Genomic DNA, 54,205 nt, shown 5'->3' on the forward strand with positions numbered 1-54,205 from the left:
TCGGACCAGCGCCGGTTGTAGTAGTCCACCTCCCCGTCGGGGCTGGCGGTCCAGACGATCTGCGGGATGGACTCGGTCATGAAACGGTAGCGCCGTTCGCCCTCGCGCAGGGCGGCCAGCAGCCGGTCGCGCTCGGCCTCCACCTCCATGCGGCGCAGCCCGGCGCCCAGCATGTTGGCCAGCCCCTCCAGCAGGTAGAGGTCGGCCATGTCGTAGCCCCGCGGCTCCGGGCTGCCCAGGGCCACAATCCCCACCACGGTCAGGCCGGCGCGCAGCGGCGTCACGGCGATGCCGCGCAGGCCCAGGGCGGCGAAGGGCTCGGGATCGTCGGGCCCGGCCTCGGCGGCGCAGTCGGGGATGACGACGGCCCGGCCGGCGGTGCAGGCCCGGCCGACGGGCGTGGCGGCGCCGTCGGGCAGCACCAGGGTGCCCGCCGCTCCGGGCGGCAGCCCCTCCCCGGCGACGACCAGGAACCCGCCCGTCCCCTGCCGCACCTCCGCCACCAGGGCCGCCGCCATGCCGGTCGCCTGGACGGCGCTGCGCGCAACCTGCGCGAACAGGGCCGCACGGTCGCCACAGGTCAGCGCGAAGGCCCCGAAATCCGCCAGGATGGCCTGACGGGTCAGCTCGCGCGTCGGGGTGGTGTCGGATCGGCGATGCGGCAAAGGCTCGGCTCGCTGGAACGGGCGGCCGCAGCATAGTCCAGAGGGCCGGCCGTTGGACATAACGCCGATGGATGATACCGCCCCCCGACGATGGATGTAACAGCATCCGGGTCCTATGACCTGCCCGCGGCATCAGACCGGGCCGCTCTGAACGGGCCGGTCAGCCCCCCGGCCGGTCAGGCCGGGCCGGTCAGCCCCCGGCCGGTCAGGCCGGGCCGGTCAGAATGCGTCGGTCAGGCTGTCGGGGTCGTCCGTGTCCACCACCCGGCGTGCGGTGTCCAGGTCGAAGCCGGCCCGCGCCAGGGCGGCCAGATCCCTGTCGCGCCGTTCCGCCCGCGCCGCCGGATCGCGGTAGGGTCCCAGCCGGCGGCGGCGGGCATAGGCCAGGGCGGCGGCAAGGTCGGCATCCCCGCTCTCCGCCCCCTCCAGCCCGCCGAGTGCGCGCACGATCAGCCCGTCCTCCAGCCCCTTGGCCGCCAGCTTCTGGCGGATCAGGCGGGTGGAGCCGCCGCGGCGCTGCAGGCTGGCGGCCCGCGCCTCGGCATAGGCGGCATCGTCCAGCAGCCCGCTGCGCCGGTAGCGGGCGATCAGGTCCTCCACCCAGCGGCGGCCCTCCTCGGGGTCGGTGCCGTGGGCGCGGGCGGACATGTCCACCTTGCGCAGCAGCACGCGGCGCAGGTTCGCGGCGGAACTGGCGAAGCGTTCCAGATAGTGCAGCGCCGCCCGCTCCAGATAGTCCGGGCTGACCCGGCGCGGCCCGCGGCGGGCGGGACGGGCAGGGGGGGCGGAACGGTCGCGGTCGTCCGTCATGCGGCCCCCGGGGTGGATGCGGTCGGTCGGGCGGCCGCGGCGCCGGCCGTTCGCGCAATGCTTCGCGCGATGGCCGCGGTTGCCCGCGACGGGGCGGGGGCGCTACTGTGCCGCAGCCTCAAGCGGAACCCTGTGCAATGCCGGATCATAGCTTTCCCATGCCGCGGAGCGTGGGCGCCGTCAACTGGATCGGCCTCTGGACCCTGACGCGCCGGGAGATCCGGCGCTTCCTGAAGGTCTGGGTGCAGACCGTCGCCGCCCCCGTGGTGACCACGCTGCTGTTCTATTCCGTCTTCGCCCTGGCCCTGGGCGGGGTGGTGCGGATGGTGGGCGACGTGCCCTTCCTGGTCTTCCTGGGTCCGGGCCTCGTGATGATGTCCATCGCCCAGAACGCCTTCGCCAACACCTCCTCCTCGGTGCTCGTCTCGAAGGTACAGGGCAACATCGTGGACGTGCTGATGCCGCCGCTCTCCGCCGGGGAGCTGGCGGCGGCCTATGTCATGGGCGGGGTGGCGCGCGGCCTGCTGGTCGGGCTGGCGACGGCGGCCGCCATCTGGATCTTCGTGCCGCTCGGGCTGTACGCGCCCCAGTTCATCCTGTTCCATGCCGTGGCGGCGGCCATGCTGCTGTCGCTGCTGGGCCTGATCGGCGGCATCTGGGCGGAGAAGTTCGACCACATGGCGGCGGTGACGAACTTCATCGTCACCCCGCTCTCCTTCCTCTCGGGCACCTTCTACACCATCGACAGCGTGCCCCCGGCCTTCCGCTTCATCGCGCACCTGAACCCGTTCTTCTATTTCATCGACGGCTTCCGCTACGGATTCATCGGCCAGACGGACGGCACCCTGACCACGGGCATCCTGGTGATGACGGGGGCCAATCTGGTGCTCCTGGCCGTGGTCCTGCGGATGCTGTCCAGCGGCTACAAGCTGAAGGCCTGACCGCCCATGTCCCCGCGCGATGTCCCCCCGCCGCCCGCCGGCGCCTTCGATCCGGCCTTCGACCGGCACATCGGCGCCTTCCACTGGCGGGGCTTCGTCACGCTGATGCGGCGCGAGCTGCTGCGGGTGCGCAAGATGGCGGCGATGACGGTGATCGCGCCGGCCATCATGGCGGTGATCTACTTCGTCTGCTTCGCCTTCGGGCTGGGGCCGAACCGCGGCACCCCGGCCGGGGACGCGGTGCTGGACTTCCTGGTGCCGGGGCTGATCATGATGTCGCTGCTGCTCCAGGCGGCGCAGAACCCGGCCTTCTCCCTGGTCTACAGCAAGATCGAGGGGATGGTGATCGACCAGTTGATGGCGCCGGTCGGCGCGCGGGAGACGGTGCTGGCCTATGTCATCGCCGGGGTCGCGGCGGGGCTGCTGGCCGGGGCGGGCATCTGGGCCGCCATGCTGCTGCTGCGGGCGCCGGCGGTGGCGCATCCGCTGGCAGTCCTGGGCTTCGGCGTGCTGGGGGCGGCGATGATGGCCGCGGCGGGCTTCCTGTCGGGCATCGTCAGCCAGAAGTGGGACCACATGGCGGCCTTCCTGACCTTCATCTTCCTGCCGCTGGTCTTCCTCTCCGGCCTGTTCGCCCCGGTGGACGGAATGCCGGAGCCGTTCCGCACCATCGTGCAGGCCAACCCTGTCTTCTACGCCATCGACGGCTTCCGCTACGGCTTCATCGGGGAGAGCCACCAGCCGCCGGCGGTGTCGCTCATGGTGCTGCTGGTCGTCACGGCGCTGCTCTACGGGGCGGCGCTGGCGCTCTATGCCCGCGGCTGGCGGCTGAAGAGCTGAGCCCGGCGCGGCCGGCCGTCGCCGGGCAGTCCTCACCGGGCGGTCCTCACCGGCCAGTCATCGCTGGCCCGCCGTTGCCGGTCAGTCGCCGGGGGTGACCCGGCGCAGGGTCAGGTTCAGCCTTCCGCCCTCCGGCAGCAGGGCGCTGCTGCCGGGCAGGATGCGGTCCACCCCGTGAAAGGCGGCGCGGGCCTCGCCGGCGAAGACCATGACCGTGCCGCTGGGCACCAGGAAGCTGCGGGTCGGATCGCCGCGCTGCCGTCCGCCCAGCCGGAACACGGCCGTGTCGCCCAGCGAGACGTTCAGGATCGGGGCGTCGGCCGCCTCCTCGTCCTCGTCGCGGTGCAGCCCCAGCCGGGCGCCGCCGCCGCGGTAGAGGTTGACGAGACAGCACTGCGGCGGCTGCGGCCAGCCCGCCAGCTCGGCCCAGAGATCCAGCAGCGCCGCCGGGATCGGTGGCCAGGGCCGGCCGGTGGCCGGATGCACGGGGCTGTAGCGGTAGCCGCGCCGGTCCGACACCCAGCCCAGCGGGCCGGCGTTGGTCATGTCGATGCTGAAGGGCCGACCCCGTCCGGGCGTCACGTAGCGCTGGAACGGCGCTGCCGCCGCGACCTGCTGCACGGCGTCCAGCAGCGCCTGCTGGGCGGCGGCGTCCAGCCGGTCGGGCAGGTAGCGGAACCCGTCGGGGCTCGGGGGACTGGGCATGGCGGACCGGGTCCTTCCACGGGGCCGGGAGACGGGGCTGGAGACGGGGCCGACGATAGCGCGCCGCGGCCGCGGGCGCACCCCGCCCTGCACGCAAACGGGACCGGCGCCCCATGGTCATGGACTCGCCCCGGTCTCCTGCCTAGATTCCAGGGCATGTGGGAAGATTCCTTGGACAGCGAGATGGCGGCCGACTGGAACCCTGTGGCGTTGCGCGACGGGGTGGTGCGGCTGCGCGTGCCCGCCGACTGGCGGCGCGTGTCGCGGGACGATGGCGGGCTGGCCTACCAGTCGCCGGGCGCGCATCCCGTCGATCTGCTGATCTCGCTCACCACCTACCGCAACCCCTACGGCGTCCGCGCCGAGGAGGCGATCCAGTATCTGGACCGGGAGAACGTGCTGCCGCACGGCATCGCGCCGTCGGAGGACGACGGCGACGACCGGCGCTGGATCGCCTATGCCGTGGCGCAGCCGCCCGACCGCCAGGTCTTCGTCTGGAAGGTGGCCGACTTCCGCCCGCCCGATCATGTGCGGGTGGTGACGGTGCAGCTTCTGGTGCCCGACAGCAGCACGGAGATGGACGGGCTGGCCGAGCTGATCGACCGGCTGGGCGAGGAGGCTGCCCGCATCGAGTTCACCGAACTGCCGGTCCGCGAGCCGGTGGAGCGGGTGACCATGCGCAATGTCGGCCATGGCGATCTGGTCCGTTTCCGCGTGCCCTGGGACTGGAGCGCGGAGAAGGACGGCGAGCTGGCCGTCTTCCACGGCGACGAGGAGGGCACCGGCACCCTGCGGGTGGCGGTCCACGCCTTCAGCTACGCCGACGGCGGGGCCGAGGATGACGGCGACGCCCGCCGCGTGCTGCGCCAGACGGCCGAACAGTTCGCCGACGGCCCCGACGGCCGCGTCGGCGAGGGCAGCGTGGAATGGCTGGACGAGGGCGAGGTGCTGGCCCGTTTCGCCACGGCCGGGGAGGAGGACGGGGAGCCGCTGCGCTTCCACCTCTGGCTGCGCGGGTCCGCCTGCGACGGTCAGACGACGCTGGCCCTGTTCTCCTTCGCCGTGACCGAGAAGGCCCATGGCGGCGTGACGGCGCAGGCCACGCTCGCCATGCTGGAGCGGGAAATCCGCACCGCCATCGTAGGCAGCGGCGCCGCCGAGGAGTGACCGGCGCCGGCCGGACCGGACCCCGGGGCAGAATGTTTCCTGACCGGAATGTTCCCGTACCGGAACGATCCGCGGGCCGGAAGGTCCCGGTGGAACTGCCGCCGCGACAGGCAGGTCGGCGCAAGGACATAACGACATAAAGAACTCTTTATGTGTCGTTGACCGTGACTGGGGGAGCGTCTAGTCTCGTTCCGCCATGGTCTCCAGGCGGCTCTGCGGCCGCGCTGGGGCTAAGAGGGAAGCCGGTGCGAGTCCGGCGCTGCCCCCGCAACTGTCAGCGGCGAGCCGACCGCCCCCATGTGTCACTGGGACCGACCGGTCCTGGGAAGACCGGCGGAAGGCGATGACCCGCGAGCCAGGAGACCTGCCATGGCAGATAACGTCCACGGGCGGGGTGTCCCGGTGTGTCGCCTTGGCAGGCCGCGCCGGACCGTCCCCTGGTGCTGCGGGCCTGTCCTTCGCGTCCGCTATGGCCTTTGCCCCCATCCACAATGGGGTCCATGCCAATGTCGCAACCAATCCTTCCCGGCGCTGCCGTGCCCGTCGCCACGATGGGCGTGCCGCGCATCGGGCCGCGCCGCGAGCTGAAGTCGGCCCTGGAATCCTACTGGGCCGGCCGGACCGGCCCCGCCGACCTGCTCGCCACGGCCCGGACCCTGCGGGCCGCAAGCTGGCGCCGGCAGCAGGCGCTGGGGATCACCCACATTCCCAGCAACGACTTCTCCCTCTACGACCACGTCCTCGACACCTCCGTCATGGTCGGTGCGGTTCCCGCCCTTTATGGCTGGACCTGCGGACCGGTGCCCCTGGAGACCTGCTTCGCCATGGCGCGCGGGTCGCAGGGGCGCAGCGGCTGCGGTTGCGCCCCTGCCGCCGGGGATGGCCTGCCGGCGCAGGAGATGACGAAGTGGTTCGACACCAACTACCATTTCATGGTGCCCGAGTTCGAACCGGGTCAGCGCTTCCGGCTCGCCTCCACCAAGCCGGTGGATGAGTTCCTGGAGGCGAAGGCGCTGGGCATCCTGACCCGCCCCGTCCTGGTCGGCCCGGTGACCTACCTGCTGCTGGGCAAGTCCAAGGATGCGGACCTGGAGCCGCTGTCGCTGCTGGATGGCCTGCTGCCGGTCTATGCCGAGGTGCTGCGGCGCCTGGAGGCGGCGGGGGCCGACTGGGTGCAGATGGACGAACCCTGCCTCGCGCTCGACCTCGACGACGGGGCGCGGCAGGCGCTGCGCCGCGCCTATGCCGCGCTGTCCGCGGCGGCGCCCGGTCTGAAGCTGCTGGTCGCCGGCTATTTCGGGCCGCTGGGCGATAATCTGGAGACCGCCCTGGCGCTGCCCGTCGCCGGCCTGCACCTCGACCTCGTGCGCGGCGGGGCCGACCTGGAGCGTGCGCTGGAACGCTTGCCGGACGGGCTGGCCCTGTCGCTGGGCGTCATCGACGGCCGCAATGTCTGGCGGGCCGATCTGCCGGCCATCCTGGACCGGATCGGGCCGGTGGCGGAACGGCTGGGGCCGGGCCGGGTGCTGCTGGCGCCGAGCTGCTCGCTGCTGCATGTCCCGGTGGACAGCGAGGGCGAGACGGGCCTCGATGACGAACTGCGCGGCTGGCTGGCCTTCGCCGTGCAGAAGATGGCGGAGCTGGCCACGCTCGGCCGGGCCCTGACGGAGGGGCGGGGGGCCGTGGCGGACGTGCTGGACGCGGCGGCACGGACCGTCGCCTCGCGCCGTGCCTCGCCGCGCATCCACGACGCGGCCGTGGCCGCGCGGCTGGCGGCGGTGACGCCGGAGATGGCCCGGCGCCTGCCCTATGCCGAGCGCCGGCCGCTCCAGGCCGCCCGGCTGGGGCTGCCGCGCTTCCCGACGACCACCATCGGTTCCTTCCCGCAGACCGATGCCGTGCGCAAGGCCCGCGCCGCCCACATCAAGGGCACCCTGTCCGATCCGGACTACCTGTCCTTCCTGCGGCACGAGACGGAGGCCGCCATCCGCTGGCAGGAGGAGGTGGACATCGACGTGCTGGTCCATGGCGAGTTCGAACGCAACGACATGGTCCAGTATTTTGGCGAACAGCTCGCCGGCTACGCCTTCACCCGCAACGGCTGGGTACAGTCCTACGGCTCGCGCTGCGTGCGGCCTCCGATCATCTTCGGTGACGTGTCGCGCCCGGCGCCGATGACGGTGGACTGGGCCGGCTACGCCCAGTCGCTGACGGACCGGGCCGGTGAAGGGGATGCTGACGGGGCCGGTGACCAATGCTGCAATGGGTCCTTTCGTGCGCGACGACCTGCCCCGCGCCGCCGTCTGCCGTCAGATCGCCCTGGCCCTGCGCGACGAGGTGGTCGATCTGGAACGGGCCGGCATCCGGGCCGTGCAGATCGACGAGCCGGCCATCCGCGAGGGCCTGCCCCTGCGCCGCGCCGACTGGGCCGCCTATCTCGACTGGGCGGTGGAGTGCTTCCGGCTGTCGGCCTCGGGCGTGCGGCCGGAGACGCAGATCCACACCCACATGTGCTATTCGGAGTTCAACGACATCATCGAGGCGATCGGCGCGATGGATGCGGACGTGATCTCCATCGAGACGTCGCGCTCGAAGATGGAGCTGCTCGACGCCTTCACCGGCTACCGCTATCCGAACGAGATCGGACCCGGCGTCTATGACATCCACTCCCCGCGCGTGCCGGGCGTGGATGAGATGGTCGCGCTGCTTGTCAAGGCGCGGGAACGGCTGAAGCCGGACCAGATCTGGGTCAATCCGGACTGCGGGCTGAAGACCCGCCGGTGGGAGGAGGTGAAGCCGGCCCTGGTGGCCATGGTGGCGGCGGCGAAGGCCCTGCGCGCCATGCCCTGACGGCAGGACGGTCCGGGGCGGTGGTGCGGGGGCTCCCGGACCGCTGCCCCGCGCCACCGCTGCCCCGCGCCACTCCCCCGCCGCCCCTGCCCCCGGCAGGTCCCCTCAGCAGTGGCCCATCGGGCGCTTGTGCAGCAGGTCGCCCGCCAGCTCCACAGGTTCGGCGGCGCGGGCGGCATCCTCCGCCGCCAGGGCGGCGATGCCGATCAGATAGGCCACCTCGTGCAGTTTCCCGCTCTGTGCATCCGCGGCCAGGCTTTCCAGGCAGCGTTTGATGGCCAGGGCCATGTCGCGTCGAGACTCTGTCATCGTTGCTCCACCCCGAAGCTTTTGCTTCCCCCTGAAGCGCACCGGCCGGACGCGCGGCCTGACCCGATGACGATATTCGAAAGCGGATCGATTTGGGAGATATAATGTATCCGGTTTACTTCTAAAGGTCATTCCCCTGAAGAAATTGGGGCTGAACATCCCCAATTGGCCCGGGACGGGGAGGCCGCATTTCTTCTGCGGCCATGGATGGCACCGTGCCATTAATATACCATTAACAAGAGTATTCTGCCGGTCTGTGATGTTCCAGGATCGGCTGCTTGCCCCAGGACGGTATCACCGGCGGCGGGAGCGCGGCCGGGAGCGCGGCCGGGAGCCCGGCCGGGAGGCAGGCTGCGGTGGGGTCGCCGGGGGTGGGCCCCGCGGCTCTTTCTTGCCCCCCATGGCGGCGGTTGCAGCCTTTGCCGCACCTGCCTATATCTGCTGCGTTCGCGGGGGCATTCCCTTCTCCCGCCCGAAGACCAATGTCAGTGAGAACCTGCATGGGGGATCGGTGTGGTGCCGGACAGGCACGGGCCGCAGCCGATCTGCCGGAAACGAGAGGTCGCACATCATGAGCAAAGTCATCGGCATCGATCTTGGCACCACGAATTCCTGCGTGGCCATCATGGAAGGCACGCAGGCCAAGGTGATCGAGAACGCCGAAGGGGCGCGCACCACCCCGTCGATGGTCGCCTTCACCCAGGGCGGCGAGCGGCTGGTCGGCCAGCCGGCCAAGCGCCAGGCGGTGACCAACCCGGAGAACACGTTCTTCGCCATCAAGCGCCTGATCGGACGGCGCTACGACGATCCCCTGACCCAGAAGGACAAGGGGCTGGTCCCCTACCGGATCGTCGGCGGCAAGAACGGCGATGCCTGGGTCGAAAGCCACGGCAAGCAGTACAGCCCCAGCGAGATCAGCGCCTTCATCCTCCAGAAGATGAAGGAGACGGCGGAGAACTATCTCGGTGAGAAGGTGACCCAGGCGGTCATCACCGTCCCGGCCTACTTCAACGACAGCCAGCGCCAGGCCACCAAGGACGCCGGCAAGATCGCCGGCCTGGAAGTGCTGCGCATCATCAACGAGCCGACGGCCGCGGCGCTCGCCTACGGCATGGAGAAGAAGGGCACCGGCACCATCGCGGTCTACGACCTGGGTGGCGGCACCTTCGACATCTCCGTGCTGGAGATCGGCGACGGCGTGTTCGAGGTGAAGTCCACCAACGGCGACACCTTCCTGGGCGGCGAGGACTTCGACGCCAAGATCATCGACTACCTCGCCGAGGAGTTCCAGAAGGAGCAGGGCATCGACCTGCGCAAGGACCGGCTCGCGCTGCAGCGCCTCAAGGAGGCTGCGGAGAAGGCGAAGATCGAGCTGTCCGCGTCCATGCAGACCGAGGTCAACCTGCCCTTCATCACGGCCGACGCCTCCGGGCCGAAGCACCTGAACATCAAGCTGACCCGGTCCAAGCTGGAAGCCCTGGTGGACGATCTGGTCCGCCGCACGATCGAGCCCTGCAAGGCGGCGCTCAAGGACGCCGGCCTGAAGGCCAGCGAGATCGACGAGGTGATCCTGGTCGGCGGCATGACCCGCATGCCCAAGATCATCGAGACGGTGAAGCAGTTCTTCGGGCGCGAGCCGCACCGCGGCGTGAACCCGGACGAGGTGGTCGCCGTCGGCGCCGCCATCCAGGGCGGCGTGCTGAAGGGCGAGGTGAAGGATGTCCTGCTGCTGGACGTCACTCCGCTGTCGCTGGGCATCGAGACGCTGGGCGGCGTCTTCACCCGCCTGATCGACCGCAACACCACGATCCCGACCAAGAAGTCCCAGGTCTTCTCCACCGCCGAGGACAACCAGACGGCGGTGACCATCCGCGTCTTCCAGGGCGAGCGCGAGATGGCGGCCGACAACAAGATGCTCGGCCAGTTCGACCTGATGGGCATTCCGTCCGCCCCGCGCGGCGTGCCGCAGATCGAGGTCACCTTCGACATCGACGCCAACGGCATCGTCAACGTCTCGGCCAAGGACAAGGCCACCGGCAAGGAGCAGACGATCCGCATCCAGGCCTCGGGCGGCCTGTCGGACGCCGACATCGACCGCATGGTCAAGGATGCCGAGGCGCACGCCGCCGAGGACAAGAAGCGGCGTGAGCTGGTCGAGGCGCGGAACCAGGCCGACGGCCTGATCCACACCACCGAGCGCACCCTGTCCGAGAACGGCGACAAGCTGCCGGGGGCGGAGAAGTCCGCCGCCGAGGCCGCCATCGCCGAGCTGCGCACGGCCATGGCCGCCGACGATGTCGCCGACATCAAGGCGAAGACCGACGCCCTGGCCCAGGCCTCCATGAAGCTGGGGGAGGCCCTCTACAAGGCCGGCCAGGAGACGGGCGGTCCGGGCGCCCCCGGCGGCGACTCCGGTGCGTCCGAGGCCGGCGGCGAGAAGGTGGTCGATGCCGACTTCGAGGAGGTCGACGACGACCGCAAGAAGTCCGCGTGATCCGGCCACGGCATCCGATCGCCATGGCGATCGTCCCGCCCGTCCACGGACGGCGGGGCGGTCTGCCATGCGGTGGCATGAGGACGGGATAGGGCGACGGTAAGGGCCACCATGTCGAAGCGGGACTATTACGAGGTGCTGGGCGTCCAGAAGGGCGCCAGCGCCGACGACCTGAAGAAGGCCTATCGCAAGCTGGCCATGCAGTACCACCCTGACCGCAATCAGGGTGACAAGGCCGCCGAGCAGAAGTTCAAGGAGATCAGCGAGGCCTACGACGTCCTGAAGGACGACCAGAAGCGGGCCGCCTACGACCGCTTCGGCCACGCCGCCTTCGAGAACGGCCGCGGCGGTCCCGGCGCCGGGGCCGCGGGCTTCGACTTCAACTTCGGCAGCGGCTTCGCCGACATCTTCGACGAGATGTTCGGGGAGTTCATGGGCCGCGGCCGCGCCGGCCAGACCAGCAACCGCGGCGCCGACCTGCGCTACAATCTGGAAATCACCCTGGAGGACGCCTTCAAGGGCGCCACCACCACGGTGCGCGTGCCCACCTCTGTCGCCTGCGAGAGCTGCAACGGCACCGGGGCCGAGGGCGGCAGCACCCCGATCGCCTGCCCGACCTGCAACGGTCACGGCAAGGTGCGGGCGCAGCAGGGCTTCTTCACCATCGAGCGGACCTGCCCGGCCTGCCACGGCGTCGGCCGGGTGATCAAGGACCCCTGCCGGACCTGCGGCGGCCAGGGCCGCGTGCGCAAGGAAAAGACCCTCTCCGTCAACATCCCGGCGGGGGTGGAGGACGGCACCCGCATCCGCCTTGCCGGGGAGGGCGAGGCCGGCCTGCGCGGCGGGCCGCCGGGCGATCTCTACATCTTCCTGGCGATCGCGCCGCACCGCTTCTTCCAGCGCGACGGCGCCAACCTGCAGTGCCGGGTGCCGATCCCGATGACGACGGCGGCGCTCGGCGGCAGCGTCGAGGTGCCGACCATCGACGGCAGCCGGGCCAAGATCGCCATTCCGGCCGGCACCCAGACCGGGCACCAGTTCCGGCTGAAGGGCAAGGGCATGAGCGTGCTGCGCAGCCCGGCCCGCGGCGATCTCTACATCCAGGTGGTGGTGGAGACGCCGGTCAACCTGACGAAGAAGCAGCAGGAGCTGCTGCGGGAATTCGAGAAGGCGGGCCAGGACGGCCTGCATCCGGAATCCGAAGGCTTCTTCGCCAAGGTCAAGGAACTCTGGGCCGACCTGAAGGACTGATCCCCGGGGCGTGCGCGTCCGGCGGTGAAACGGCGTCCGGCGGGAGCCTCAGTGCTCTCCGGCGGGCGCCGTTCCGTATCTGTCTGCACCGTCGCCGTCGGGGCCGTGCAGTTCCGCCAGCAGTTCCTGGTGCGTGGCCGCGGTCGCCAGCTCGAACCAGGCCAGCCGGGCGACCCGGCGGCCGGGGCTGGTGTCGGCTGCGCGCCGCTCCTCCTGGAGCTGCGGGCTGCCGGCCGGCATGTCGCGGCCGACCGGATCTGTCTGATAGGCCGGGGCCGGCGGGGGCGTCGGCGGCGACTGGTGTGCCGGGGATGTCTGCTGCATGGTCAGGCTCCCACCCTTGTCCGTCCCGGGGAGCTGCCGTTCCGCAAGGGACGGTAAGCTGGACGGTGTTCCCGCGTCTGGCTGCTTTTCCGCGTGTTCCTTGGCCGCGTGACACTGGACGGCATGACACCGGGTTCTGTCGCGCCGTCCGTCCGGGTCCCGGGGCTCTGCCCGCCCGGACCCGCGCGGGACCCGATGCATAAAACTTTATCCGTTTCCGCCCGTGGAGGGGAAGCCCCTCGAAGGATAGGGCGACGTCCGGTGACCATGGCTGCCGCTCAGTCCGCGGCCTTCAGCATCGCCTGATAGACGGCCCAGGCCGTCTCGACCCCGATCCCGCCCGCCCGCGCGCCGGCCAGCAGCATCTCCGCCGTCGGCTTCACGGGAACGGCGGTCAGGCCGTACATGCCCATCTGCTCCACCGTGTCCAGGGCATTCCGCAGGGTTTCGCTCATCTCGGGACGGATGTTCTCCAGTGTGGAGGAATTGCCCATGATCTGATCCTTCTACGTGCTGATCCGGGCGGCCCGGCATGGGCCGCAACGCCTGGCCGCAGGGAAAAGCAAGCCGGATGCCACCGGGATCGTGCGGGCAACTTCTTGATTTTCGGTGCATATGCCCGGTGCAGCCGGCAATCTGGAACAATTCAAAATCGGAATGCCGGGGCGGGGGTCGCAATTTGCGAGCGCCCCGCTGGTCAGGCCCGGGGTGTTCCGCTAGAACAGCGCCATGACGGAACCGATCTTCCACATGTGCCGGGCCGGGGAATGGACCGATGCCCTGGCGCGCGGCGCTTATGCCGGATCCTCGCAGGACATGGCGGACGGCTTCATCCATTTCTCCACCGCCGCCCAGCTTCCGGAGAGTGCCGCCCGGCACCGCCGCGGCCAGCCGGGGCTGGTGCTGCTGACGGTCGATCCGGTTCCGCTGGGGGCCGCCCTGAAGTGGGAGCCCTCGCGCGCGGGGCAGCTCTTCCCGCACCTCTACGGTGCGCTGCCGGTATCGGCCGTGCTGCGGGCCGATCCGATGCCGCTGGGACCCGACGGGGTTCCGCGGGTGCCGCCGCATGCCGCTCCGGGGCCGGCCCCCGGGCCTGCCCCGGAGACCGTGCCGTGAGCCTGTCCGACCTCTATCCGCTCGCCCGCCCCTTCCTCCAGGCGATGGACCCCGAACGGGCCCAGTCGCTGGTGTTCTCGGCGCTGCGCTCGGGCCTGGCCGGCGGCGATCCCGGTCCCGACGATCCGGTGCTGCGCACCCGGCTGTGCGGGCTGGACCTGCCGAACCCCGTCGGCCTCGCCGCCGGCTTCGACAAGGATGCCGAGGTGCCGGACGCCATGCTGCGGCTGGGCTTCGGCTTCGTCGAATGCGGCACGGTCACGCCGCTGCCGCAGCCCGGCAACCCGCGGCCACGGCTGTTCCGGGTGCCTTCGGCGGAGGCGGTCATCAACCGCTTCGGCTTCAACAGCCTGGGCCTGGACGCCTTCGCCGCCCGGATGCAGGCGCGGCACGGCCGGCCCGGCATCGTCGGGGCCAATGTCGGCAAGAACAAGGAACAGCAGGACGCGGCGGCGGACTATGCCGCCGGCATCCGCCGGCTGGCGCCGCTGGCCGCCTATCTGGTGGTGAACGTTTCCTCGCCCAACACGCCGGGCCTGCGCGCCCTGCAGGGGCGGGAGCCGCTGGCCGCCCTGCTCGGCCGCTGCCTGGAGGTGCGCCGCGCCGCCGGTGCCGAACCGCCCCTGTTCCTCAAGGTCGCCCCCGACCTCACGGAAGAGGACAAGGCGGACATCGCCGCCGTGGCGCTGGAGAGCGGGATCGACGGGCTGGTCGTCTCCAACACCACCGTCTCGCGCCCGCCGGAGATCCCCGCGTCCCTGGCGCAGGAGGCGGGCGGCCTGTCCGGCCGGCCGCTGTTCACGCCGTCCACCCGCGTGCTGGCGGAATTCCGCAGCCTGACCGGGGGCCGGCTGCCGCTGATCGGCGTCGGCGGCATCGCCTCGGGGGCCGATGCCTACGCCAAGATCCGGGCCGGCGCCTCCGCGGTGCAGCTCTACACGGCCCTGTCCTACCAGGGACCGGCCCTGGTCCGCCGGATCAAGGCCGACCTTGCCGCGCTGCTGAAGCGGGACGGCTTCGCCAGCGTGGCCGAGGCGGTGGGACGGTAGCGCTCAGAAGCGGACCGTCATTCCGGCACGCAGGCTGTGTCCGTCGGGACCGCGGTGACGGTCCTCGGTGACGTGGTCCAGGGTGAACAGCGTCCCTTCCGGCCGTTCCAGGCTGGCGGTCAGCATCAGCACCGATTTCGTGGTCCTGCCGCCCAGGCGCAGGCGCGCCTCGCGGTCGCGGCGGCGCCGGCCGCCGTCGCCCAGGGGCAGCCACCAGGAGACGTCGGCCCCCAGCCGCAGCCAGCCGATCCGGCCCAGGTCGTGGCCGTAGTCCGCCGCCAGCCGTGCCAGCGTCTCCACCGCCACGGCTCCGGACCCGCCCGGTCCGGCCGTGCCGCTGCGTCCGGCCTGAACCCCCAGGCGCAGCTCGGGCGTCAGGGTCAGCCCCGGTGCCGGCTCGAAGCGGCCGACCCCGCCCAGCTCGCCGAACAGCACGCCGGCAGCGCGGGCGTCGCCGCCGTCGTTGCCGGGTGCGGCGGCGTCGCCTTCCCTGCCGCCGGGTGCGGCGGTGTGGCCTTCGCTGCCGCCGGGCGCGGCGGCGTGGCCGATGCCGGCGATGGCGTGCAGGCCCGTTCCCGACGTCTCCGTGCGGGACAGATAGACCGCCAGCGTGCGCGCCGTGAGGCCGTCCGCCTCCGGCGCCTCGACATAGGACGCGGTGATGCCGGCCATGCCGCGCCCGTCCAGCTCCAGATCGACCCCGGCGGTCAGCCCGTCGCTCAGCAGCCGGCCGCCGATCCAGTGGACGCCGCCGCTGACGAAGGCGCCCAGGCGCCTGGCCAGACTGCCGCTGCCCTCGGGCACCGGGGCCAGGGCAGCGGCCGGCACTTCCGTTCCGGACAGGCCGAGCGCCAGCCCCTCCAGGTCCAGCCCGCCCTTGTCCTGTATCCGGCGTTCGCCGATCCGGGCGACCACGCCGTCCAGGTGGAGGCGCCCCGCGGCCACCGCCGCGTCCAGCGCCTCCTGCCGCCGCGGGACCGAGGCGTCTGCGCCGCCCGCCCACGCCGTCAGCATGACGGCGATCGCGATTCCGATGACGGACCGCATCCTTCTCTCCGCTCTGCCGCTTCGCGGAGGAGAGGCTCGAAGGGGCGCCCCTTCTTGCTGGTTAATCCGGAAAAAGGATTACAGCGATGTCACGTTGACTACCCCTTGTGCGTGGCGGGGGCGGAAAATACATGCGGTTGGCGGGTCCCATCTCGTGCAGATGCCAGCCCTGTCCGAAATGAGGATTGACCTCGGGCCGTAGACACTCCAATTACCGCACCATGCTCGACAAGCTTTGACAGGCGCCTCGCCGCGCCCTTCCCGTGGCCGACCGGAGAGGGCGGCCGCCCGCTGCACGCCGTTCCGCTCGGCATTGCGGGCTTTGCGATCCATCAGCCCGGTGGGCTGCCCGCCGCCTTGTCCGACGGGCGGCGCTGCACCGGGCCCGGTCGGGGGAGACCCCGGGGCCAGGGCCGGACTTCGCCGGACCGACCAAGGCCGGACCAACCAAGAAGGAGACGAAAATTGACCGATCAGCCGCTCGCCGGAAAGACCGTCGCCATCCTCGTTGCCAACGGCTTCGAGGAGCTGGAAATGACCGAGCCGCAGCGCGCCCTCCTGAAGCTGGGTGCCGCCCCGAAGATCATCTCTCCCGAACAGGGCCTCGTGAACGGCTGGCACGGCGCCGCCTGGGGTCACTATTTCCCGACCGACAAGCATGTCGGCGACGTGCTGGCGGCCGATTTCGACCTGCTGCTGCTGCCGGGCGGTGAGCGCAGCGTCGCCAAGCTGTCCAACAACCCGCACACCCGCCGCATCATCGGCAGCTTCATGGATGCCGGCAAGGGCGTCGCCGCCATCGCCCAGGGCGTGCAGCTCCTGGCCGTGGCCGAGCGCGCCAAGGGCCGCACCGTCGCGGTGCCGGAAACCGCGGCCGAGACGCTGACCACGGCCGGCGCCAAGCTGGCCGAGGAGCCGGTGGCGGTGGACCGCTTCCTGGTCACCGCGGTCGGTCAGGACCAGCTCGCAGAGTTCATCGAGACCCTGTCGCGGGTGTTCGTGCAGGCGATCGAGCAGCGCCGTCAGGCGGCCTAGTCGGTCAGGCTTCCGGGTCCCCCGGGGACCCGGTCACTACTTCCGGGGCGCGCTCTTCACGGGGCGCGCCCATTTTCGTTGCGCCCTTTCGTTGCGCCCTCTGCCCCTGCCTCCCTGGAGCGTCCGTGAATTTAAGGTGTCGGCCCTGCAGGGGGATTCCGTCCCGCGGACGAACGGTCTAGGGTCGGAGCGTCCGCGCCACAGATCGGTTTCAGGTGGCGGGCCTGTCAGAGCGCCCTCCCGGGTCCCCGTCGGCCCCCCGGGAAACCGCATCCGGAGAGACCACGATGCCGCGTGCCCTGCCGCTCCTGCGCCGCGATCCGCACCGCTCGCCGCTGCGCGACCCGGCGGAGCGGGGGGACCTCCGCAGCGGCAGCGTCCCGCCGGGGTACGGTCGGCTCTGCGTCGCCACCTGGAACATCCATTCCTGCGTCGGCATGGACGCCCGCTTCGCGCCGGAGCGCACGGCCTGCGTCATCCGCGGCCTGGATGCCGACGTCGTCGGGCTGCAGGAGGTGGGCTGGCACCATCGCGGCGAAATGGGCGTGGACCAGTTCGCCTTCCTGGAGGCGGCGACCGGCTACCGGGCCCTGGCCGGCCCGACCAAGCACAACCGCGCCGCCCACTACGGCAACGCCCTGCTGACCCGGCGCCCCGTGCTGGAGGTCGCCCCCCTCGACCTCGCCATGCCGATGCGCGAGCCGCGCGGCGGGCTCTGTGCGGTGCTGGATCTGGACGGGGTGGAGGTGCAGGTGATCGTGGCCCATCTCGGGCTCGACCCGTGGGAACGCAATGCCCAGGTCACCCGCATCCTGTCCTTCCTGGACGCGCGGCCGCCGCGGCCGACCGTCTTCATGGGCGATCTGAACGAATGGCGCCCGAAGGCGCCGCGGCTGGCGCGGCTGTCGGAACGGCTGCCCGACTGCGCCGCGCCGCGCAGCTTCCATGCCCGGCTGCCGACGCTGCGGCTGGACCGCATCTTCGTCTCCCCGACGCTGCACCTCGCCAGCTTCGAGGTGGTGCGCAGCGCCATGACCCGCCGCGCCTCCGACCATCTGCCGGTGCGGGCGCTGATCGGGGTGCCGCCGCGCGACGCCGACCGCCAGGCCGGGGGGGATCGCCCTGCGGTCGGTCCCTGCGAGTTCCGTTGACAGCGGGCGCGGCCAGCCTCACCTTCCGGCGTCATGATCCGCATCCATGCGACCTGCGTGAGCGTGTCCGGCGCGGGGGTCCTGATCCGCGGCCCCTCCGGCGCCGGCAAATCCGACCTCGCCCTGCGCCTGGTCGATGCCGGGGCGTTGCTCGTTGCCGATGACGTGGTCGAGCTGACGCCCGGCGACAGCCACAACGACAGCAACAGCAACAGCGACAACACCAGCGGCGCCGGCGGTCAGGCGGCCCGCCTGCTGGCCCGGGCGCCGGCCGCGCTGGCGGGGCTGCTGGAGGTGCGCGGTGTCGGCATCCTGCCCGTTCCCCATCTCGATGCGGTGACGCTGGCGCTGGTCGCGGATCTGCTGCCGCCGGGCCGTCCGGCGGAGCGCCTGCCGGAACCGGCGACCGTGACCCTGGCGGGCGTCGCCCTGCCGCGCATCGCGCTGGCCCCGTTCGAGGTCTCGGCCGTGGCCAAGCTGCGCCTCGCCGCGGCTGCGGCCGTGGCCCGCATGCCTTTCCTGCCGCCCGCTTTCGCTGCCCTGCCCGCGGATGGTGCGCCATGACCGGCCAGCCCCTCACGATGGAAACGGCGGCCGGGGCGGACGCCGGGACGGGAGCGGCCACGCACCCCGCCGACGGCCGCCGCCCGGTGGTGGTGGTCACCGGCATGTCCGGCGGTGGCCTGTCCACGGCGCTGAAGGCGCTGGAGGATCTGGGCTACGAGGCGGTGGACAATCTCCGCCTGTCGCTGCTGACGGCCCTGGTGTTCCAGGCACACGACCGGCCGCTCGCCATCGGCATCGACAGCCGCACCCGCGATTTCAGCGCCGACGCCCTGTTGCAGGAGCTGGACGCGCTGCGCGCCCATCCCGACCTCCGGGTCCGCCTGCTGTTCATGGAGGCGACGGAGGAGGTGCTGCAACGGCGCTACACCGAGACGCGCCGGCCGCACCCCCTGGCCGTGGACCGGCCGGTGCCCGACGGCATCGCCCTGGAGCGCACGCTGCTGGTGCCGCTGCGCGAGGCGGCGGAGGTGGTGATCGATACCTCCCAGCTCTCCATCCATGACGTGCGGCGGCTGCTGACCGGGCATTTCCGGCTGGACGGCGATCCCAGCCTGCATGTCTTCGTCACCAGCTTCGCCTACCGCCACGGCGTCCCGCGCGAGGCGGATCTGGTGTTCGACGTGCGCTTCCTGGACAACCCGCACTGGGACCCGGCCCTGCGGCCCCTGACCGGGCTGGACCGGCCGGTGGCCGAGCATGTCGGGCGCGACCCGGACTTCCCGGACTTCTTCCGGCACCTGACGACGCTGCTGGCGCCGCTGCTGCCGCGCTACGCCCGGGAGGGCAAGCACTACCTCACCATCGCCATCGGCTGCACCGGCGGCCGCCACCGTTCCGTCTTCACCGCCCACCGGCTGGCCGGCTGGCTGCGGGACCAGGGCTACAAGGTGGGCGAAGGCCACCGCGACCTGGACCGCCGCCACCCGGCGCCTGAACCCGCCCCGCCGTGGCGGGAGGTCGCCAGCAGGGAGACCCCCGAGGAGCACAGATGATCGGCTTGGTTCTCGTCACCCACGGCCGGCTGGCCGAGGAGTTCATCGCGGCGCTGGAACATGTCGTCGGCCCGCAGGAGAAGGTGCGCGCCGTCTGCATCGGGGCGGACGACGACATGGAGAAGCGGCGGGAGGAGATCCTCGCCAAGGTCGGGGAATGCGACAGCGGGCGCGGCGTCGTGGTGCTGACCGACATGTTCGGCGGCACCCCGTCCAACCTCGCCATCTCCATCCTGGACCGGGCCCGGGTCGAGGTCATCGCCGGCGTCAACCTGCCCATGCTCATCAAGCTGGCCAGCGTGCGCAAGACGGAGACCATGAAGAACACGGTGCAGGCGGCCCAGGATGCCGGCCGCAAATACATCAACGTCGCCTCCTCCCTGCTGGCGGACGGCTGACCCATGGATGTCGAACGCATCGGGGGCGGCGACGCCCTCACCGCCGTGCTGCTGATCCAGAACCGCCGCGGCCTGCACGCCCGTGCGGCGGCGAAGTTCGTCCGGCTGGCGGCCGAATACGATGCCGAGGTCGAGGTGACCCGCGGCGACCAGACCGTGTCGGGCCAGTCGATCATGGGGCTGATGATGCTGGCCGCGGGGCTCGGCACCTCCGTGCATCTCGCCGCGCGTGGCCCCCAGGCCGCCGAGGCCCTGGCCGCCCTGGCCGATCTGGTCGGGCGCAAGTTCGATGAAGACTGACCGTCCACCGAAGACCGACCGACCGCCGACCCCGCCGCAGGACCGCATCCTGCGCGGTCTCGGCGTGTCCGCCGGCATCGCCATCGGCCCGGCGCACCTCGTCGAGTCGGGCTCCCTCCAGGTGCCCGAATATCCGGTGCCGGCCGACGGCATCGAGGAGGAGGTGACGCGCTTCCAGGTGGCGGTGGAGAAGGCGCGCAAGCAGATCAGCAAGCTGAAGGCCAAGGCATCGGTGCTGCCGGGATCGGCGTCGGAGGATGTCGGCTTCCTGCTCGACGCGCATCTGGCGATGCTGACCGGCTCGCGGCTCATCCGCGGCGTGGAGCGGCGCATGCGCGATCTCCGCTGCAATGCCGAGGCGGCCGTGCAGGCGGAGATCGCCGCCATCGCCCAGACCTTCGCCGAGATGGACGACGCCTATCTGTCCGCCCGCGTCGCCGACGTGCGCGAGGTGGGCAAGCGGCTGCTGCGCATCCTGATGGACCGCAAGTACCAGGCCTTCGCCACCCTGCCGGAAGGGGCCGTCGTGCTGGCGGAGGAACTGACCCCCGCCGACACCGCCCTGATGGACCCGCGCCGCATCGCCGGCTTCGCCACCCTGCTGGGCGGGGCCGAGGGGCACACGGCGATCATGGCCCGCTCGCTGGGCCTGCCGGCGGTGCTGGGTGTGCCCGGCGTCCTGGCCGGGGTGCAGCCGGGCGACATGGTGGTGGTGGACGGCATCGCCGGCCGGGTCTGCCTGAACCCCTCGCCGGCCATGCTGGAGGAATACCGGCACCGGCGCGAGGCGCTGCTGGCCGAGCGGCGGCAGTTGAAGTCGCTGCGCCGGCTGCCGTCGGTCACCCGCGACGGCACCGACGTCACCCTGCTGGCGAACCTGGAACTGCCGCGCGAGGTGGAGACGGCGGTGGAGGCGGGGGCCGCCGGCGTGGGGCTGCTGCGCACCGAGTTCCTGTTCATGAACCGCGACGACCTGCCCGACGAGGAGGAGCAGACCGCGCAGCTGACCGACTTCCTGCGCCGCATGAACGGCCAGCCGGTCACCGCCCGCACCCTGGACGTGGGCGGGGAGAAGCTGGCGACGGCGCTGCGCCAGCCCCTGGGCGAGCCGGCCAACCCGGCGCTGGGCCTGCGCGCCATCCGCCTGGGCCTGCGCGAGCCGAAGCTGCTGGAGACGCAGCTCGCCGCCATGCTGCGGGCGGCGGCGGAGGGGCCGCTGCGCATCCTGCTGCCGATGATCTGCGCCCCGGCCGAGGTCCGGAAGGTGCGGGAGATCATGGCGACCGTGGCCCGCCGGCTGCGCCGGCGCGGCGTGCGGATCGCCAACCCGCTGCCCCGGCTGGGGGTGATGATCGAGGTGCCGGGGGCGGCGCTGTCGGCCGATGCGCTGGCCCCGCTGTGCGACTTCTTCGCCATCGGGACGAACGATCTGGTGCAGTACACGCTGGCCATCGACCGCGGCGACGAACAGGTGGCGCATCTCTACGACCCGCTGCATCCGGCCGTGCTGCGGCTGGTGCAGTTCACGGTCGATGCCGCGACCCGCGCCGGCATCCCCGTCAGCGTCTGCGGCGAGATGGCGGGCGATCCGCGCTACACGGCGCTGCTGCTGGGGCTGGGGGTGCGCGAACTGTCGATGTCGCCGGGCAACCTTCCGCTGGTGAAGCGGCGGGTGCGCTCGCTCGACCTGGTGGAGGCGACCCGCCGCGCCCGGGTCATCATGGAGCAGTCCGACAGCGGCCGCATCGCCGCCCTGCTGGACGATTTCAACGGGCTGGCCGCCTGAGAGCGGCCGGCCCGTCCCGGCGGGCGCGGGCCTGCAATGGCCGCGCGCACGGACAGCGCCCGCCGAGGCAGCAGCGCGACGGCGGCGGAGGCCTGTCGGCAAGGGACAGTGCATCCCGGTCTGTGGTTCTGGAAGGAAATCCCCGCCGGAAGGGGGGGGAATGGTGGAGCCGAGGAGGATCGAACTCCCGACCTACGCATTGCGAACGCGTCGCTCTCCCAGCTGAGCTACGGCCCCACGCCGGGGCATCGCCTGGGGGTTCCCGCGGGCGGGAACTGCGATGCCCGTGAAGTGGGCGGGATAATGGTCATCCGCGGGGGCGCTGTCAAGTGTTCCCTGCGGCCCGTTGGCGGGCAGGCTGGACAGGGCCGCATGGCCGGATTAGGGTGCCGCCCGAACCGCTCCCCCCGACGACAACGGCCGGACGCCCCATGGAGCCTCTCCTCCTGACGATCTTCCAACTGCTGTTCGTGGTGCTGGGACTCTATGTCTGGGTCCTGATCATCTCGGCGGTGCTGAGCTGGCTGATCGCCTTCGACGTGATCAACACCCGCAACCGCTTCGTCTACACCCTGGCGGACATCTTCTACCGCCTGACGGAGCCGGTGCTGCGCCCGATCCGCAACGTGCTGCCCAACCTGGGCGGCATCGACATCTCCCCCATCGTCGTCATCCTGCTGATCTATTTCATCCGCAGTCTGATGGTGAATTACGGCCTGATCTACTGAGGCCGGCCGTGGCGGCGCCCTCCGCCGGCGGTCCCCGCGACGGCGCGGCCTTCGCCGAGGCCGCGCCCGGCGGGGTGCGCGTCGCCCTGCGGGTGACGCCGAAGGCGTCGCGCACGGCCGTCCAGGGTCCCATGGACGGGCCGGAGGGCCGCACCCTGCTGAAGCTGGCCGTGACGGCCGTGCCGGAGGACGGCAAGGCCAACGCCGCCGTGATCGCGCTGCTGGCGAAGCACTGGCGGTTGCCGAAGAGCAGCATGTCCATCGTGTCCGGTGGCACGGACCGGACGAAAGTACTATTCATCGCGGGCGACGCGGCCGATCTGCTGGCCCGCATCGGCGGCCAGGGGGCCGGCGCGTCCTGACCGGCGCGTCCTGACCGGCGCGCCCTGAGAGGAGCAGGGACGGCTGGCGCCGTCCCGCAGCAGTTGGCCGGGGCGGCTGGCGCCGTCCCGTGAGGGGGAGACCAGCAATGACCGAAGCGCGCATCATCGACGGCAAGGCCTTCGCCGCGGACCTGCGGGGCCGTATCGGCGCCGCCGTGGAGCATCTGCGGACCGCCTACGCGCTGGTCCCCGGGTTGGCCGTGGTGCTGGTGGGAGAGAATCCGGCCAGCCAGCTCTACGTCAAGAACAAGGGCGAGCAGACCCGCGAGGCGGGGATGCACAGCGTCACCCACCGGCTGCCGGTGGACACGACGCAGGAGCAGCTCCTGCGGCTGATCGGCCAGCTCAACGCCGACCCGTCGATCCACGGCATCCTGGTGCAGCTTCCGCTGCCGCCGCAGATCGACCCCGCCGCCGTGCTGGCCGCGATCGACCCGGACAAGGACGTGGACGGCTTCCATGTCGTCAATGCCGGCCGTCTGGCGGTCGGGCTGCCGGGGCTGGTGCCCTGCACGCCGCTGGGCTGCCTGATGCTGCTGAAGGACGTGGTGGGCGACCTGCGCGGCCTGAACGCCGTGGTCGTCGGCCGCTCCAACATCGTCGGCAAGCCGATGGCCAATCTCCTGTTGCAGGCGAACGCCACCGTCACCGTCGCCCATTCCCACACCGTGGACCTGCCGGAGGTCTGCCGCGGGGCGGACATCCTGATCGCCGCCGTGGGCCGGCCGGAGATGATCCGCGGCTCCTGGATCAAGGAAGGGGCGATCGTCATCGACGTGGGCATCAACCGGGTGCCGGCGCGCGATCCGGCCGCGGCCGCCGCGGGCAAGACGCGCGTCGTCGGCGACGTGGCCTTCGAGGAGGCCAAGGGCATCGCCGGCGCCATCACCCCGGTGCCCGGCGGCGTCGGTCCCATGACCATCGCCTGCCTGCTGCTGAACACGCTGACGGCCGCCTGCCGGTCGAAGGGGATCACCCCGCCGGACGACCTGATGCCCTGATCCGTTGCAACCGGGTCCCGTCCGGGACCGCCCCCTCCGGGGTCAGCAGGGGAAACCGCCAGGGAGGCCGCGCGCGTGATCACCGCCTATGTCCGGGCCGACGACAGGCTGACGGCCGTGCCGCTGGAGCCCGGGGCGCCGCTGCCGGCCGGCACCATCTGGCTGGACGTGCTGCGGCCGGCCGAGGTGGAGCGCGAGCAGATCTCCGCCCAGTTGGGCGTGGACCTGCCGACGCGCGAGGACATGAGCGAGATCGAGGCATCCTCGCGGCTCTACCTGGAGGGCGAGGCCGCCTTCCTGACGACGCCCGTGATCTCCCGCGGGGACAGCGGCCACCCCGACCTGGGCCTGCTGACCTTCGTCCTGACCCGCGGCTGCATCATCACGGTGCGGCACACCGAACCGCTCTGGCTCGCCATCTTCGCCACCCGGGCGATGCGCCATCCGGGGCTGGTGACGGGTCCCATCGACGTGCTGCTGGGGCTGCTGGAGGCGGTCGTTGACCGCGCCGCCGACGTGCTGGAGCTGGTCGGCGGCCGGCTGGACGGGATCTCGCGCCAGATCTTCGCCGCCGCCAACCGGCAGCAGGCGGGGGAGACGCCCGCCGCCCGCTCGGCCCGCCGCCGGGCCGGGGCGCGGCGCGCCCGCAAGCGCGGCTCCGACGCGCTGAAGTCCGCCATCACCGCCATCGGCTGGGCCGGTGACCTGACGCAGAAGGTGCGCGACAGCCTGGCCGGGCTGGAACGGCTGGGCGTCTTCGTCGTCACCGTCGCCGGGACCCGGCTGGACAAGGATCAGAAGGTCCGGCTGAAGACGATCACCCGCGACATCCACTCGCTGGTGGAGCACGCGGCCTTCCAGGCGCACCAGACCGGCTTCCTGCTGGATGCGACGCTGGGCGTCATCAACATCGAGCAGACCAACATCATCAAGATCTTCTCGGTGGCGGCGGTGGCCTTCCTGCCGCCGACCCTGGTCGCCAGCATCTACGGCATGAACTTCGCCCACATGCCCGAACTGGACCAGAGCTGGGGCTACCCGCTGGCCCTGGTCCTGATGGTGCTCAGCGCGATCCTGCCGCTTCTCTACTTCCGCCGCCGCGGCTGGCTGTGAACCGCACCCGGCCGACCTGACGGGCGCGCTTGACAGGCGGGCGGGGGCGCGCTTCCCCTCTGCCGGGCGGACCCGTGCCCGCCCGCCCCGTCCCCCGAGGAGCCGCCATGAGCCTGGCCGTCGCCATCCAGATGGACCCCATCGAGTCCATCAACATCGACACCGACAGCACCTTCATGATGGCGCTGGAGGCGCAGCGCCGGGGGCATGCGCTCTGGCATTACCTGCCGCGCGATCTGGCGCTCCGGCACAACCGCCTGTTCGCCCGCGCCCGCCGGCTGGAGGTGCGGCGCGAGCGCGGCAACCACTTCACCCTGGGCCCGGCGGAAGAGCTGGAGCTGGCCGGGATGGACGTGGTGCTGATGCGCCAGGACCCGCCCTTCGACATGGCCTACATCACGGCCACCCACCTGCTGGAACACATCCATCCGAAGACGCTGGTGGTGAACGACCCGGCCGCCGTGCGCAACGCGCCGGAGAAGCTGTTCGTCACCCACTTCGCCGATCTGATGCCGCCGACGCTGATCACCTCCAGCAAGGAGGAGGTGCTGGCCTTCCGGCGCGAATACCGGGACATCATCGTGAAGCCGCTGTTCGGCAACGGCGGGGCCGGGGTCTTCCACCTGAAGCCCGGCGACGAGAACCTGGGCGCGCTGCTGGAGACCTTCACCCAGCTCTACCGCGAGCCGGTGATCGTGCAGAAGTACCTGCCGGAAATCCGCCAGGGCGACAAGCGCATCATCCTGGTGGACGGCGAGCCGGCCGGCGCCGTCAGCCGCATCCCCGCCGAGGGCGAGGCGCGGGCCAACTTCCACGCCGGCGGCAGCGCCGGCCGCACGGCGCTGACGGCGCGGGAGCGGGACATCTGCGCCGCCATCGGCCCGACGCTGCGCCGGCAGGGGCTGGTCTTCGTCGGCATCGACGTGATCGGCGACTGGCTGACGGAGATCAACGTCACCAGCCCCACCGGCATCCAGGAGATCAACCGGCTGGACGGCATCGCCATCGAGCGCGGCCTGTGGGACGCCATCGAGCGCCGCTTCCACGACAGCCGCCCCGCCCCCGCCGCCTGATCCCGGCTGCCTGATCCCGGTCCGGTGCAGAAGGTGCGGGGCGTTGTCGCGCCCGCCCGCTGCGCCTATTGTCTGTCCAAGGGTGCGCCCCGCCGGGCGGCACCCGCGGGAGTTTTCGCGCATGGATCGCCCTGAAGACGCAGCGGCGGCCCCGGGGGCCGGCCCCGGCCGGCGCCCCCGGGTGGGGCTGCTGGTCACCTGCCTTGTCGATCTGTTCCGGCCCGCCGTCGGCTTCGCCGCCGTGGCGCTGCTGGAGCGGGCCGGCTGCGAGGTGGTGGTGCCGCGGCAGACCTGCTGCGGCCAGCCGGCCTGGAGTTCGGGCGACCGTGCCGACGCCGCCGATCTGGCGCGCCGGTTGATCCCCCTGTTCGAGGACTGCGACCATGTCGTCGCCCCGTCCGGCTCCTGCGCCGGCATGGTCCGGCGCGACTATCCCGAACTGCTGGGCGACGATCCCGTCTGGGGGCCGCGCGCCCGCGCGCTGGCGGAGCGCACCTGGGAACTGGTCTCCTTCCTGGTGGACGTGCTCGGCGTCGAGCGGGTGGAGGCGGAGGTCGCGGCGCGCGTCACCTACCACGACAGTTGCGCCGGCCTGCGCGAGCTGGGCATCCGCGAGCAGCCGCGCCGGCTGCTGGCGACGGTGGCCGGCCTGTCCCTGACCGAGCTTCCCGACGCCGAGGTCTGCTGCGGCTTCGGCGGCACCTTCGCCGTGAAGTACCCGGAGGTGTCGGGCAAGATGGTGTCGGACAAGGCGGCCGCCGCCACCGCCACCGGGGCCGACCTGCTGCTGGCCGGCGACATGGGGTGCCTGCTGAACATGGCCGGCCGGCTGAAGCGGCTGGGCAGCCCGGTGCAGGTCCGCCATGTCGCGGAGGTGCTGGCCGGCGACCTGTCCGCGCCCCCTGTCGGGGAAGGCCCTGCGGGCGAAAGCCCGCGCGGAAGTGGGCCTGCGGGCGAAGGCCCGCGCGGAAAGACGCCCGCGGGCGAAGACCCGCGGGCGGGGACGCGCCGATGAAATCGACCGCCCACGCCTTCCGGGAGAATTCACGCCGGGCGCTGGCCGATCCGGGGCTGGCGCGCGCGCTCACCCGGTTCCGCGCCGGCTTCCCGCTGAAGCGGGCGCAGGCGGTGGCCGACCTGCCGGAGTTCGAGGCCCTGCGCGACGAGGGCAAGCGGATCAAGGACCACACGCTGGCGCATCTGGACCTCTATCTGGAGCGGTTCGAGGCGGCGGTCCGGGCCCGCGGCGGCCATGTCCACTGGGCGCGCACGCCGGAGGAGGCCCGCGCCGCCGTGCTGGGCATCTGCCGCGCCGCCGGCGCCCGCCTGGTCGCCAAGGGCAAGTCCATGGTCTCCGAGGAGATCGGGCTGAACGCCACCCTGGAGGCCGAGGGGCTGGAGGTGGTGGAGACCGACCTGGGCGAGTACATCCTGCAGATCCGCAAGGAGGCGCCCAGCCACATCATCGCCCCCGCCCTGCACCTGTCGAAGGAGCAGGTGGCGGAGGATTTCCGCCGCACCCACGCCCAGCTTCCGCCCGACCGGCCGCTGGACGCGCCGGCCGACATCCTGGCCGAGGCGCGGACCCTGCTGCGGGGCAAGTTCCTGGCCGCCGACGTGGGCATCACCGGGGCCAACTTCCTGGTGGCGGAGACGGGCAGCACCGTCATCGTCACCAACGAGGGCAACGGCGACCTGACCCAGACCCTGCCGCGGGTCCACATCGTGCTGACCGGCATCGAGAAGATGGTGCCGACGCTGGAGGACGCGACGACGCTGCTGCGGCTGCTGGCCCGTTCCGCCACCGGGCAGGAGTTCAGCACCTACACCACCGTCTCCACCGGCCCGCGGCGGGCGGACGACCCGGACGGGCCGGCGGACTTCCATGTCGTGCTGGTGGACAACGGCCGGTCCGCCCTGCTGGGCACGGAGATGCAGGAGGTGCTGCGCTGCATCCGCTGCGGCGCCTGCATGAACCACTGCCCGGTCTATGCCGCCGTGGGCGGGCACGCCTATGGCTGGGTCTATCCCGGTCCGATCGGGGCCGTGCTCGACCCCGCGCTGCTGGGCCTGGAGGAGGCGGGGCACCTGCCCAACGCCTCCACCTTCTGCGGCCGCTGCGAGAGCGTCTGCCCGGTCCGCATCCCGCTGCCGCGGCTGATGCGGCTGTGGCGGGAGAAGGAATGGGAGCGGAAGCTGACCCCGGCGCCGGCCCGGCACGGGCTGGGTCTCTGGGCCTTCTTCGCCCGCCGGCCCCGGCTCTACGCCGCGGCGGCGGGCCTCGGGGTCAGGCTGCTGGCGCTGCTGGCCGGCCGGCGCGGGCGGCTGCGCCGGCTGCCGCTGGGCGGCAACTGGACCGCGGCGCGCGACTTCCCGGCGCCGGCCGGGCGCACCTTCCAGGACCTCTATGCGGAGCGGCGCCGTGGCGGCTGACCGGAGCGACGACAGCCCGGCGCGGGCGGCCATCCTGGGCGGCATCCGCCGGGCCGCGGGCGCCCTGCGCGATGCGGAGGCGGCCCGCGCCGCGGTGGCGCAGCGGCTGGCCGCGCACCCGCGCAATCTGATCCCGGCACGGACGGCGCTGCCGCCGGCGGCCCTCGTGGAGCTGTTCCGTCGCCAAAGGCCCGGTCCGTGGCCGGCAACGGTGGAGCGGGTGGCGGCCGGGCGGCGTGCCGGACGCCGTTGTCCTGACTATCTGGCGGGGCCGCAACCCTGCCGGCCCGGGTGCGGGTGGCGCCCGACCCCGCGCTCCCTGGCCCTGGCCTGGGACAGCCGCCCGGCGCTGGAGGTGGATTTCGGCCCCGCCCGCCCGGACGACGCCACCAGCGTCACCTCCGCCCTGGCGGGGATCGCGGAGACGGGGACGCTGCTGACGGCGTCCGGCCCCGGCCACCCGACGGGCCTGACCTTCCTGCCCTCCACCCACATCGTCGTGCTGCCGGTGGAGCGCATCGTCGGCAGCTACGAGGCGGGCTGGGACCTGCTGCGCGCGGCCGGCGACATGCCGCGCACGGCCTGCCTGGTCACCGGCCCGTCGCGCACGGCGGACATCGAGCAGACGGCGCAGCTCCACGCGCACGGGCCGGGGCGGCTGCACATCATCCTGGTAGACGGGGCCGCGCTCACGCATGGCTAGGAAGGACCGGCTGCCGACCGACGCCGAGCGCGAGCTGTGGCGGACCGTGGTGCGCGACGCGCGCCCGCTGAAGCGCCGTCTCGCCGCCACGACAGCGGATGTCGGGACCGCACCCGCGGGGAGCGCGGATGCCGAAGCGCCCGATGGCGGCACGGCCGGGGCCGCCGTCAACGGCACCCGGACCACGGAGGCCGCCGCCACCGTTTCCCCCCGGGAGCGGCTGGCGGACCTGCTGAAGGGCGGCGGCCTGCCGGTGGCGAGCCGCGGCGCGGTCAGCGTCTCCCTCGCCCCGTCGGCGCTGGGCAACCGCGGCGGCATCGACAAGCGGACGGACGAGAAGGTGCGCCGCGGCCGGCTGCCCATCGACGGGCGCATCGACCTGCACGGCCTGACCCAGAGCGAGGCGCACGACGCGCTGGCGGGCTTCGTCCGCCGCGCCCATGGCAGCGGCCGCCGGCTGCTGCTGGTCATCACCGGCAAGGGCGGTCCCGGCTACGGCGAGGACGGGCGCGACCGCGGCGTGCTGCGCAGCGCCGTGCCGCGCTGGCTGAACGAGGCGTCGCTGCGCCCGCTGGTGCTGGCCGTCCACCATGCCCAGCCGCAGCATGGCGGCCAGGGCGCCTTCTACGTCTATCTCCGCCGCCGCCGGGAGTGAGCCCGGCTACTGCCGCGCCAGCAGCTCGGGCACCCGCAGCAGCACGAACTCCGTGTCGTCGGCGCGGTCCAGGGCGCGCCCGGCGGAGAAGGGGAAGTTGTTGTCGTTGACGATGACGACGCTGTCCGGCCCGGCCGGCTCCACGCTCTCGATGGTGGCGAAGGGCAGCGGCAGGCGGGTGCCGCCGCGCGGGTCCGGGGCGGCGCCCTGGCGGGCCTTGCCGTCCGGATCGGTGATGGCGAGCAGATCCACATAGGCCAGCTTGCGCACGGCCCCGCCGTCCGCCACGTCCTTGCGGCTGACGAGATAGAGCCGCTTGAAGCGGGCCGGCCGTTCGAAGCAGGTGGGGGCGGGTGCTGTCTCCGGGCAGCCCTGGGCGGCATCGCCCTCGCCGCCGTCGCGCTCGATCACCAGCGCCCGGTCGGCATCCAGCAGGGTGACCTCGCCGATGGCGTTGGCGTCGGCCTCCAGCGGGTAGAACAGCACCCGGCCGGTCCAGGCGCCCTCGCCGTCCTCGGCCTGGGTGTCGAACTCCAGCCAGCGCAGCCGCGGCCGGCCGTCGGCCCAGGTCTCGCGCTTGCCGTCCAGCACCAGCGCCCCTTCCAGCAGGGCGTGGAGGTATCGGCCGTCGGCGGAGGCGGTCAGCCCTTCGAACCCGCGCGAGCGCGCGACCTCGAATGCGACGGTGCCGTCCGGCGTTCCCGGGGTCCGCACCGCCGGATGGTCGGGCGAGCGCACCACACGGCCGCCCACCACCGTCTCCCACAGGCCCAGCAGGCGCCCGTCCGGGGCGAAGTGCAGCAGCCACGGCCCGAACTCGTCACCCACCCAGAAGCCGTCCGCCGTGGCGACGAGGCTTTCCGGGTCCAGGTCGGCGCCGGTCAGCAGGCGCGTCTCCGTCCCCTCCAGCGTGATCGGCCAGGGCATCCGCCGGTCGGGGTCGGAGAGGAAGACCGTCGTCACCCGCGCCACGGCGCCGGTCTCCCAGTCGGGTCGCAGCCGGTGGATCGCCAGCAGCGCGTCGGCGGAGTTGGCCCGCGCCCCGAAGCCGTTGTCCGCGAGCGCCCAGTAGCTGCCGTCGCCCGCTGAACGGAGGCTGGAGACGCCTTGCAGCGGCTGGCCGGGCACCGGCAGGGCGAAGCCGGTGTCGCGCCCGCCGGGGCCGGGGCCGGTGAGGCCGCGGACGCTGCCCGGCACCGCCGTCCGCCGGTTCTCCGGCCCGGTGAACTTGCCCGCACCGGTGACAAGGGCCGGCGCGCCGGGCGGCGGCGGCAGGGTCGCGTCCGCGGGCAGCACCGCATGGCCGGCCAGCACGGCGGGCACCTTCTCCTGCGCCCGGACGGCGGCGGGCAGGGAGGCGACGAGCAGGGCGGCCAGGGCCGCGGGCAGAAGGGGGCGCATGGGAACCGTCCCGGATGGCGGGGGAAGGGCGGGCATCACAGAATGATCGGACAACAGCGGCGGGAATGGGGCAATCCCTCCGTCGTGTTCCGGCGCGCCACCGCCCCGCGGCCCTGCGTCGCCTCCCCGCTTCCCGGAGCCGCATCGCGCCCGGCTATCGCCCTGCGCCCGGAATCGCACTGTGCCCGGAATCGCACTGCGCCCGGTGTTGCCGCCGCCGCCCCGTGCTATAGGAGGCCGCGACGCACCGGCACGGGAGAAGGGGGAGCGGCATGGTCGGCACGATCTGGGGTCTGGCACTGGCGTCGGCGTTCCTGCTGGCGTCCCATTTCGGCATCGCCAGCACGAAGCTGCGGCCGGCCCTGGTCAAGGGCCTGGGCGAGAACGCCTATCTCGGCCTCTATTCGCTGGTGGCGGCGGTCGCCTTCGCCTGGCTGGTCTGGGCCTACGGGGCCGCGCCCTATGTCCCGCTGTGGGCGCCGGCCGGCTGGACCGCCTGGATTCCCGTGACGGTGATGCCGGTGGCGCTGCTGCTGGTCGTCGGCGGCCTGACGGTGCCGAACCCGACCTCCGTGAAGCAGGAGAAGGCGCTGTTCGCGGAGGAGCCGGCCCGCGGCCTGCTGCGCATCACGCGGCACCCGTTCCTCTGGGGCGTGGGGCTGTGGGGCCTGTCGCACCTGCCGTCCAACGGCGATCTGGCCAGCCTGCTGTTCTTCGGGTCCCTGGCGGCGCTGGGGATCGTCGGGGCCACCCTGATCGACGCCCGCAAGCGCGCCCTGCGCACGCACGCCTGGGCCCGCTTCGAGGAGGCGACCAGCTTCGTGCCCTTCGGCGCCATCCTGGCCGGCCGCCAGAGCCTGGGCCGCGCCGCGGCCGAGTTCGGCATCCTGCGCCTGCTGGCGGTGACGGTGCTGTACGGGGCGCTGCTGCACCTGCACCCCTGGCTGTTCGGGGTGTACGCCATCCCCACCGGCTGAGGCCGCGGGACCCGCCGGCGCACCCGCAGGGTCCATGTCCGCGCAGACCCTGCGGATGCCGGCCGGTCAGACCGGCACGGAGCCTGCGGATTCCAGTCCGGGAGCCCGGGTGTCCTCCGGAGTCGGCACGAACCGGGCCACGACATGGCGCGCCATGCCCTTGGCCAGTTCCTCCTCGCCGAAGAAGACGGTGCCGAAGCCGTCCCGGCGCAGCAGGGTCGATTCCTCCTCGCTGTGGGTGCGCAGGACGATCTCGATGTCCGGGTTCAGCGTGCGCGCCGTCTCCGCCATCTGCCGCACGGTCAGCGGGTCGGGCGTGGCGACCACCAGCATGGCCGCCTCGGCGATGTGCGCCTGGACCAGGACCGAGGGATCGGCGGCATTGCCCGACACCGCCGCCACGCCCCGGGCGCGCAGATCCTCGACCGCTTCGCGGTTCTGCTCGGCCACCACGTAGGGGATGCCGCGCGCCTCCAGGTCGTCGGCGATGCGGCGGCCGACCCGGCCGTAGCCGACCAGCACGACCTGACCTTGGCGGAACCGGCTCTCGGTGCCGGACGGCAGCTCGGCATAGGGATCGCTGCGCTGCTCCAGTCGGCGGGCCAGCGCCGAGCGGCCGACGATCCACCGGCGCACAGGTTCGACCGTGGCGAACACGAGCGGATTGAGCGCGATGGAGATCAGGGCCGCAGCCAGCACGAGGCTCATTCCCTCCGCCGGCAGCAGGCCCAGCGAGAGGCCGAGCCCGGCCAGGATGAAGGAGAACTCACCAATCTGCGCCAGACTGGCGGAGACGACCAGCGCCGTGTTCATCGGATAGCGGAAAAGGACGACGATGAGGAAGGCCGCGAGCGACTTGCCGAAGATGACGATCGCCACGACCAGCAGGACATGCAGCGGCTGCTCCAGCAGGACCGTGGGCTCGAACAGCATGCCGACGGCGACGAAGAACAGCACCGAGAAGGCGTCGCGCAGGGGCAGGGACTCCGCCGCGGCGCGGTGGCTGAACTCGGATTCGCGCATCACCATGCCGGCGAAGAACGCCCCCAGGGCGAAGGAGACGCTGAACAGTTCGGACGCGCCATAGGCGATGCCGATGGCCGCGGCCACGACGGAGAGGGTGAAAAGCTCACGCGATCCGGTCCGCGAGACCTGCCACAGCAGCCAGGGCAGCAGGCGGCGGCCGACCAGCAGCATCAGGGCGATGAAGGCAGAGACCTGTAGCAGGGTCAGGCCGAGGGTCATCCACAGCGGGGTGCCGTCCGCCGCCGGCACCGCCGCCCCCACCTCCGCCGTGCCGCCCAGGATGCCGGCCAGCGGCGGCAGCAGGACGAGCACCAGCACCGTCGCCAGATCCTCCACCACCAGCCAGCCCACGGCGATGCGGCCGTTCATGCTCTCCAGCACGCCCCGCGCCTCCAGCGCCTTCAGCAGCACGACGGTGCTGGCGCAGGAGAGCGACAGGCCGAAGACGAGGCCGCTGCCCCAGCTCCATCCCCACCACATGGCCGCCACCAGGCCCAGCACGGTCGCCAGCCCCATCTGCGCCACCGCACCCGGCACGGCGATGCGCCGGACCGCCAGCAGGTCGCCGAGCGAGAAGTGTAGCCCGACGCCGAACATCAGCAGCATGACCCCGATCTCGGAGAGCTGCGCCGCGAGATGAACGTCGGCCACGAAGCCGGGCGTGCCCGGCCCGATCAGGATGCCGGCGACCAGATAGCCGACCAGCGCGGGCATCCGGGCCCTTTCGGCCAGGAACCCGAGCACGAGGGCGATGCCGAAACCGGCGGCGAGGGTGGTGATGAGGGAGATGTTGTGTTCCATCCAGTCTTTCTTCGGCTGTGGGTGGGCGAAAAGGTCGATGCTCCGGGGAGGAGGGCCGCGCCGCCGGCGCGATCCGCCGGGCGGGCATCTCCTTCCCGGCGCTGCTGGGCGATGCCGGAGGTCTGCCGGAACCGGGTCTGGCCGGTCCGGGCTGTGCGAGTCAGTATCACCCGCCCACCGGACTGGCACAACCGCCAATGTCCGGCGGGGCCGCCGCCGGGCGGTGTGCCGCAGTTCTGCGGCGGGGCCGCGCGGCCGGATGGGCCGGAAACGGAAACGCCCGCCATGCGGCGGGCGTCCGGAAGCGGCGATGCGGGGGTGGGGCGGCCTCTTCGGCCCGGCCCTCAGCCCTTCTGCTTGGCGATGGTGCCCAGGCGCAGGCGCAGCGCGTTCAGCTTGATGAAGCCTTCCGCGTCCTTCTGGTTGTAGACGCTGTCCGCCTCGAACGTCACATAGTCCAGGCGGTAGAGGCTGTTCGGGCTCTGGCGGCCGACGACGCGGGCGCTGCCCTTGAACAGCTTCAGCCGGACGACGCCGTTCACCCGCGCCTGGGTGGAGTCGATCAGCGCCTGCAGCGCCTCCCGCTCCGGGCTGAACCAGAAGCCGTTGTAGATCAGCTTGGCGTAGCGCGGCATCACCTCGTCCTTGAGGTGCATGGCCTCGCGGTCCAGCGTGATGCTCTCCATGCCGCGGTGGGCGACGGACAGCAGCGTGCCGCCCGGCGTCTCGTAGACGCCGCGGGACTTCATGCCGACGAAGCGGTTCTCCACCAGATCCAGGCGGCCGATGCCGTGCTTGCCGCCCAGCCGGTTCAGCTCGGTCAGCAGCGCCGCGGGCGACAGACGCTGGCCGTTCACGGCGACCGGGTCGCCCTTGGCGAACTCGATCTCGACATATTCCGGCTCGTCCGGGGCCTTCTCCGGCGCCACGGAGCGGGTGAACATGTCCTCGTCGGGCTCGACCCAGGGGTCCTCCAGCGCCTTGCCCTCATAGGAGATGTGCAGCAGGTTGGCGTCCGTGCTGTAGGGCGCCTCGCCGCGCTTGTCCTTGGCGATGGGGATCTGGTGCTTCTCGGCGAAGTCCAAGAGGGCCGTGCGGCTGTTGAGCTGCCATTCGCGCCAGGGCGCGATCACCCGCACGTCCGGCTTCAGGGCGTAGTAGCCCAGCTCGAAGCGCACCTGGTCGTTGCCCTTGCCGGTGGCGCCGTGCGCCACGGCGTCGGCGCCCACCAGATTGGCGATCTCGATCTGGCGCTTGGAGATCAGCGGCCGGGCGATCGAGGTGCCGAGCAGGTAGGTGCCCTCGTACAGCGTGTTCGCCCGGAACATCGGGAAGACGAAGTCCCGCACGAACTCCTCGCGCAGGTCGTCGATGAAGATGTTCTCCGGCCTGATGCCCAGCATCTGCGCCTTGGCGCGGGCGGGCTCCAGCTCCTCTCCCTGGCCGAGGTCGGCGGTGAAGGTCACCACCTCGCATCGGTAGGTTTCCTGCAACCATTTCAGGATGACGGAGGTATCCAGGCCGCCGGAATAGGCGAGCACGACTTTCTTGACGCCGCTGGTCATTGCCGGGGGGTCCCGCTGGGTGGAAGAACGGGCGCGGACGTTAGCCCCCGGGCGCCGGCCTGTCCAGACCGGCGCTGCACCCGCCGCACCCGGACAGGCATCCGCGGCGCGGGGGCCTGCGCGACGGGAGCGGCCGCGCGGGGTTGATGGTGAGGACCCGGCCCCCGTACCGTGCCCCGAATGCAGGGAGACCCGTTGCCATGACCCGACCCGGCGAGCCCCCTTCGGACCCGGCTTCTTCCGGCCTGACCCGCTCCGGCTGGCTGCTGATCGGCGTGCTGCTGGCGCTGCTGGCGCTCGCCGTCGCCCTGGCGGTGCGGGCCTGGACGGCGGGGGCGGAACTGGCCGGGGAGGCGGGCGACATCCCCCTGGCCGGGGGGCTGGCCCTGCTGCTGGGCGTGGTCGGCACGCTGGCGCTGGGCGGCGGGCTGATGGCGCTGGTCTTCTTCAGCGCCCGCAGCGGCCATGACGACGCCGTCCAGGACGAGGCCCGGCTGGAGCGGCGGCGCCAGGGAGCGGACCGCGAGGGCGGGGGCTACGCGCCGGGCGAGGACTGATCGCGCCAGACGCCGCGGCGCTGCATCACCTGCTTCAGCAGGGTGGGGCGGTCGGTCATGATGCCGTCCACGCCCAGGTCCAGCAGGCGCTCCATCTCCGCCGGGTCGTCGATGGTCCAGACATGCACCGGCTGGCCGCGGGACCGGGCGGCGCGCAGGAAGGCGGGGGTGACAAGCTCCACCCCGTACTGCCGGACCGGGATCTGGTAGCAGTGCGGGGCCGTGGGGCCGACCGGCAGGCCCCGGCCCGACAGCCAGGCCCGCGCCACCTCCGCCGGCCCGGCGGAGGTGCAGAGCCGTGGCCCGAAGCGGCGGCGCAGCCGCGCCAGCCGCGCCCCGGAGAAGGAGCCGACGCAGACCCGGTCGAACGCCGCGTGGCGTTCCAGCGCGTCCGCCAGCGCGTCGGCGGCGGCGTCGGTCTTGGGGTCGATGTTGAAGCGGACGCCGGGAAAGCTCTCCAGCAGCGCGTCGAAGAGCGGGATTCCCTCGCCCGCGCCCAGGATGCGGGCGCTGCGCAGCCCGGCCCAGTCATGCTCGGCCGGGCGGCCCGGCAGGCCGGTCAGGCGCTCCAGCGTGTCGTCGTGGAAGACCAGCAGCACCCCGTCGCGGGTGGCGTGGACATCCGTCTCGATATGGCGGTAGCCCAGGGCGGCCGCGTGGGCGAAGGCGGCCAGCGTGTTCTCCGGCGCCTCCAGCCCGCCGCCGCGGTGCGCGAAGGCGACCGGGGCCGGCGTGTCCAGACAGGGATGCGCGGCCACCGGGTCCGGCTCAGTCCCGGCCGGCATCCTGGTCGCCCTCCGGGGCCGCCGGAACCGGCTGGCGCGGCCAGCGGGTGAAGGCGACGATCCAGAGCCCCAGCATCAGCACATAGGGGAAGAACCCCAGCAGCGCCCAGATCGGGTTGCGCCCGGTCTTGCCCAGCGCCACCCCGGCCATGCAGACCGTCCAGGTGACCGCCAGGATCGGCACCAGATAGGCCGCCCATTCCGGCAGGGCCGTCAGGAACAGCATCTGTCCGCCATAGTCCTGCATGATCCCCTCCCTCAGCCGCGGCCGGCGGCGGCGCGGGCTTCCCGCTCCCGCCGCAGGCGCTCGCGGGTGTGCAGCCGCTCCGGCCGCGGCGGCAGGGTCGGCCAGCGCACGACGGCCAGATAGGTGGCGAACACCGGCCAGCCCAGGATCGGCAGCGCCAGCACCGCCGCCCAGGCGCGCGGCAGTCCCGCCCGCGCCAGCAGCTTCAGCGCCGGCCAGAGGGCCAGCAGCGCCAGCACCGCATGCACCAGCAGCGCCCGTTCCAGGGTAGCCCCGACCGACTCCACCGCCATCCTCCGGTCCGTTCCAGCCCGTCCGCGCGGGCACCGGCCGGACATAGCATGCCGGGCGGCAGGGTCAACCGTCCAGGCGCTGTCCGGCACGGGGAGCGGCGGCGGCGGGTTGCGCTCCGCCGCCGGCAGCCCTGCGCCGGGCGGGCGCGACACCGGCCCCGCCCGGCGGTTGGAGGGGCTCCGACCCGCCACGCGACACTGCGCGACACCTTCTGCCGGCGTGTTGCGTGGCCCGACCACGAAGGAGACGACCCATGGCGGACGAACTGCGCGGCAAGCGCGTGGCCGTGCTGGCCACCGACGGCTTCGAACAGGTGGAACTGACCGAGCCGGTGACGGCCCTGAAGGCGGCCGGGGCGGAGGTGCATGTGGTGGCGCCCAGGGAGGGCGAGATCCAGGGCTGGAACCACCATGACAAGGGCGACCGGGTGCTCGTTGACCGCACGCTGGCCCAGGCGGACCCCGGCGACTACCAGGCGCTGCTGCTGCCCGGCGGCGTCATCAATCCCGACGCGCTGCGGCTGGAGCCGGACGCGATCGCCTTCGTCCAGGCCTTCGTCGCCGCCGGCAAGCCGATCGGCGCCATCTGCCACGGCCCCTGGACCCTGATCGACGCCGGCGGCGTGCGCGGTCGCCGCGTCACCTCCTGGCCCAGCCTGCGCACCGACCTGAAGAACGCCGGCGCCACCTGGGTGGACGAGGCGGTGGTCACCGACAACGGGCTGGTCACCAGCCGCAAGCCGGATGACCTGCCGGGCTTCTGCGCCAAGATCGTCGAGGAGTTCCGCGAGGGGCGGCATTCGGCCGCGGCCTGAGCGGCGCCCCGGCTGCGGCATGGCCGGTTCCCGTGCGATAGGCATGGTGTGTCCGCACGGGAATGCTAGGCTCTGTCCATGGACGGTCACGACAACACGCTTCAGAAGAATTCCATCGCCTACCGCCCCGCGGCGGCCGATACGGAGTTCCTGTTCCGCGACAGCATGCGCGGCATCCGGTTCTTCCTGGAGTACGCCAAGGCGGAGGACTATCTGCGGGCGTGGGGCATCCGCAGCACCATCGTGGTGTTCGGCAGCGCCCGCGTCCGTCCCGGTCCCGATCCGGACGCGGGCACGGCCCCCATCCCCGGCGGGCACGGGCGCACCCTGACCAGCGACCGCGCGGCGCGCTGGTATCAGGAGGCGCGGCGCTTCGGCCACATCGCGTCGGAGCGCGGCGGCGCCCTGCACATGCATGACGGCGTGCGCGACAACGTGATCGCCACCGGCGGCGGCCCCGGCATCATGGAGGCCGCGAACCGTGGCGCCTGGGAGGCCGGCGCCCCCACCATCGGCTTCAACATCACCCTGCCGCACGAGCAGGAGCCGAACGCCTATTCCACCCCGGACCTGACCTTCAGCTTCCACTACTTCGCCATGCGCAAGATGCATCTGGCGATGCGGGCCAACGCCCTGGTCGTGTTCCCCGGCGGGTTCGGCACCTTCGACGAGCTGTTCGAGATCCTGACCCTGACCCAGACCGGCAAGGCCCGGCGCACGCCCATCGTGCTGTTCGACAAGGACTACTGGACCCGTCTGATCAATTTCCAGGTGATGGTCGAGGAGGGCATGATCGAGGCGTCGGACCTGGAGCTGTTCCACTTCGCCGACGATGCGGACGCCGCCTGGGAGGCGCTGATCGCCCAGGGCCTGCCGGTTCCCTGAACGGCCGGTGTCCCGGGGAGCAGGGGCTGTGACGGATTTTTCCCGAACCTTAACGAATACGGTCGTATTCTGTGATGATCGCGGTCCCCACGGCCGCCGTCATGGACAAGACAGGAGCCGGCCGGCCGGTTCCCGGAGTTTCCCTTGGAGTCGGTCACCGATCTGACGGTTCCCTTTCCGGTCGTCCCGGCGCAGCTTGTCGAGAGCCTGCCGGCGGCGCTGTTCGTGTTCGCCCGCCATTCCGCCCGCCGGCACCGTTTCCTCTATGCCAGCCCGGGCTGGGAGGAACTGTGCGGCATGCCGGCCACCAGCGTTCCCGGCCGGGCGCAGGTCAGCTACGATCTGGTCCACCCCGAGGACCGCGCCGCCCTGCGCGCCGCCATCGACGGCGCCCGGCCGCCCGGTCCCTGGCAGCACGAATGCCGCGTCCGTCGCGGCGGTGACGGCTGGCGCTGGCTGCGCATCCGGGCCCGGCCCCAGGTCCAGCCGGACGGGGCCGTCCACTGGTACGGCCTCGTGGTGGACATCACGGCCGAGAAGCAGGCGCGGGACCGGCTGGCCGCTTCCGAAGCGCAGTTCCGCGGCTATTTCGAGAACGCGCCCGAGGCCCTGTTCACGGTGGAGGTCCGGGAGGACGGCAGCTTCGCCTTCGGCGATCTGAGCCCCACGCATGAACGCCTGACCGGGCTGCGGCAGGAGATGCTGGCCGGTCGCACTCCGGAGGAGGTTCTGCCGCCAGAGGTTGCCGATGAGGTGCTGGGGCACTACCGTGCCTGCGTCGCGGGCGGCGAGGTGATGCGCTATGAGGAGAGCATCCCGCTGCCCACCGGCACGCGGCTGTGGGAGACGGTCCTGGTCCCGATCCGCGACGGATCGGGCCGGATCGTGCGGCTGCTGGGTGGTTCCACCGACATCACCGCCCGCCGGCTGCACGAGGAGGGGCTGCGCGCCGCCGCCCGCGAGGCGGAGGAGGCGAGCCGGGCCAAGAGCGAGTTCCTGTCCGGCACCAGCCACGAACTGCGCACGCCGCTGAACGCCATCCTGGGCTTCACCGAGGCCCTGACCGCCGGCATCTACGGTCCGCTGAGCCCGAAGCAGGCCGAGGCGGTGACGGTGATCCGGGACGCCGGGGCGCATCTGCTGGACCTTGTCAACGACCTGCTGGATCTGGCCCGCGTCGAGGCGCGCCGGCTGCCGCTGGACCCCGAGGCGGTGGATGCCGCCCTGGTCGCGCGCGAGGTGACGGAGATGCTGGCCCTGCAGGCCGCGCAGAACGGCGTCGCACTGTCCTGCACGGCCGCCGCCGGCCTGCCGCCGGTCTGGGCCGACCCGCTGCGGCTGCGCCAGATCGTGACCAATCTGGCGGCCAACGCCGTCAAGTTCACCCTGCGCGGCGGGCAGGTCCGGCTGGAGCTGGAACCGGCTCCCGGCGGCGGTCTGCTTCTGCGGGTCCGCGACACCGGCATCGGCATCCGGGCAGAGGACATGGACCGGCTGATGCAGCCTTTCCAGACCCTGCGCGATCCCGCCGGTCCCCGGCCGAACGAGGGGCTGGGCCTGGGGCTGGCGCTGACCCGGGCGCTGGTCGAACAGCATGGCGGCACGATGCGGCTGGAGAGCCGCCACCGCGCCGGCACCACCGTGACCGTGACCCTGCCGGCCGCGCCCGCGGTTCCGGCCCAGAACACCCCGCCGGCCCCTCCCGCCGCACCGGCCGCACCGGCCGCGGCGTGAACCGTCAGGCCACCGTCTCCGGTTCCGCTGCCGTCTCCGGGGCCGTGCCGTCCTGCTGGCTGCGCCAGAGGGCGGCGTAGAAGCCGCCGCGGGCCAGCAGCCCGGCATGGGTGCCGCGTTCCACGATGCGGCCCTGGTCCAGCACGATGATCTCGTCCGCATCCACGATGGTGGAGAGGCGGTGCGCGATCACCAGCGTGGTGCGGCCGCGGCTGGCCTCCTTCAGCGCGGCCTGGATCTCCCGCTCGGTGTGGGTGTCCAGCGCCGAGGTGGCTTCGTCCAGGATCAGGATGGGCGGGTCCTTCAGCAGGGTGCGGGCGATGGCCACGCGCTGCTTCTCCCCGCCCGACAGCTTCAGGCCGCGCTCGCCCACCTGGGTCTCCCAGCCGTCCGGCAGCGTCTGCACGAAGCGCAGGATCTGGGCCGCCGCCGCCGCCCGCTCCAGCTCGGCCCGGTCGGCGCCGGGACGGCCGTAGGCGATGTTGTAGGCGATGGTGTCGTTGAACAGCACCGTGTCCTGCGGGACGATGCCGATGGCGGCGCGCAGGCTGTCCTGGGTGACCTCGCGGATGTCCTGCCCGTCGATGGTGATGCGCCCGCCGGTGACGTCGTAGAAGCGGTAGAGCAGGCGCGACAGCGTGCTCTTGCCGGCGCCGGTCGGGCCGACCACGGCGACCGTGCGCCCGGCCGGCACGCTGAACCCGACCCCCTTCAGGATCGGGCGGCGCGGATCGTAGGCGAAATCCACCGCCTCGAAGCGCAGCTCGCCGCCCCGGGTGACCAGGGGCTTCGCGTCCGGGCGGTCGCGCACCTCCGCCGCCACGGTCAGCAGCTCGAACATCGTCTCCATGTCGTTCAGCGCTTCGCGCACGGCACGGTAGACGAAGCCGAAGATGTTCAGTGGCTGGTAGAGTTGCAGCAGGTAGGTGTTGACCAGCACGAAGTCGCCGATGGTCAGCCGCCCCTCCACGATGCCGGCGGCGGCCAGCCACATCACGGTGACGACGCCGACGGCGATGATCACCCCCTGGCCCACATTCAGCAGCGACAGCGAGGTCTGCGTCCGCACCGCCGCGTCCTCGTAGACGTGCAGCGCCTTGTCGTACCGCTCGGCCTCGAACCGCTCGTTGCCGAAATACTTCACCGTCTCGTAGTTCAGCAGCGTGTCGATGGCCCGGGCGTTGGCCTTGGTGTCGGCGTCCAGCATGCGGCGGCGCACCTGGGTCCGCCAGTTCGTCACCACCACCGTGTAGACGACATAGCCCGCCACCGTGATGAAGGTCGCGGCGGCGAAGCGGATGTCGAACAGCCGCCACAGGATGGCCGTGACCAGCAGGATCTCGAACAGCGTCGGCAGGATGTTGAACAGCATCGTGCCCAGCAGATGGTCGATGGCGCGGGTGCCGCGCTCGATCACCCGCGACAGCCCGCCCGTCTGGCGCTCCAGGTGGAAGCGCAGCGACAGCCCGTGCAGATGCCGGAACACGGTCAGCGCCGCGGCACGCATGGCGCGCTGGCTGACCCGTTCGAAGATGGCGTCGCGCAGCTCCCCGAACCCCAGGTTCAGCACCCGCGCCAGCCCGTAGGCCAGGATGAAGCCCAGCGGGATCGCCAGCACCGGCGTGGCGGCCGCCTGCGCCGCCAGCCCGTCGGCCTTGCCCTCGCCGGCCAGCGCGTCCACCGCCCCCTTGTAGAGCACCGGGACCACCACGTTGGCGAGCTTGGCGAGCACCAGGCAGGCGAGCGCCAGCACCACCCGGACCTTCATGGCCGGCTGGCCTTCGGGCCAGAGATAGGGCAGCAGGGTGCGCAGCGCACCGCCGTCCCCCAGGCGCCGGTCCGGGCCGGGGGGCGCGGTCCGGGCAGACGGGGAGGCGGAAGCGCTGCCGGGCGGGGTCATTCTCGGGTCCAGGGCTCGGGTCCAGGGCGACGGACGGGGCGGGATGGAAGCTGCAAGCTAGGACGACGCCCCGCTCCGGCAAAGCCCCTTGTCCGTCTGCGGTGCCGGTGCCGCCCCGCGGCCCGCCCGGTGCTCCTGCGCGGAACGCTCCCGCCGGCCCGGTGTTGACCCCGGACGCGCCGACGATTCCGGAGAAGACCATGCGCACGATCGCCCTGCTGCCGGCCCTGCCGATCCTGGCCGCTGCCCTGGCCTGGAGCGGGCCGGCCCAGGCCCAGGCACAATCCCAGGCCCAAGCCCAAGCCCAGGCCCAGGCCCAGGCCCAGCCCCAGGGGACGGCCCGGACCATGACCGCCGCGCCGGGAACCGCAGCGGTCGGCACCTACCGGCTGGTCAGCGTGGACGGCCGGCCGGTACCGCTGCACACGGGCACCTTCGTCACCTGCCGCGAGGACGTGCTGTCCGGGGCCGTGCAGCTTTTCGCGGACGGCCGCTTCGTGCTGAAGACCCTGGCCCGGCAGTCCTGCGCGCCGGAGGAGGACATCCGCTACAACGAGATCGCCTGGGGCCGCTGGCGCGACCAGGGTGGCCGCGTCGTGCTGGAGGGCATCCCGCCGGAGCCGATGCCCGCCGCCCTGGCGACACGCGGCTACTGGACCGGCATCCCGCTGGACGCCGGGGGGCTGACCGGCCGGGTGGAGCCGTCGGCGCTGGAGGGAGGCCGTGTCGAGGGGCGCCGGCTGGTCGCCACCCTGCCGCAGGGCGAGGCCGTGTTCGAGGAGACCGAGGGCGGTCCGCCGTCGGCGCTGGAGGAAGGCGGCAGCCGCGGCTGAACCGGCGGCCGGACCGTCAGCTCCGCAACAGGTGCCGGATGGCGCGGGCCAGCATCTCGTAGGGGTCTTCGCCGCGGGCGCGGGCCGTCGCGTCCACCCGGGTGCGCAGCCGGTCGGCCAGCGCTGCCTTGCGCCGCTGCTCGGCCTCCGGCCCGGCCGGGTCCGGGGCCTGTACCGGCGGTCTGGTCGGGGATCTGTCCGGGGGACTGCTCATGCCGGCCAGCATGATCCCGGCCTGAGCCCGAGTCCAGGACGGCCGTTCCGGGCCTGCTGTCCGCGTCGCGGCGGTTCCGTCCGTGTCGCGCCCGGCGCGGTGGACGCGCCCCCCGTTCCGCGTCACAGTCCGGCCCGCGTCCCGCATGACGGGGCGGAGGTCATGGGAGCTGTGCATGGACGGGGTTGTGGAAGGAGCGGTTCAGGGAATGGCCGGTGGGATGGCGGGGGGGATCGCCCAGGCGTTCGCCTGGACCGGGCTGGTCACGCTGGCCGCGCTGTTCGTCTATTTCTGGTCCGCCCTGATGGTCGGGCGGGGCCGCGGCGTCTACAAGGTGCCGGCGCCGTCCATGGACGGTCCGCCGGAGTTCCTGCGCGCCGTGCGGGTGCAGATCAACACGCTGGAACAGATCGTCCTGTTCCTGCCGGCGCTCTGGCTGTTCGCGGCCGCCTGGGGCGACATGGCCGCGGCCCTGGTGGGCGTGTTCTGGCCGGTCGGCCGCATCCTCTACGCCCTGGCCTACTACCGCGATGCGAAGAAGCGCGGCCCCGGCTTCCTGATCGCCATGCTGCCGACGCTGGTGCTGCTGCTGGGGGCGCTGGCCGGTTTCGTCCGGGTCCTGCTGTAGAAGCCCCGGGACCGGACCCTGGAGGGGGCGTCAGCCGCGCAGGCCGTCAAGGCCGGCGAGCATGCGCTCCACCCAGGCGGGTACGACGCTGGTGGCGGGACCGTAGGCGCCTTCCGCGAACAGGCGGGCGCCGTGCGACGGTTCCAGGTTCAGCTCCAGCGTCATCGCCCCGGCCGCGCGCGCCTCGGCCACGAAGCCCGCCGCCGGGTAGACATTGCCCGACGTGCCGATCGAGACGAACAGGCCGCAGCCCTCCAGCGCGGCCTGGATGCGCTCCATTTCCAGGGGCATCTCCCCGAACCAGACGACATGCGGGCGCAGGCTGCCGGCGCTGCCGCAGGCGGGGCAGGGCTCGCCCGTCACCACGTCGTGGTCGCGCCGGGTGACGCTTCCGCAGGCGGTGCAGCGCACCTTCATCAGCTCGCCATGCATGTGGATCAGGTTGCGGCTGCCGGCGCGCTCGTGCAGGTCGTCGATGTTCTGCGTCACCAGCAGCACCCCGCCCGGCCAGGCCGCCTCCAGCCGGGCCAGCGCATGGTGTGCGGCGTTGGGCTGCACCTCCGGTTCCAGCAGGCCGCGGCGGCGGGCGTTGTAGAAGCCCTGCACCCGCTCGGGATCGCGCTCGAACCCTTCGGGCGTCGCCACGTCCTCGATCCGCACCCGGGCCCAGATGCCGTCGGCGTCGCGGAAGGTGTGCAGCCCGGATTCCCGGCTGATGCCGGCTCCGGTCAGGATGACGATGGGCTGGCGCGGGCTGAGGTCGAAGGTGGGCATCGGGGCTCCGGCGGACTGCGGACGGACATCGGGCGAGGTCGCCATGGAATGCCGCCATAGAATACGGAACAGCGCGCCCGGCGTCATGACGTACCGCCGCAGGGCGGGGCGTTCCGCCCGCCGTGACGCCGCAGGGCGCGGGTCGGCTTTCCTCCCCGCCGGGGGGCCGCTATGGTGCCGCCGCCCCCGGAGCCGGTGCGGGGGTGGCATGCTGCGGGTGCAAGGGAGGAACGGATGCGGCGGTTCTGGATGGTGCTGGCGATGCTGGCGGGGCTCGCGGCCTGTGACGGCGGCGGCAAGAACAATCCGCTGATCGGCTCCTGGCGGATGGTGCCGGAGACGGGCAACCCGCTCTCCGAGGGGCTGGGCCTGCTGATGCAGGGGCAGACCGTCGAGTTCCGCGCCGACACCATGATCGCCGCCGGCGCGGCGACCCGGGTCGGCTACGACGTGCAGGGGCAGGGCGTCGGCGACCGGGTGATCGTCTTCCCCGAGGGCAGTTCCTCGGGCGATGTCTATGTCGTGCTGGAGGGCGGGCGCATCGCCAACGAGCTGCCGCTGGGCCAGCGCATCGTCTTCGAGCGGGTGCGATGAGCGCGGCCGAGGGTCCGGGGACGCTGGGCGTTCTGTTCGTCTGCACCGGAAACATCTGCCGTTCGCCCACGGCGGAGGGGCTGTTCCGTCAGGCCGTGGCGCGGGCCGGGCTGGCCGACCGGGTCCGCATCGACAGCGCCGGCACCCACGGCTATCACGTCGGCGATCCGCCCGACCGCCGCTCCGTCGCCGCGGCGAAGGCGCGCGGCGTCGACCTGTCGGCCCTGCGGGCGCGGCGGGTGGAGGCGGCGGACTTCCACCGCTTCGACCTGCTGCTGGCGATGGACCGCGGGCACCTGTCGCACCTGTCCCGCATGGGGCCGCCGGGATCGTCGGGACGGCTGCATCTGTTCCTCGACTTCGCGCCGCCACCCCTGCGCGGCCGCGACGTGCCCGACCCCTATTACGGCCATGCCGACCATTTCGAGGAGGTTCTGGACCTCGTCGCGGTGGGGGCCGAGGGGCTGCTGGCCGAGGTGAGCCGCCGCCTGGGCGTCTGACGCCGCCTGACCGCACCCGGCTCCCCGCAAGGCCCGGCGGTCGGGTCCGTCAGAGTTTGCGGCGGATCTTCAGGATGGGGGCGAGGCGGACGATGCGCTCCTCCCCCACCGCCTCCACCATCGGCAGCCGGCGCGGGTCGGCCGGGTCGTAGCGGGCCAGCCGCAGCACGCCGCCGACGACGCCCTCGAACCGGCGCAGGGCGCACAGGCCGTCGCTGCGCTCGGCGAACAGCAGGTCGCCCTCCACCAGTTCCCCGCCCACGCTGCCGTAGCAGATGAAGCCGGAGCGCACGCCTTCGGGCGCCAGCGCGTCGTCCGCCGCCATCACGGCGACGGGGGCCGCCGGCAGCCCGGTGGGGGCCGGCAGCCGGGGCGCCAGTGCCCGCGGGCGGTACCAGCCCGGCTCCTCCGACGGCAGCAGGCCCAGCAGGGCAAGGCCGGGATCGGTCTCCGCCAGGCGGCGGTCCAGCCGCATCTCCCCGCTGCCGCTGGCCAGCCAGTCCAGGCTGACCGTGCGGTCGCGCGCCAGCCGCGCCAGCACCTCGAACGGCGGGGAACTGCGGCCCTGGGCATAGCGGGTGAGCTGGTCCGTGCTGATCCCGGCGACCGTCGCCGCCATGCGCCGGGTCGGGAACAGGTCGAGCAACTGGGCGATCCGCCGGGGCAGCCCGTCGAGCGCCTGGGGGGTGTCGAGGATCTCCATCATGCCTCTCCGGGCGCGACGCGGATGTGCGGCAAATACCGCAATATTGCTTGCCAGACGGCCGGTCCCGCCGCTAGAACAGCGGTGGTGCCGAATGACAATGGATTCTGCCCGATCATTTGCGGCATGCTCATGGGTGACAGTCTTCGTCAGTCATTCGACGGCGGAGTCTACCAAAGGCGGAGTCTGCCGACGGCGCAGTCTACGGAAACCGGGAAATTCCGGGTGGATGTTCCGGGCGGAGTGTTCCCTCGGGACCGGCGCGGCAACGCCGTCACCCCGGGCTGGCTTCCCCTGTCCCTGTGCGGTCCGGGTTTCCCCTGGAACGTGTATGTCTCGCCTGTGGTGACCCCTGCCGGAACGGTGGCAATCGGGGTTGATGACGGATGCTAACATGGCGGTGCAGGCCGCCTCGGGTCCATAAGGATAGTCCTGGAACGGTTCCGACGATCATGCCGCTGCCCCCGACCGCCGACCGACGGTTCGTCGATCTTCACACCTATTGGGAGAGTCGGCGCCGCGGCAGCTTTGCCCCGGCGCGCCCGGACATCGACCCCATGGACATCCCCGGCCTGCTGCCGATGGTCGTCCTGCTGGACGTGGTGCCCGGTCCCGGGGGCGGGGCGGCCGATTTCCGGTTCCGTCTGGTCGGCACCTGGATCGACCGGCTGTTCGGCCGGCCCCTGACCGGCACCCTGCTGTCGGAGGCGCGGGTGCGGGAGCTGGGCGGCCCGGCGCTGGACGCCTGCCGCAGCGTCGTCGCCGACGGCCACCCCCTGTTCGCGGAGTTCCGGATTCGTCTGGGCCGGCCGGGCCAGGACGGGCGCGGCGGGCAGGTCGAGGCGCTGGCGCTGCTGCTGCCGCTGTCGCGTGACGGGCAGACGGTGGACATGCTGCTGGCCGGGGTGGTGCAGCGCACCGACATGCCCGACCCGCCGCCGCTGTCGGCGATGGGCGGCCTGCTGGCCGGGGTGGACGTCTCCCTCCGGCCCCTCTGAGCCGGCCCCTCTGAACCCGGCCCGGCACGGCCCGGTGCCGCCCGGGGGCTTGGTCGGCGGCGGCGGGGGGTGCTACGGTGCCCCGCCCCCGCCGGGGCGTTTCCCCCGTTCCGCAGAGCCCGATCCGACCGCCGTGCCCGACCACGCCGATCCCGCCGCTTCCCCTGCCGGCTCCCCTGGTGCCGCCCCTGCTGCCGCCGTCACGCCGATGATGGCGCAGTATCTGGAGATCAAGCGCCAGCATGCGGACTGCCTGCTGTTCTACCGCATGGGGGATTTCTACGAGCTGTTCTTCGACGACGCGGTGCAGGCCGCGGCGGCCCTGGACATCGCGCTCACCAAGCGCGGCCAGCATCTGGGCGAGGACATCGCCATGTGCGGCGTGCCGGTCCACAGCCACGAGCAGTACCTGTCCCGGCTGATCCGCGCCGGCTTCCGCGTCGCCATCTGCGAGCAGACGGAGGACCCGGCAGAGGCGAAGAAGCGCGGTTCCAAGTCCGTGGTGCGGCGGGAGGTGATCCGGGTGGTCACCCCCGGCACCATCACCGAGGACGGGCTGCTGGACTCCCGCGCCAACAACTATCTGGCCGCCCTGGCGGAAGCCGGCGGCGAGGTCGGGCTGGCCTGGCTCGACCTTTCCACCGGGGAGCTGACCGTGCAGCCCGTGGAGCGCGCCGGCCTCGGCGCGGCGCTGGCGCGGCTGGCGCCGGGGGAGGTGCTGCTGCCCGAGCGGCTGTCCCAGGCGCCGGAGCTGTTCGAGCTGTGGGCGGAGTGGAAGCAGCGCCTGACGGTGCAGCCCACCCCCCGCTTCGACAGCGAGAACGGCCGCCAGCGCCTGCTGGCGCTCTACGGCGTCGGCACGCTGGACGCCTTCGGCGCCTTCGGCCGGGCCGAGGTCGCCGCCGCCGGCGCCCTGGTGGACTATGTGGAGCTGACCCAGAAGGGCCGGCTGCCCCGGCTGGACCGGCCGCGCCGGCTGGGGGCCGGGCAGGTCATGGAGATCGACCCGGCCACCCGGCGGAACCTGGAACTGACCCGCACCCTGGCCGGGGAACGCAAGGGCAGCCTGCTGGCCGCCATCGACCGCACCGTCAGCGGTGCGGGTGCGCGCCTGCTGGCCGCGTGGCTGGGGGCCCCCCTGACCGTGCCGGCGGAGATCGAGCGGCGGCTGGACATGGTCGCCTTCTTCGCCGGGGAGGAGTTCCTGCGCGCCGGGCTGCGCGGCCTGCTGCGCCAGACCCCGGACGTGGAGCGCTCGCTCTCCCGCCTGACGCTGGGCCGCGGCAGCCCGCGCGACCTTGCCGCCGTGCGCGAGGCGCTGGGCGCTGCGGCGGAGCTGCGCGGGCGCCTGCTGGCCGGCGGGCTGACGCCGCTGCCGGCGGGGCTGGCCGAGGCGGCGGCCGGGCTGGACGGGCCGGGGCATGCGCCGCTGGCCCGCCGGCTGGCCGAGGCGCTGGGGCCGGAGCTGCCGCTGCTGGCCCGCGACGGCGGCTTCATCGCGCGGGGCTATTCCGCGACGCTGGACGAGCTGGTCGGGCTGCGCGACGACAGCCGCCGCCACATCGCCGGGCTGCAGGCCCGCTACGCCGAGCGCACCGGCATCGCCAGCCTGAAGATCCGGCACAACAACGTGCTGGGCTATTACATCGAGACCACCCCCACCCATGCCGACAAGCTGATGCAGGGGGCGAACCGGGAGACCTTCATCCACCGCCAGACCCTGGCCAACGCCGTGCGCTTCACGACGGTCGAGCTGTCGGAACTGGAACGCAAGGTGTCGGAGGCGGGCGAGCGCGCGCTCGCGCTGGAGCTGGAGCTGTTCGAGGAGCTGGTGCGGGCGGTCGCGGCCGAGGCCGACGCCATCGCCACGACCGCCCGCGCGCTGGCCACCCTGGACGTGGCGGCGGCGCTGGCCGAGCTGGCGGCCGCGCGCGGCTGGTGCCGGCCGGTGGTGGACGGCTCGCTGGAGTTCCGCATCGAGGGCGGCCGCCATCCGGTGGTGGAGCAGGCGCTGGAGGAACAGGCCGCCGGCCCCTTCGTCGCCAACGACTGCGACCTGTCGCCGGAGCGCCGGCTCTGGCTGCTGACCGGCCCCAACATGGCCGGCAAGTCCACCTTCCTGCGCCAGAACGCGCTGATCGCCGTGCTGGCCCAGACGGGCAGCTTCGTGCCCGCCCGCAGCGCCCGCATCGGCGTGGTGGACAAGCTGTTCAGCCGCGTCGGCGCCGCCGACGACCTGGCCCGCGGCCGCTCCACCTTCATGGTGGAGATGGTGGAGACGGCCGCCATCCTGAACCAGGCGACCCCGCGCAGCCTCGTGATCCTGGACGAGATCGGCCGCGGCACCGCCACCTTCGACGGCCTCTCCATCGCCTGGGCCTGCGTCGAGCACCTGCACGAGGTGCGGCGCAGCCGCGGCATCTTCGCCACCCACTACCACGAGCTGACCCTGCTGGCCTCGAAGCTGCCGGCGCTCTCCTGCCACACCATGCGGATCAAGGAGTGGCAGGGCGACGTCGTCTTCCTGCACGAGGTCGCGCCCGGCGCCGCCGACCGCAGTTACGGCATCCATGTCGCCCGGCTGGCCGGCCTGCCCGATGCCGTGGTGGCCCGCGCCGGGCAGGTGCTGGAGCTGCTGGAGAAGGGCGAGCAGGGCGGGGCCGTGGCCCGGCTGGCCGACGACCTGCCGCTGTTCGCCGCCCCCGTCCGCCGCGCGCCCGACCCGGCCCCCGCCGCCGCCCCGCCGCCCGCGCCCTCGGCGGTGGAGACGGCGCTGCGGACGCTGAACCCGGACGAGCTGACGCCGCGGCAGGCGCTGGAGGAGCTGTACCGGCTGCGCGGCCTGCTGCGCGGCTGACCCGCCCTGTCGCCGGCTCGCCCTGTCGCCGGCCCCCGCTGCCATGCTATGCTTCGCCCGCGGAACGGTGTGGAGGCGAGGTCATGCGGACGGCGCGGCGGCGGCACCTGCTGGACATCGACACGTTCATCGCCTGGGAGGACCAGCAGCCGGAGAAGCACCAGCTCGTCGGCGGCGAGGTCTATGCCATGGTGGGGGGCGCGCTCGCGCATGCGGCGATCGCCCTGAACATGGCTGTGGCCTTGCGGAACCGGCTGCGCCGCCCCTGCCAGGTCTTCGTCTCGGACGTGAAGGTCCGGGTGGATGCGGCTTCGTCCGTCTACTACCCGGACGTGGTCGTCTCCTGCGCCGGACAGGACATGCGCGGGACGGTGCTGCGGGATCCCGTGCTGGTCGTGGAGGTGCTGTCGCCCGGCACCGCCGCCTTCGACCGCATGAAGAAGCGGGCGGACTACGCCACGCTGCCGAGCGTGCGCTACGTGCTGCTGGTCGAGACGGAGGAGCGGCTGGTCGAACTGGACCGCCGCGAGGGCGGGGACTGGCTGCGCGAGACGGTGACGGGGGAAGGCCGGCTGGATTTCCCCGAGCTGGGCGTCAGCCTGGACCTGGACGAGATCTACGGCGGCTGATCCGCAGGGCGTACCGGTCCCGGCCGGGTTCAGGCGCGCTTCTCCTTGCCCCGGGCGGGCCGGTTCCGCATGATGCGGCACGTTATCCTGTAACGGTCGGATCATGCCTGTTCCCCTGGTCGAGCCTGTTCCCCTGGTGGAGATCGACGGACTGCGCCATGCCGCGGGCGGGCGCACCGTGCTGGAACTGCCGCGCTGGCGCCTGGAGGAGGGGCGGCACTGCCTCCTGCTCGGCCCCAGCGGCAGCGGCAAGACAACCCTGATGCACGCCATCGCGGGCCTGCTGCGGCCGACCGCCGGGCGGGTGCGGGTGGCCGGGCAGGACCTCGCCGCCCTGGACGACGCGGCGCGCGACGTCTTCCGCGGCCGCACCATCGGCATCGTCTTCCAGACCCTGCATCTGGTCCCGGCGCTGGACATCGCCGGCAATCTGCGGCTGGCCCGCTGGCTGGTCGGGCTGGACACCGGGGAGGACACGGTGCGGGCGGCGCTGGAGCGGGTCGGGCTGGGCCACCGGCTGAAGGCACGCCCGCACGAACTGTCCCAGGGCGAGCGGCAGCGGGTGGCGGTGGCCCGCGCCGTCGTCAACCGGCCGCGCCTGATCCTGGCCGACGAGCCGACCAGCGCCCTGGACGACGCCAACTGCGCCGCCATGACGGAGCTGCTGCTGGAACAGGCGGCGGCCTGCGGCGCCACGCTGGTGGTGGCGACCCACGATGCCCGCCTGAAGGAGCGCATCGCCCACCGCCTGGACCTGTCCGCCCCGCTGGAGGCCGCGGCATGACCCTCTTCAGCCTCAGCCTTGCCTATCTGCGCCAGCGCAGCCTGACCACCGTGCTGAACCTGCTGCTGCTGGCCCTGGGGGTGGCGACCATCGTCGTGCTGCTGCTGGTCAACCGCCAGATGGAGGGCCGGCTGGCGCGTGACGCCGCCGGCATCGACCTCGTGGTCGGCGCCAAGGGCAGCCCGCTGCAACTGATCCTCTCCGCCGTCTACCATGTGGACATCCCGACCGGGAACATCCCCCTGGCCGAGGCGGAGGCGCTGTCCGCCGACCCGCTGGTGAAGCAGACGATCCCGGTTGCCCTGGGCGACAATTTCATGGGCTACCGGATCGTCGGCACCACCCCCGCCTATCCCGCCCATTACGGGGCCGCCCTGGCCGACGGCCGCCTGTTCGAGCTGTCCATGGAGGCGACCGTCGGGGCGACGGTGGCGCGGGCGGCGAAGCTGCGCGTCGGCGACCTGATCGTCGGCAGCCACGGCGTCGGCGGGGAAGGCCATGCCCACGCCGACCATCCGTTCGAGGTCGTCGGCATCCTGGAGCCGACCGGCACCGTGCTGGACCGGCTGGTGCTGACCCCGGTGGAAAGCGTCTGGGACGTCCATGCCGCGCACGGTCACGACGCTGCGGCGTCCGGGCGCGGGCGCGAGGTCACGGCCGTGCTGGTGACCTATGCCTCGCCGCTGGCGGCGGCCCGGCTGCCCCGCCGGATCAACCAGGACACCGGGATGCAGGCGGCCTCCCCCGCCAGCGAGCTGGTGCGGCTGCTCTCGCTCGTCGGTGTCGGGCTGGACGCGATGCGGGCCTTCGGCTTCGTGCTGATCGTCTCGGCCGCGCTGGGGACCTTCGTCGCGCTCTACAACTCCCTGCAGCAGCGCCGCTACGATCTGGCGGTGATGCGCAGCCTGGGCGGCACCCGGCGCACGCTGGTGCTGCAACTGGTGACGGAGGCGATGACCGTCAGTCTGGCCGGCACGCTGCTGGGGCTGGGGCTCGGTCACGGCGCCGCCGTGGCGGCCGGGCACCTGTTCCCGCAGGCGCAGGACCTGGGCGTCACCGGCTTCGTCTTCCTGGCGGAAGAGCTGTGGCTGTTCGCGCTGGCGGCCGTCATCGCGCTGCTGGCGGCGGCGCTCCCGGCCGTCCAGGTCTACCGCGCGGACGTCTCCGCCGTGCTGGCGCGGGGCTGAGGAAGCGGGTTATGCTGCGGTCCATGACGAAGACGCCCCCCGCCGCCCTCGCCCGCACCCTTCCCGTCGCCCTCTGCCTCGCCGTACTGGCCGGCGCGCCGGCCACGCCGGCCTTCGCCTTCAAGGAGGTGAAGCAGGCAGCCCCGGCCGAGCCGCAGGCACCCGGGGCCGTGCCGCGCGCGACCCTGGGCTGGGACCTGATCGCCGACGTGCGGGAGGAGCAGTCGGTGGTGGACGGCATGCTCCGCTACCGCGCCGTCTTCGGGGAGGCGCTGCAGAAGCTGGACGGCGCCGACTTCACCATCGGCGGCTGGATCATCCCGCTGGAGCAGTCGGAGAAGTCCGCCCATTTCCTGCTGAGCGCGCTCTCGCCCACCTGCCCCTTCTGCCCGCCGCCCGGCCCCGCCGACCTGATCGAGGTGCGGACGACCGAGCCGGTGCAGTTCTCCTATGAGATGGTCACGCTGAAGGGCCGGCTGAAGCTGACGGGGGAGGACCCCAACGGCCTGTATTTCCGCCTGGAGGAGGCCAAGGCCTCGCCCACGGGCTGAGCGGGGAGGACCGAATCATGCCGCAGATGCCGCTTCCGGTCCGACTCCGGTCCGCCCTCGTCGGCACCGCCCTCACGCTCG

57 protein-coding genes, 1 tRNA gene, 1 pseudogene and 1 riboswitch (2 of these 60 cut by a window edge) are annotated in these 54,205 nt (G+C 72.5%); of the genes and pseudogenes, 41 read left to right on the top strand and 18 right to left on the bottom strand.

The window, feature by feature from the left end; genetic code table 11:
* Positions 1 to 665, bottom strand: the 5' end (the start) of a protein-coding gene (locus RC1_RS20220) for an ATP-binding protein (protein ID WP_012567999.1). The gene continues 1,396 nt to the left of window position 1, outside the view; 665 of the gene's 2,061 nt are visible here — the first part of the coding sequence; the start codon lies at positions 663 to 665; its stop codon lies beyond the left edge, outside the window.
* 219 nt (positions 666 to 884) lie between these two features.
* On the bottom strand, positions 885 to 1,475 hold the full coding sequence (locus tag RC1_RS13625) for a regulatory protein RecX (RefSeq protein ID WP_012568000.1): 591 nt from the start codon (positions 1,473 to 1,475) through the stop codon (positions 885 to 887).
* A gap of 158 nt (positions 1,476 to 1,633) precedes the next feature.
* Here RC1_RS13625 and RC1_RS13630 point away from each other — a divergent pair, with 158 nt between their 5' ends.
* Positions 1,634 to 2,416, top strand: coding sequence for an ABC transporter permease (locus RC1_RS13630; RefSeq protein WP_148213460.1), 783 nt, complete (start codon positions 1,634 to 1,636; stop codon positions 2,414 to 2,416).
* Positions 2,417 to 2,422: 6 nt separating this feature from the next.
* Positions 2,423 to 3,256, top strand: coding sequence for an ABC transporter permease (locus tag RC1_RS13635; RefSeq protein ID WP_012568003.1), 834 nt, complete (start codon positions 2,423 to 2,425; stop codon positions 3,254 to 3,256).
* A gap of 81 nt (positions 3,257 to 3,337) precedes the next feature.
* Here the strand turns inward: RC1_RS13635 and RC1_RS13640 are convergent, their stop codons facing one another.
* Complete coding sequence (locus RC1_RS13640) at positions 3,338 to 3,961, bottom strand: alpha-ketoglutarate-dependent dioxygenase AlkB family protein (protein ID WP_012568004.1); 624 nt, start codon at positions 3,959 to 3,961, stop codon at positions 3,338 to 3,340.
* 171 nt (positions 3,962 to 4,132) lie between these two features.
* On the opposite strand from RC1_RS13640, the gene RC1_RS13645 reads away from it, so the two are divergent.
* The 3 genes and pseudogenes from RC1_RS13645 to RC1_RS22650 all read left to right on the top strand — a co-directional run bounded on the left by RC1_RS13645 (position 4,133) and on the right by RC1_RS22650 (position 7,978).
* Positions 4,133 to 5,128: a hypothetical protein gene (locus tag RC1_RS13645; protein WP_041785371.1), complete on the top strand. Its 996-nt coding sequence runs from the start codon at positions 4,133 to 4,135 to the stop codon at positions 5,126 to 5,128.
* A 180-nt stretch (positions 5,129 to 5,308) separates the two neighbouring features.
* A riboswitch (cobalamin riboswitch) is annotated at positions 5,309 to 5,514 on the top strand.
* 165 nt (positions 5,515 to 5,679) lie between these two features.
* A pseudogene (gene metE / locus RC1_RS13650) lies at positions 5,680 to 7,290 on the top strand (5-methyltetrahydropteroyltriglutamate--homocysteine S-methyltransferase); the annotation flags it as partial.
* Between the two features lie 100 nt (positions 7,291 to 7,390).
* Entirely contained in the window at positions 7,391 to 7,978 is a 588-nt protein-coding gene (locus tag RC1_RS22650; protein ID WP_419760911.1) for a hypothetical protein, read from the top strand.
* 105 nt (positions 7,979 to 8,083) lie between these two features.
* Here RC1_RS22650 and RC1_RS13655 read toward each other — a convergent pair whose 3' ends face one another.
* Positions 8,084 to 8,287, bottom strand: coding sequence for a hypothetical protein (locus RC1_RS13655; protein ID WP_012568006.1), 204 nt, complete (start codon positions 8,285 to 8,287; stop codon positions 8,084 to 8,086).
* A 571-nt stretch (positions 8,288 to 8,858) separates the two neighbouring features.
* Here RC1_RS13655 and dnaK point away from each other — a divergent pair.
* Together dnaK and dnaJ are read left to right on the top strand one after the other, a co-directional pair.
* Positions 8,859 to 10,781, top strand: coding sequence for a molecular chaperone DnaK (dnaK, locus tag RC1_RS13660; RefSeq protein WP_012568008.1), 1,923 nt, complete (start codon positions 8,859 to 8,861; stop codon positions 10,779 to 10,781).
* Positions 10,782 to 10,892: 111 nt separating this feature from the next.
* Positions 10,893 to 12,032, top strand: a complete 1,140-nt coding sequence (gene dnaJ / locus RC1_RS13665; protein WP_012568009.1) for a molecular chaperone DnaJ — start codon at positions 10,893 to 10,895, stop codon at positions 12,030 to 12,032.
* A gap of 48 nt (positions 12,033 to 12,080) precedes the next feature.
* Here the strand turns inward: dnaJ and RC1_RS21110 are convergent, their stop codons facing one another.
* Both RC1_RS21110 and RC1_RS13675 read right to left on the bottom strand, forming a co-directional pair.
* Entirely contained in the window at positions 12,081 to 12,356 is a 276-nt protein-coding gene (locus tag RC1_RS21110; RefSeq protein ID WP_012568010.1) for a hypothetical protein, read from the bottom strand.
* A gap of 278 nt (positions 12,357 to 12,634) precedes the next feature.
* Entirely contained in the window at positions 12,635 to 12,850 is a 216-nt protein-coding gene (locus RC1_RS13675; RefSeq protein WP_012568011.1) for a hypothetical protein, read from the bottom strand.
* Positions 12,851 to 13,085: 235 nt separating this feature from the next.
* Between RC1_RS13675 and RC1_RS21500 the strand changes: the two genes are divergently transcribed.
* Both RC1_RS21500 and RC1_RS13685 read left to right on the top strand, forming a co-directional pair.
* Entirely contained in the window at positions 13,086 to 13,472 is a 387-nt protein-coding gene (locus RC1_RS21500; RefSeq protein WP_012568012.1) for a DUF952 domain-containing protein, read from the top strand.
* Between the two features lie 2 nt (positions 13,473 to 13,474).
* Positions 13,475 to 14,521 (top strand): quinone-dependent dihydroorotate dehydrogenase, encoded by a 1,047-nt coding sequence (locus tag RC1_RS13685; RefSeq protein ID WP_041786534.1) that lies wholly within the window; start codon positions 13,475 to 13,477, stop codon positions 14,519 to 14,521.
* 3 nt (positions 14,522 to 14,524) lie between these two features.
* On the opposite strand, the gene RC1_RS13690 is transcribed toward RC1_RS13685, so the two are convergent.
* The gene (locus RC1_RS13690) at positions 14,525 to 15,568 is read right to left on the bottom strand and encodes a hypothetical protein (protein ID WP_012568014.1); all 1,044 of its coding nucleotides are present in this window, start codon (positions 15,566 to 15,568) and stop codon (positions 14,525 to 14,527) included.
* Between the two features lie 465 nt (positions 15,569 to 16,033).
* Here RC1_RS13690 and RC1_RS13695 point away from each other — a divergent pair, with 465 nt between their 5' ends.
* The 7 genes from RC1_RS13695 (at position 16,034) to ptsP (ending at position 21,797) form a co-directional block, all read left to right on the top strand.
* Positions 16,034 to 16,603: a DJ-1/PfpI family protein gene (locus RC1_RS13695; RefSeq protein ID WP_012568015.1), complete on the top strand. Its 570-nt coding sequence runs from the start codon at positions 16,034 to 16,036 to the stop codon at positions 16,601 to 16,603.
* A gap of 287 nt (positions 16,604 to 16,890) precedes the next feature.
* The gene (locus tag RC1_RS13700; protein ID WP_012568016.1) at positions 16,891 to 17,754 is read left to right on the top strand and encodes an endonuclease/exonuclease/phosphatase family protein; all 864 of its coding nucleotides are present in this window, start codon (positions 16,891 to 16,893) and stop codon (positions 17,752 to 17,754) included.
* 33 nt (positions 17,755 to 17,787) lie between these two features.
* Positions 17,788 to 18,318, top strand: coding sequence for an HPr kinase/phosphorylase (locus RC1_RS13705; protein ID WP_012568017.1), 531 nt, complete (start codon positions 17,788 to 17,790; stop codon positions 18,316 to 18,318).
* Positions 18,315 to 19,313 (top strand): RNase adapter RapZ, encoded by a 999-nt coding sequence (rapZ, locus tag RC1_RS13710; protein ID WP_012568018.1) that lies wholly within the window; start codon positions 18,315 to 18,317, stop codon positions 19,311 to 19,313. Before RC1_RS13705 ends, rapZ begins: the two co-directional genes overlap by 4 nt.
* On the top strand, positions 19,310 to 19,711 hold the full coding sequence (locus RC1_RS13715) for a PTS sugar transporter subunit IIA (protein WP_012568019.1): 402 nt from the start codon (positions 19,310 to 19,312) through the stop codon (positions 19,709 to 19,711). The genes rapZ and RC1_RS13715 overlap by 4 nt, the downstream gene beginning before the upstream one ends.
* A gap of 3 nt (positions 19,712 to 19,714) precedes the next feature.
* A complete protein-coding gene (locus RC1_RS13720; protein WP_012568020.1) occupies positions 19,715 to 20,011 on the top strand; it encodes an HPr family phosphocarrier protein in 297 nt (98 codons plus the stop codon).
* Positions 20,001 to 21,797 (top strand): phosphoenolpyruvate--protein phosphotransferase, encoded by a 1,797-nt coding sequence (ptsP, locus tag RC1_RS13725; protein ID WP_012568021.1) that lies wholly within the window; start codon positions 20,001 to 20,003, stop codon positions 21,795 to 21,797. The genes RC1_RS13720 and ptsP overlap by 11 nt, the downstream gene beginning before the upstream one ends.
* A 161-nt stretch (positions 21,798 to 21,958) precedes the next feature.
* Here ptsP and RC1_RS13730 read toward each other — a convergent pair.
* Positions 21,959 to 22,034: transfer RNA gene (locus tag RC1_RS13730), tRNA-Ala, on the bottom strand.
* A gap of 194 nt (positions 22,035 to 22,228) precedes the next feature.
* Here RC1_RS13730 and RC1_RS13735 point away from each other — a divergent pair.
* From RC1_RS13735 to RC1_RS13775, 9 genes are all read left to right on the top strand, one after another.
* The gene (locus RC1_RS13735) at positions 22,229 to 22,525 is read left to right on the top strand and encodes a YggT family protein (protein ID WP_012568022.1); all 297 of its coding nucleotides are present in this window, start codon (positions 22,229 to 22,231) and stop codon (positions 22,523 to 22,525) included.
* An 8-nt stretch (positions 22,526 to 22,533) separates the two neighbouring features.
* On the top strand, positions 22,534 to 22,887 hold the full coding sequence (locus RC1_RS13740) for a DUF167 domain-containing protein (RefSeq protein ID WP_012568023.1): 354 nt from the start codon (positions 22,534 to 22,536) through the stop codon (positions 22,885 to 22,887).
* A 107-nt stretch (positions 22,888 to 22,994) separates the two neighbouring features.
* Positions 22,995 to 23,909, top strand: a complete 915-nt coding sequence (gene folD / locus RC1_RS13745; RefSeq protein ID WP_012568024.1) for a bifunctional methylenetetrahydrofolate dehydrogenase/methenyltetrahydrofolate cyclohydrolase FolD — start codon at positions 22,995 to 22,997, stop codon at positions 23,907 to 23,909.
* Positions 23,910 to 23,984: 75 nt separating this feature from the next.
* Positions 23,985 to 25,022 carry a magnesium transporter CorA family protein gene (locus RC1_RS13750; protein ID WP_012568025.1) on the top strand — a complete coding sequence of 346 codons (1,038 nt, stop codon included), beginning with the start codon at positions 23,985 to 23,987 and terminating at the stop codon, positions 25,020 to 25,022.
* A 107-nt stretch (positions 25,023 to 25,129) separates the two neighbouring features.
* Entirely contained in the window at positions 25,130 to 26,095 is a 966-nt protein-coding gene (gene gshB / locus RC1_RS13755; protein ID WP_012568026.1) for a glutathione synthase, read from the top strand.
* A gap of 121 nt (positions 26,096 to 26,216) precedes the next feature.
* A complete protein-coding gene (locus RC1_RS13760) occupies positions 26,217 to 27,110 on the top strand; it encodes a (Fe-S)-binding protein (RefSeq protein WP_012568027.1) in 894 nt (297 codons plus the stop codon).
* Positions 27,107 to 28,528, top strand: coding sequence for a LutB/LldF family L-lactate oxidation iron-sulfur protein (locus tag RC1_RS13765; protein ID WP_012568028.1), 1,422 nt, complete (start codon positions 27,107 to 27,109; stop codon positions 28,526 to 28,528). The genes RC1_RS13760 and RC1_RS13765 overlap by 4 nt, the downstream gene beginning before the upstream one ends.
* The gene (locus RC1_RS13770; protein WP_234703778.1) at positions 28,518 to 29,231 is read left to right on the top strand and encodes a LutC/YkgG family protein; all 714 of its coding nucleotides are present in this window, start codon (positions 28,518 to 28,520) and stop codon (positions 29,229 to 29,231) included. The genes RC1_RS13765 and RC1_RS13770 overlap by 11 nt, the downstream gene beginning before the upstream one ends.
* On the top strand, positions 29,224 to 29,886 hold the full coding sequence (locus RC1_RS13775; RefSeq protein ID WP_012568030.1) for a Smr/MutS family protein: 663 nt from the start codon (positions 29,224 to 29,226) through the stop codon (positions 29,884 to 29,886). Before RC1_RS13770 ends, RC1_RS13775 begins: the two co-directional genes overlap by 8 nt.
* A 6-nt stretch (positions 29,887 to 29,892) precedes the next feature.
* Here the strand turns inward: RC1_RS13775 and RC1_RS13780 are convergent, their stop codons facing one another.
* On the bottom strand, positions 29,893 to 31,287 hold the full coding sequence (locus RC1_RS13780; RefSeq protein ID WP_012568031.1) for an esterase-like activity of phytase family protein: 1,395 nt from the start codon (positions 31,285 to 31,287) through the stop codon (positions 29,893 to 29,895).
* A gap of 272 nt (positions 31,288 to 31,559) precedes the next feature.
* On the opposite strand from RC1_RS13780, the gene RC1_RS13785 reads away from it, so the two are divergent.
* The gene (locus tag RC1_RS13785; RefSeq protein ID WP_012568032.1) at positions 31,560 to 32,264 is read left to right on the top strand and encodes an NnrU family protein; all 705 of its coding nucleotides are present in this window, start codon (positions 31,560 to 31,562) and stop codon (positions 32,262 to 32,264) included.
* A 66-nt stretch (positions 32,265 to 32,330) separates the two neighbouring features.
* On the opposite strand, the gene RC1_RS13790 is transcribed toward RC1_RS13785, so the two are convergent.
* Both RC1_RS13790 and RC1_RS13795 read right to left on the bottom strand, forming a co-directional pair.
* Positions 32,331 to 34,091 (bottom strand): cation:proton antiporter domain-containing protein, encoded by a 1,761-nt coding sequence (locus tag RC1_RS13790; protein ID WP_012568033.1) that lies wholly within the window; start codon positions 34,089 to 34,091, stop codon positions 32,331 to 32,333.
* 344 nt (positions 34,092 to 34,435) lie between these two features.
* Complete coding sequence (locus RC1_RS13795) at positions 34,436 to 35,656, bottom strand: argininosuccinate synthase (RefSeq protein WP_012568034.1); 1,221 nt, start codon at positions 35,654 to 35,656, stop codon at positions 34,436 to 34,438.
* Positions 35,657 to 35,856: 200 nt separating this feature from the next.
* On the opposite strand from RC1_RS13795, the gene RC1_RS21115 reads away from it, so the two are divergent.
* Positions 35,857 to 36,213 (top strand): hypothetical protein, encoded by a 357-nt coding sequence (locus RC1_RS21115; protein WP_012568035.1) that lies wholly within the window; start codon positions 35,857 to 35,859, stop codon positions 36,211 to 36,213.
* On the opposite strand, the gene RC1_RS13805 is transcribed toward RC1_RS21115, so the two are convergent.
* Genes RC1_RS13805 through RC1_RS21805 form a run of 3 tightly spaced genes read right to left on the bottom strand, consistent with a single transcriptional unit; the run spans position 36,192 to position 37,538 of the window.
* On the bottom strand, positions 36,192 to 36,998 hold the full coding sequence (locus RC1_RS13805; protein ID WP_049766721.1) for a glycerophosphodiester phosphodiesterase family protein: 807 nt from the start codon (positions 36,996 to 36,998) through the stop codon (positions 36,192 to 36,194). The two genes, RC1_RS21115 and RC1_RS13805, sit on opposite strands and share 22 nt — an antisense overlap.
* Positions 36,982 to 37,245: a hypothetical protein gene (locus RC1_RS13810; protein ID WP_012568037.1), complete on the bottom strand. Its 264-nt coding sequence runs from the start codon at positions 37,243 to 37,245 to the stop codon at positions 36,982 to 36,984. The genes RC1_RS13805 and RC1_RS13810 overlap by 17 nt, the downstream gene beginning before the upstream one ends.
* Positions 37,246 to 37,256: 11 nt before the next feature.
* Positions 37,257 to 37,538, bottom strand: a complete 282-nt coding sequence (locus RC1_RS21805) for a hypothetical protein (protein ID WP_012568038.1) — start codon at positions 37,536 to 37,538, stop codon at positions 37,257 to 37,259.
* Positions 37,539 to 37,792: 254 nt separating this feature from the next.
* Between RC1_RS21805 and RC1_RS13820 the strand changes: the two genes are divergently transcribed.
* From RC1_RS13820 to RC1_RS20225, 3 genes are all read left to right on the top strand, one after another.
* Positions 37,793 to 38,353, top strand: coding sequence for a type 1 glutamine amidotransferase domain-containing protein (locus RC1_RS13820; protein WP_012568039.1), 561 nt, complete (start codon positions 37,793 to 37,795; stop codon positions 38,351 to 38,353).
* Between the two features lie 78 nt (positions 38,354 to 38,431).
* Complete coding sequence (locus RC1_RS13825; protein WP_012568040.1) at positions 38,432 to 39,238, top strand: LOG family protein; 807 nt, start codon at positions 38,432 to 38,434, stop codon at positions 39,236 to 39,238.
* Positions 39,239 to 39,382: 144 nt separating this feature from the next.
* The gene (locus RC1_RS20225) at positions 39,383 to 40,972 is read left to right on the top strand and encodes a PAS domain-containing sensor histidine kinase (RefSeq protein WP_012568041.1); all 1,590 of its coding nucleotides are present in this window, start codon (positions 39,383 to 39,385) and stop codon (positions 40,970 to 40,972) included.
* A gap of 4 nt (positions 40,973 to 40,976) precedes the next feature.
* Here RC1_RS20225 and RC1_RS13835 read toward each other — a convergent pair whose 3' ends face one another.
* Entirely contained in the window at positions 40,977 to 42,872 is a 1,896-nt protein-coding gene (locus RC1_RS13835) for an ABCB family ABC transporter ATP-binding protein/permease (protein WP_012568042.1), read from the bottom strand.
* Positions 42,873 to 43,072: 200 nt separating this feature from the next.
* Between RC1_RS13835 and RC1_RS20230 the strand changes: the two genes are divergently transcribed.
* Positions 43,073 to 43,705: a hypothetical protein gene (locus RC1_RS20230; RefSeq protein ID WP_012568043.1), complete on the top strand. Its 633-nt coding sequence runs from the start codon at positions 43,073 to 43,075 to the stop codon at positions 43,703 to 43,705.
* A 16-nt stretch (positions 43,706 to 43,721) separates the two neighbouring features.
* On the opposite strand, the gene RC1_RS13845 is transcribed toward RC1_RS20230, so the two are convergent.
* Entirely contained in the window at positions 43,722 to 43,919 is a 198-nt protein-coding gene (locus RC1_RS13845) for a hypothetical protein (protein ID WP_148213461.1), read from the bottom strand.
* Positions 43,920 to 44,127: 208 nt separating this feature from the next.
* Between RC1_RS13845 and RC1_RS13850 the strand changes: the two genes are divergently transcribed.
* Complete coding sequence (locus tag RC1_RS13850) at positions 44,128 to 44,547, top strand: MAPEG family protein (protein WP_234703779.1); 420 nt, start codon at positions 44,128 to 44,130, stop codon at positions 44,545 to 44,547.
* A 30-nt stretch (positions 44,548 to 44,577) separates the two neighbouring features.
* On the opposite strand, the gene cobB is transcribed toward RC1_RS13850, so the two are convergent.
* Positions 44,578 to 45,321, bottom strand: coding sequence for a Sir2 family NAD+-dependent deacetylase (cobB, locus tag RC1_RS13855; protein ID WP_041785378.1), 744 nt, complete (start codon positions 45,319 to 45,321; stop codon positions 44,578 to 44,580).
* 234 nt (positions 45,322 to 45,555) lie between these two features.
* Between cobB and RC1_RS13860 the strand changes: the two genes are divergently transcribed.
* Together RC1_RS13860 and RC1_RS13865 are read left to right on the top strand one after the other, a co-directional pair.
* Entirely contained in the window at positions 45,556 to 45,915 is a 360-nt protein-coding gene (locus RC1_RS13860) for a hypothetical protein (RefSeq protein ID WP_012568047.1), read from the top strand.
* A complete protein-coding gene (locus tag RC1_RS13865) occupies positions 45,912 to 46,415 on the top strand; it encodes a low molecular weight protein-tyrosine-phosphatase (protein WP_012568048.1) in 504 nt (167 codons plus the stop codon). The genes RC1_RS13860 and RC1_RS13865 overlap by 4 nt, the downstream gene beginning before the upstream one ends.
* A 49-nt stretch (positions 46,416 to 46,464) precedes the next feature.
* Here RC1_RS13865 and RC1_RS13870 read toward each other — a convergent pair whose 3' ends face one another.
* Entirely contained in the window at positions 46,465 to 47,121 is a 657-nt protein-coding gene (locus RC1_RS13870) for a helix-turn-helix domain-containing protein (protein WP_041785380.1), read from the bottom strand.
* Between the two features lie 449 nt (positions 47,122 to 47,570).
* Between RC1_RS13870 and RC1_RS20235 the strand changes: the two genes are divergently transcribed.
* The 7 genes from RC1_RS20235 to RC1_RS13905 all read left to right on the top strand — a co-directional run.
* The gene (locus tag RC1_RS20235; protein WP_012568050.1) at positions 47,571 to 48,116 is read left to right on the top strand and encodes a PAS domain-containing protein; all 546 of its coding nucleotides are present in this window, start codon (positions 47,571 to 47,573) and stop codon (positions 48,114 to 48,116) included.
* Between the two features lie 133 nt (positions 48,117 to 48,249).
* Entirely contained in the window at positions 48,250 to 50,973 is a 2,724-nt protein-coding gene (gene mutS, locus RC1_RS13880) for a DNA mismatch repair protein MutS (protein ID WP_012568051.1), read from the top strand.
* Between the two features lie 83 nt (positions 50,974 to 51,056).
* The gene (locus RC1_RS13885) at positions 51,057 to 51,602 is read left to right on the top strand and encodes a Uma2 family endonuclease (RefSeq protein ID WP_012568052.1); all 546 of its coding nucleotides are present in this window, start codon (positions 51,057 to 51,059) and stop codon (positions 51,600 to 51,602) included.
* 103 nt (positions 51,603 to 51,705) lie between these two features.
* Positions 51,706 to 52,386, top strand: coding sequence for an ABC transporter ATP-binding protein (locus RC1_RS13890; protein WP_012568053.1), 681 nt, complete (start codon positions 51,706 to 51,708; stop codon positions 52,384 to 52,386).
* Positions 52,383 to 53,573 carry an ABC transporter permease gene (locus RC1_RS13895; RefSeq protein ID WP_012568054.1) on the top strand — a complete coding sequence of 397 codons (1,191 nt, stop codon included), beginning with the start codon at positions 52,383 to 52,385 and terminating at the stop codon, positions 53,571 to 53,573. Before RC1_RS13890 ends, RC1_RS13895 begins: the two co-directional genes overlap by 4 nt.
* Positions 53,574 to 53,596: 23 nt before the next feature.
* Positions 53,597 to 54,124 carry a DUF3299 domain-containing protein gene (locus tag RC1_RS13900; RefSeq protein ID WP_041786546.1) on the top strand — a complete coding sequence of 176 codons (528 nt, stop codon included), beginning with the start codon at positions 53,597 to 53,599 and terminating at the stop codon, positions 54,122 to 54,124.
* 17 nt (positions 54,125 to 54,141) lie between these two features.
* A protein-coding gene (locus RC1_RS13905) for a hypothetical protein (protein ID WP_012568056.1) crosses the window boundary here: on the top strand, positions 54,142 to 54,205 show its beginning. Its footprint extends 494 nt past the window's final position; the window shows 64 of its 558 coding nt (coding positions 1–64); its start codon is at positions 54,142 to 54,144; its stop codon lies beyond the right edge, outside the window.

Origin of the sequence: Rhodospirillum centenum SW, assembly GCF_000016185.1 — a bacterium.
Taxonomy (GTDB): Bacteria; Pseudomonadota; Alphaproteobacteria; order Azospirillales; family Azospirillaceae; genus Rhodocista; species Rhodocista centena.

Coding starts and splice junctions, on each gene's coding strand:
- RC1_RS13625 (WP_012568000.1), bottom strand. CDS start 1,475: ATGACGGACGACCGCGACCGTTCCGCCCCCCCTGCCCGTCCCGCCCGC.
- RC1_RS13630 (WP_148213460.1), top strand. CDS start 1,634: ATGCCGCGGAGCGTGGGCGCCGTCAACTGGATCGGCCTCTGGACCCTG.
- RC1_RS13635 (WP_012568003.1), top strand. CDS start 2,423: ATGTCCCCGCGCGATGTCCCCCCGCCGCCCGCCGGCGCCTTCGATCCG.
- RC1_RS13640 (WP_012568004.1), bottom strand. CDS start 3,961: ATGCCCAGTCCCCCGAGCCCCGACGGGTTCCGCTACCTGCCCGACCGG.
- RC1_RS22650 (WP_419760911.1), top strand. CDS start 7,391: ATGGGTCCTTTCGTGCGCGACGACCTGCCCCGCGCCGCCGTCTGCCGT.
- RC1_RS13655 (WP_012568006.1), bottom strand. CDS start 8,287: ATGACAGAGTCTCGACGCGACATGGCCCTGGCCATCAAACGCTGCCTG.
- dnaK (WP_012568008.1), top strand. CDS start 8,859: ATGAGCAAAGTCATCGGCATCGATCTTGGCACCACGAATTCCTGCGTG.
- dnaJ (WP_012568009.1), top strand. CDS start 10,893: ATGTCGAAGCGGGACTATTACGAGGTGCTGGGCGTCCAGAAGGGCGCC.
- RC1_RS21110 (WP_012568010.1), bottom strand. CDS start 12,356: ATGCAGCAGACATCCCCGGCACACCAGTCGCCGCCGACGCCCCCGCCG.
- RC1_RS13675 (WP_012568011.1), bottom strand. CDS start 12,850: ATGGGCAATTCCTCCACACTGGAGAACATCCGTCCCGAGATGAGCGAA.
- RC1_RS21500 (WP_012568012.1), top strand. CDS start 13,086: ATGACGGAACCGATCTTCCACATGTGCCGGGCCGGGGAATGGACCGAT.
- RC1_RS13690 (WP_012568014.1), bottom strand. CDS start 15,568: ATGCGGTCCGTCATCGGAATCGCGATCGCCGTCATGCTGACGGCGTGG.
- RC1_RS13700 (WP_012568016.1), top strand. CDS start 16,891: ATGCCGCGTGCCCTGCCGCTCCTGCGCCGCGATCCGCACCGCTCGCCG.
- RC1_RS13705 (WP_012568017.1), top strand. CDS start 17,788: ATGATCCGCATCCATGCGACCTGCGTGAGCGTGTCCGGCGCGGGGGTC.
- rapZ (WP_012568018.1), top strand. CDS start 18,315: ATGACCGGCCAGCCCCTCACGATGGAAACGGCGGCCGGGGCGGACGCC.
- RC1_RS13715 (WP_012568019.1), top strand. CDS start 19,310: ATGATCGGCTTGGTTCTCGTCACCCACGGCCGGCTGGCCGAGGAGTTC.
- RC1_RS13720 (WP_012568020.1), top strand. CDS start 19,715: ATGGATGTCGAACGCATCGGGGGCGGCGACGCCCTCACCGCCGTGCTG.
- ptsP (WP_012568021.1), top strand. CDS start 20,001: ATGAAGACTGACCGTCCACCGAAGACCGACCGACCGCCGACCCCGCCG.
- RC1_RS13735 (WP_012568022.1), top strand. CDS start 22,229: ATGGAGCCTCTCCTCCTGACGATCTTCCAACTGCTGTTCGTGGTGCTG.
- folD (WP_012568024.1), top strand. CDS start 22,995: ATGACCGAAGCGCGCATCATCGACGGCAAGGCCTTCGCCGCGGACCTG.
- gshB (WP_012568026.1), top strand. CDS start 25,130: ATGAGCCTGGCCGTCGCCATCCAGATGGACCCCATCGAGTCCATCAAC.
- RC1_RS13760 (WP_012568027.1), top strand. CDS start 26,217: ATGGATCGCCCTGAAGACGCAGCGGCGGCCCCGGGGGCCGGCCCCGGC.
- RC1_RS13765 (WP_012568028.1), top strand. CDS start 27,107: ATGAAATCGACCGCCCACGCCTTCCGGGAGAATTCACGCCGGGCGCTG.
- RC1_RS13775 (WP_012568030.1), top strand. CDS start 29,224: ATGGCTAGGAAGGACCGGCTGCCGACCGACGCCGAGCGCGAGCTGTGG.
- RC1_RS13780 (WP_012568031.1), bottom strand. CDS start 31,287: ATGCGCCCCCTTCTGCCCGCGGCCCTGGCCGCCCTGCTCGTCGCCTCC.
- RC1_RS13785 (WP_012568032.1), top strand. CDS start 31,560: ATGGTCGGCACGATCTGGGGTCTGGCACTGGCGTCGGCGTTCCTGCTG.
- RC1_RS13790 (WP_012568033.1), bottom strand. CDS start 34,091: ATGGAACACAACATCTCCCTCATCACCACCCTCGCCGCCGGTTTCGGC.
- RC1_RS13795 (WP_012568034.1), bottom strand. CDS start 35,656: ATGACCAGCGGCGTCAAGAAAGTCGTGCTCGCCTATTCCGGCGGCCTG.
- RC1_RS21115 (WP_012568035.1), top strand. CDS start 35,857: ATGACCCGACCCGGCGAGCCCCCTTCGGACCCGGCTTCTTCCGGCCTG.
- RC1_RS13805 (WP_049766721.1), bottom strand. CDS start 36,998: ATGCCGGCCGGGACTGAGCCGGACCCGGTGGCCGCGCATCCCTGTCTG.
- RC1_RS13810 (WP_012568037.1), bottom strand. CDS start 37,245: ATGCAGGACTATGGCGGACAGATGCTGTTCCTGACGGCCCTGCCGGAA.
- RC1_RS21805 (WP_012568038.1), bottom strand. CDS start 37,538: ATGGCGGTGGAGTCGGTCGGGGCTACCCTGGAACGGGCGCTGCTGGTG.
- RC1_RS13820 (WP_012568039.1), top strand. CDS start 37,793: ATGGCGGACGAACTGCGCGGCAAGCGCGTGGCCGTGCTGGCCACCGAC.
- RC1_RS13825 (WP_012568040.1), top strand. CDS start 38,432: ATGGACGGTCACGACAACACGCTTCAGAAGAATTCCATCGCCTACCGC.
- RC1_RS13835 (WP_012568042.1), bottom strand. CDS start 42,872: ATGACCCCGCCCGGCAGCGCTTCCGCCTCCCCGTCTGCCCGGACCGCG.
- RC1_RS20230 (WP_012568043.1), top strand. CDS start 43,073: ATGCGCACGATCGCCCTGCTGCCGGCCCTGCCGATCCTGGCCGCTGCC.
- RC1_RS13845 (WP_148213461.1), bottom strand. CDS start 43,919: ATGAGCAGTCCCCCGGACAGATCCCCGACCAGACCGCCGGTACAGGCC.
- RC1_RS13850 (WP_234703779.1), top strand. CDS start 44,128: ATGGCCGGTGGGATGGCGGGGGGGATCGCCCAGGCGTTCGCCTGGACC.
- cobB (WP_041785378.1), bottom strand. CDS start 45,321: ATGCCCACCTTCGACCTCAGCCCGCGCCAGCCCATCGTCATCCTGACC.
- RC1_RS13860 (WP_012568047.1), top strand. CDS start 45,556: ATGCGGCGGTTCTGGATGGTGCTGGCGATGCTGGCGGGGCTCGCGGCC.
- RC1_RS13865 (WP_012568048.1), top strand. CDS start 45,912: ATGAGCGCGGCCGAGGGTCCGGGGACGCTGGGCGTTCTGTTCGTCTGC.
- RC1_RS13870 (WP_041785380.1), bottom strand. CDS start 47,121: ATGATGGAGATCCTCGACACCCCCCAGGCGCTCGACGGGCTGCCCCGG.
- RC1_RS20235 (WP_012568050.1), top strand. CDS start 47,571: ATGCCGCTGCCCCCGACCGCCGACCGACGGTTCGTCGATCTTCACACC.
- RC1_RS13885 (WP_012568052.1), top strand. CDS start 51,057: ATGCGGACGGCGCGGCGGCGGCACCTGCTGGACATCGACACGTTCATC.
- RC1_RS13890 (WP_012568053.1), top strand. CDS start 51,706: ATGCCTGTTCCCCTGGTCGAGCCTGTTCCCCTGGTGGAGATCGACGGA.
- RC1_RS13895 (WP_012568054.1), top strand. CDS start 52,383: ATGACCCTCTTCAGCCTCAGCCTTGCCTATCTGCGCCAGCGCAGCCTG.
- RC1_RS13900 (WP_041786546.1), top strand. CDS start 53,597: ATGACGAAGACGCCCCCCGCCGCCCTCGCCCGCACCCTTCCCGTCGCC.